57 protein-coding genes and 1 pseudogene (1 of these 58 cut by a window edge) are annotated in these 51,116 nt (G+C 60.0%); 34 read left to right on the top strand and 24 right to left on the bottom strand.

The window, feature by feature from the left end:
• Positions 1-1,100: the 5' portion of a PLP-dependent aminotransferase family protein gene (locus tag ACEWPJ_RS14400; RefSeq protein WP_416513805.1), read on the bottom strand. 349 nt of this gene lie to the left of the window's left edge; the window shows 1,100 of its 1,449 coding nt (coding positions 1-1,100); its start codon is at positions 1,098-1,100; its stop codon lies beyond the left edge, outside the window.
• Positions 1,101-1,285: 185 nt separating this feature from the next.
• Here ACEWPJ_RS14400 and ACEWPJ_RS14405 point away from each other — a divergent pair, with 185 nt between their 5' ends.
• Positions 1,286-1,768 carry a DUF1993 family protein gene (locus ACEWPJ_RS14405; protein WP_416513806.1) on the top strand — a complete coding sequence of 161 codons (483 nt, stop codon included), beginning with the start codon at positions 1,286-1,288 and terminating at the stop codon, positions 1,766-1,768.
• Between the two features lie 208 nt (positions 1,769-1,976).
• On the opposite strand, the gene ACEWPJ_RS14410 is transcribed toward ACEWPJ_RS14405, so the two are convergent.
• Both ACEWPJ_RS14410 and smc read right to left on the bottom strand, forming a co-directional pair.
• Positions 1,977-3,359, bottom strand: a complete 1,383-nt coding sequence (locus tag ACEWPJ_RS14410; protein WP_416513864.1) for an aspartate aminotransferase family protein — start codon at positions 3,357-3,359, stop codon at positions 1,977-1,979.
• Positions 3,360-3,515: 156 nt separating this feature from the next.
• Positions 3,516-6,971: a chromosome segregation protein SMC gene (gene smc / locus ACEWPJ_RS14415; protein ID WP_416513807.1), complete on the bottom strand. Its 3,456-nt coding sequence runs from the start codon at positions 6,969-6,971 to the stop codon at positions 3,516-3,518.
• A 193-nt stretch (positions 6,972-7,164) separates the two neighbouring features.
• Between smc and ACEWPJ_RS14420 the strand changes: the two genes are divergently transcribed.
• Entirely contained in the window at positions 7,165-7,632 is a 468-nt protein-coding gene (locus ACEWPJ_RS14420; RefSeq protein ID WP_416513808.1) for a GNAT family N-acetyltransferase, read from the top strand.
• Here the strand turns inward: ACEWPJ_RS14420 and ACEWPJ_RS14425 are convergent.
• Positions 7,629-7,931 (bottom strand): hypothetical protein, encoded by a 303-nt coding sequence (locus ACEWPJ_RS14425; RefSeq protein WP_416513809.1) that lies wholly within the window; start codon positions 7,929-7,931, stop codon positions 7,629-7,631. The two genes, ACEWPJ_RS14420 and ACEWPJ_RS14425, sit on opposite strands and share 4 nt — an antisense overlap.
• A gap of 134 nt (positions 7,932-8,065) precedes the next feature.
• Between ACEWPJ_RS14425 and ACEWPJ_RS14430 the strand changes: the two genes are divergently transcribed.
• The gene (locus ACEWPJ_RS14430; RefSeq protein ID WP_416513810.1) at positions 8,066-8,419 is read left to right on the top strand and encodes a hypothetical protein; all 354 of its coding nucleotides are present in this window, start codon (positions 8,066-8,068) and stop codon (positions 8,417-8,419) included.
• Here the strand turns inward: ACEWPJ_RS14430 and ACEWPJ_RS14435 are convergent.
• Together ACEWPJ_RS14435 and cbiB are read right to left on the bottom strand one after the other, a co-directional pair.
• Positions 8,416-9,588 (bottom strand): lytic murein transglycosylase, encoded by a 1,173-nt coding sequence (locus ACEWPJ_RS14435; RefSeq protein ID WP_416513811.1) that lies wholly within the window; start codon positions 9,586-9,588, stop codon positions 8,416-8,418. The two genes, ACEWPJ_RS14430 and ACEWPJ_RS14435, sit on opposite strands and share 4 nt — an antisense overlap.
• 60 nt (positions 9,589-9,648) lie before the next feature.
• The gene (gene cbiB, locus ACEWPJ_RS14440) at positions 9,649-10,551 is read right to left on the bottom strand and encodes an adenosylcobinamide-phosphate synthase CbiB (RefSeq protein WP_416513812.1); all 903 of its coding nucleotides are present in this window, start codon (positions 10,549-10,551) and stop codon (positions 9,649-9,651) included.
• 226 nt (positions 10,552-10,777) lie between these two features.
• On the opposite strand from cbiB, the gene ACEWPJ_RS14445 reads away from it, so the two are divergent.
• Complete coding sequence (locus ACEWPJ_RS14445; RefSeq protein ID WP_416513813.1) at positions 10,778-11,140, top strand: response regulator; 363 nt, start codon at positions 10,778-10,780, stop codon at positions 11,138-11,140.
• Between the two features lie 3 nt (positions 11,141-11,143).
• Here ACEWPJ_RS14445 and ACEWPJ_RS14450 read toward each other — a convergent pair whose 3' ends face one another.
• Positions 11,144-12,118 (bottom strand): glutathione S-transferase family protein, encoded by a 975-nt coding sequence (locus tag ACEWPJ_RS14450; protein WP_416513814.1) that lies wholly within the window; start codon positions 12,116-12,118, stop codon positions 11,144-11,146.
• A 210-nt stretch (positions 12,119-12,328) separates the two neighbouring features.
• Between ACEWPJ_RS14450 and ACEWPJ_RS14455 the strand changes: the two genes are divergently transcribed.
• Complete coding sequence (locus ACEWPJ_RS14455) at positions 12,329-12,676, top strand: hypothetical protein (protein WP_416513815.1); 348 nt, start codon at positions 12,329-12,331, stop codon at positions 12,674-12,676.
• Positions 12,677-12,691: 15 nt separating this feature from the next.
• Here ACEWPJ_RS14455 and ACEWPJ_RS14460 read toward each other — a convergent pair whose 3' ends face one another.
• Complete coding sequence (locus ACEWPJ_RS14460; protein ID WP_416513816.1) at positions 12,692-13,864, bottom strand: MalY/PatB family protein; 1,173 nt, start codon at positions 13,862-13,864, stop codon at positions 12,692-12,694.
• A 93-nt stretch (positions 13,865-13,957) separates the two neighbouring features.
• Between ACEWPJ_RS14460 and def (ACEWPJ_RS14465) the strand changes: the two genes are divergently transcribed.
• The 4 genes from def (ACEWPJ_RS14465) to ACEWPJ_RS14480 are packed head-to-tail and all read left to right on the top strand — an operon-like array spanning position 13,958 to position 16,175.
• Positions 13,958-14,479 (top strand): peptide deformylase, encoded by a 522-nt coding sequence (gene def, locus ACEWPJ_RS14465; RefSeq protein WP_416513817.1) that lies wholly within the window; start codon positions 13,958-13,960, stop codon positions 14,477-14,479.
• A gap of 16 nt (positions 14,480-14,495) precedes the next feature.
• Positions 14,496-14,999, top strand: coding sequence for a peptide deformylase (def, locus tag ACEWPJ_RS14470; RefSeq protein WP_416513818.1), 504 nt, complete (start codon positions 14,496-14,498; stop codon positions 14,997-14,999).
• Positions 14,996-15,895 carry a methionyl-tRNA formyltransferase gene (gene fmt, locus ACEWPJ_RS14475; RefSeq protein WP_416513819.1) on the top strand — a complete coding sequence of 300 codons (900 nt, stop codon included), beginning with the start codon at positions 14,996-14,998 and terminating at the stop codon, positions 15,893-15,895. The genes def (ACEWPJ_RS14470) and fmt overlap by 4 nt, the downstream gene beginning before the upstream one ends.
• A gap of 43 nt (positions 15,896-15,938) precedes the next feature.
• Positions 15,939-16,175, top strand: coding sequence for a GlsB/YeaQ/YmgE family stress response membrane protein (locus tag ACEWPJ_RS14480; protein WP_416513820.1), 237 nt, complete (start codon positions 15,939-15,941; stop codon positions 16,173-16,175).
• 8 nt (positions 16,176-16,183) lie between these two features.
• Here the strand turns inward: ACEWPJ_RS14480 and ACEWPJ_RS14485 are convergent, their stop codons facing one another.
• The 5 genes from ACEWPJ_RS14485 to ACEWPJ_RS14505 form a co-directional block, all read right to left on the bottom strand.
• Positions 16,184-16,807: a trimeric intracellular cation channel family protein gene (locus tag ACEWPJ_RS14485; RefSeq protein ID WP_416513821.1), complete on the bottom strand. Its 624-nt coding sequence runs from the start codon at positions 16,805-16,807 to the stop codon at positions 16,184-16,186.
• Positions 16,804-17,277 carry a ribonuclease HI gene (gene rnhA, locus ACEWPJ_RS14490; RefSeq protein ID WP_416513822.1) on the bottom strand — a complete coding sequence of 158 codons (474 nt, stop codon included), beginning with the start codon at positions 17,275-17,277 and terminating at the stop codon, positions 16,804-16,806. The genes ACEWPJ_RS14485 and rnhA overlap by 4 nt, the downstream gene beginning before the upstream one ends.
• Positions 17,270-17,860: a class I SAM-dependent methyltransferase gene (locus ACEWPJ_RS14495; RefSeq protein WP_416513823.1), complete on the bottom strand. Its 591-nt coding sequence runs from the start codon at positions 17,858-17,860 to the stop codon at positions 17,270-17,272. Before ACEWPJ_RS14495 ends, rnhA begins: the two co-directional genes overlap by 8 nt.
• Positions 17,857-18,807, bottom strand: a complete 951-nt coding sequence (gene ispH, locus ACEWPJ_RS14500; protein WP_416513824.1) for a 4-hydroxy-3-methylbut-2-enyl diphosphate reductase — start codon at positions 18,805-18,807, stop codon at positions 17,857-17,859. The genes ACEWPJ_RS14495 and ispH overlap by 4 nt, the downstream gene beginning before the upstream one ends.
• A 99-nt stretch (positions 18,808-18,906) precedes the next feature.
• The gene (locus tag ACEWPJ_RS14505; protein ID WP_416513825.1) at positions 18,907-19,470 is read right to left on the bottom strand and encodes an NYN domain-containing protein; all 564 of its coding nucleotides are present in this window, start codon (positions 19,468-19,470) and stop codon (positions 18,907-18,909) included.
• 127 nt (positions 19,471-19,597) lie between these two features.
• Here ACEWPJ_RS14505 and folK point away from each other — a divergent pair, with 127 nt between their 5' ends.
• The 12 genes and pseudogenes from folK to recO all read left to right on the top strand — a co-directional run bounded on the left by folK (position 19,598) and on the right by recO (position 28,747).
• Positions 19,598-20,161 (top strand): 2-amino-4-hydroxy-6-hydroxymethyldihydropteridine diphosphokinase, encoded by a 564-nt coding sequence (gene folK / locus ACEWPJ_RS14510; protein ID WP_416513826.1) that lies wholly within the window; start codon positions 19,598-19,600, stop codon positions 20,159-20,161.
• A gap of 77 nt (positions 20,162-20,238) precedes the next feature.
• Positions 20,239-20,592, top strand: a complete 354-nt coding sequence (gene rpoZ / locus ACEWPJ_RS14515) for a DNA-directed RNA polymerase subunit omega (RefSeq protein WP_416513827.1) — start codon at positions 20,239-20,241, stop codon at positions 20,590-20,592.
• A 35-nt stretch (positions 20,593-20,627) separates the two neighbouring features.
• Entirely contained in the window at positions 20,628-22,748 is a 2,121-nt protein-coding gene (locus ACEWPJ_RS14520) for a RelA/SpoT family protein (RefSeq protein ID WP_416513828.1), read from the top strand.
• A gap of 69 nt (positions 22,749-22,817) precedes the next feature.
• Positions 22,818-23,435, top strand: coding sequence for a DUF2062 domain-containing protein (locus tag ACEWPJ_RS14525; protein WP_416513829.1), 618 nt, complete (start codon positions 22,818-22,820; stop codon positions 23,433-23,435).
• Positions 23,436-23,471: 36 nt separating this feature from the next.
• Positions 23,472-24,227 (top strand): pyridoxine 5'-phosphate synthase, encoded by a 756-nt coding sequence (locus ACEWPJ_RS14530; protein WP_416513830.1) that lies wholly within the window; start codon positions 23,472-23,474, stop codon positions 24,225-24,227.
• Positions 24,224-24,844: a LysE family translocator gene (locus ACEWPJ_RS14535; RefSeq protein ID WP_416513831.1), complete on the top strand. Its 621-nt coding sequence runs from the start codon at positions 24,224-24,226 to the stop codon at positions 24,842-24,844. The genes ACEWPJ_RS14530 and ACEWPJ_RS14535 overlap by 4 nt, the downstream gene beginning before the upstream one ends.
• On the top strand, positions 24,841-25,242 hold the full coding sequence (acpS, locus tag ACEWPJ_RS14540; RefSeq protein WP_416513832.1) for a holo-ACP synthase: 402 nt from the start codon (positions 24,841-24,843) through the stop codon (positions 25,240-25,242). The genes ACEWPJ_RS14535 and acpS overlap by 4 nt, the downstream gene beginning before the upstream one ends.
• Before the next feature lie 59 nt (positions 25,243-25,301).
• Positions 25,302-26,078, top strand: a complete 777-nt coding sequence (gene lepB, locus ACEWPJ_RS14545; RefSeq protein ID WP_416513833.1) for a signal peptidase I — start codon at positions 25,302-25,304, stop codon at positions 26,076-26,078.
• A pseudogene (gene rnc / locus ACEWPJ_RS14550) lies at positions 26,075-26,762 on the top strand (ribonuclease III); the annotation flags it as partial. The gene lepB and the pseudogene rnc, both read left to right, overlap by 4 nt.
• Complete coding sequence (era, locus tag ACEWPJ_RS14555; RefSeq protein ID WP_416513834.1) at positions 26,758-27,669, top strand: GTPase Era; 912 nt, start codon at positions 26,758-26,760, stop codon at positions 27,667-27,669. The pseudogene rnc and the gene era, both read left to right, overlap by 5 nt.
• Positions 27,666-27,998 (top strand): DUF1491 family protein, encoded by a 333-nt coding sequence (locus ACEWPJ_RS14560; protein ID WP_416513835.1) that lies wholly within the window; start codon positions 27,666-27,668, stop codon positions 27,996-27,998. Before era ends, ACEWPJ_RS14560 begins: the two co-directional genes overlap by 4 nt.
• A 23-nt stretch (positions 27,999-28,021) precedes the next feature.
• The gene (gene recO / locus ACEWPJ_RS14565; protein WP_416513836.1) at positions 28,022-28,747 is read left to right on the top strand and encodes a DNA repair protein RecO; all 726 of its coding nucleotides are present in this window, start codon (positions 28,022-28,024) and stop codon (positions 28,745-28,747) included.
• On the opposite strand, the gene ACEWPJ_RS14570 is transcribed toward recO, so the two are convergent.
• Positions 28,738-29,130: an META domain-containing protein gene (locus ACEWPJ_RS14570; protein ID WP_416513837.1), complete on the bottom strand. Its 393-nt coding sequence runs from the start codon at positions 29,128-29,130 to the stop codon at positions 28,738-28,740. The genes recO and ACEWPJ_RS14570 overlap by 10 nt on opposite strands.
• Before the next feature lie 74 nt (positions 29,131-29,204).
• Positions 29,205-30,896, bottom strand: coding sequence for an acyl-CoA dehydrogenase family protein (locus ACEWPJ_RS14575; protein WP_416513838.1), 1,692 nt, complete (start codon positions 30,894-30,896; stop codon positions 29,205-29,207).
• A 201-nt stretch (positions 30,897-31,097) separates the two neighbouring features.
• On the opposite strand from ACEWPJ_RS14575, the gene ACEWPJ_RS14580 reads away from it, so the two are divergent.
• The gene (locus ACEWPJ_RS14580; RefSeq protein ID WP_416513839.1) at positions 31,098-31,862 is read left to right on the top strand and encodes a sulfite exporter TauE/SafE family protein; all 765 of its coding nucleotides are present in this window, start codon (positions 31,098-31,100) and stop codon (positions 31,860-31,862) included.
• Between the two features lie 53 nt (positions 31,863-31,915).
• Here the strand turns inward: ACEWPJ_RS14580 and ACEWPJ_RS14585 are convergent, their stop codons facing one another.
• Complete coding sequence (locus ACEWPJ_RS14585; RefSeq protein WP_416513865.1) at positions 31,916-33,511, bottom strand: phosphoenolpyruvate carboxykinase; 1,596 nt, start codon at positions 33,509-33,511, stop codon at positions 31,916-31,918.
• Positions 33,512-33,863: 352 nt separating this feature from the next.
• Here ACEWPJ_RS14585 and ACEWPJ_RS14590 point away from each other — a divergent pair, with 352 nt between their 5' ends.
• The 7 genes from ACEWPJ_RS14590 (at position 33,864) to ACEWPJ_RS14620 (ending at position 39,273) form a co-directional block, all read left to right on the top strand.
• The gene (locus ACEWPJ_RS14590; protein ID WP_416513840.1) at positions 33,864-34,565 is read left to right on the top strand and encodes a response regulator transcription factor; all 702 of its coding nucleotides are present in this window, start codon (positions 33,864-33,866) and stop codon (positions 34,563-34,565) included.
• A gap of 104 nt (positions 34,566-34,669) precedes the next feature.
• Complete coding sequence (locus tag ACEWPJ_RS14595) at positions 34,670-36,292, top strand: sensor N-terminal transmembrane domain-containing protein (RefSeq protein WP_416513841.1); 1,623 nt, start codon at positions 34,670-34,672, stop codon at positions 36,290-36,292.
• A gap of 2 nt (positions 36,293-36,294) precedes the next feature.
• On the top strand, positions 36,295-36,771 hold the full coding sequence (locus ACEWPJ_RS14600) for an HPr kinase/phosphorylase (protein WP_416513842.1): 477 nt from the start codon (positions 36,295-36,297) through the stop codon (positions 36,769-36,771).
• Complete coding sequence (rapZ, locus tag ACEWPJ_RS14605) at positions 36,772-37,698, top strand: RNase adapter RapZ (RefSeq protein ID WP_416513843.1); 927 nt, start codon at positions 36,772-36,774, stop codon at positions 37,696-37,698.
• The gene (locus ACEWPJ_RS14610) at positions 37,695-38,087 is read left to right on the top strand and encodes a PTS sugar transporter subunit IIA (RefSeq protein WP_416513844.1); all 393 of its coding nucleotides are present in this window, start codon (positions 37,695-37,697) and stop codon (positions 38,085-38,087) included. Before rapZ ends, ACEWPJ_RS14610 begins: the two co-directional genes overlap by 4 nt.
• A 10-nt stretch (positions 38,088-38,097) precedes the next feature.
• On the top strand, positions 38,098-38,367 hold the full coding sequence (locus ACEWPJ_RS14615) for an HPr family phosphocarrier protein (protein WP_416513845.1): 270 nt from the start codon (positions 38,098-38,100) through the stop codon (positions 38,365-38,367).
• Between the two features lie 36 nt (positions 38,368-38,403).
• Complete coding sequence (locus ACEWPJ_RS14620) at positions 38,404-39,273, top strand: lysophospholipid acyltransferase family protein (RefSeq protein WP_416513846.1); 870 nt, start codon at positions 38,404-38,406, stop codon at positions 39,271-39,273.
• Here ACEWPJ_RS14620 and ACEWPJ_RS14625 read toward each other — a convergent pair.
• Positions 39,270-40,145, bottom strand: a complete 876-nt coding sequence (locus tag ACEWPJ_RS14625) for a 3-hydroxybutyryl-CoA dehydrogenase (RefSeq protein ID WP_416513847.1) — start codon at positions 40,143-40,145, stop codon at positions 39,270-39,272. The genes ACEWPJ_RS14620 and ACEWPJ_RS14625 overlap by 4 nt on opposite strands.
• A 170-nt stretch (positions 40,146-40,315) precedes the next feature.
• Here ACEWPJ_RS14625 and ACEWPJ_RS14630 point away from each other — a divergent pair, with 170 nt between their 5' ends.
• On the top strand, positions 40,316-41,134 hold the full coding sequence (locus ACEWPJ_RS14630; protein ID WP_416513848.1) for a DUF6473 family protein: 819 nt from the start codon (positions 40,316-40,318) through the stop codon (positions 41,132-41,134).
• A 54-nt stretch (positions 41,135-41,188) separates the two neighbouring features.
• Here ACEWPJ_RS14630 and ACEWPJ_RS14635 read toward each other — a convergent pair whose 3' ends face one another.
• On the bottom strand, positions 41,189-42,115 hold the full coding sequence (locus tag ACEWPJ_RS14635; protein ID WP_416513849.1) for an electron transfer flavoprotein subunit alpha/FixB family protein: 927 nt from the start codon (positions 42,113-42,115) through the stop codon (positions 41,189-41,191).
• Positions 42,115-42,873: an electron transfer flavoprotein subunit beta/FixA family protein gene (locus tag ACEWPJ_RS14640; protein ID WP_416513850.1), complete on the bottom strand. Its 759-nt coding sequence runs from the start codon at positions 42,871-42,873 to the stop codon at positions 42,115-42,117. The genes ACEWPJ_RS14635 and ACEWPJ_RS14640 overlap by 1 nt, the downstream gene beginning before the upstream one ends.
• Before the next feature lie 188 nt (positions 42,874-43,061).
• On the opposite strand from ACEWPJ_RS14640, the gene ACEWPJ_RS14645 reads away from it, so the two are divergent.
• Positions 43,062-43,427: a VOC family protein gene (locus ACEWPJ_RS14645; RefSeq protein WP_416513851.1), complete on the top strand. Its 366-nt coding sequence runs from the start codon at positions 43,062-43,064 to the stop codon at positions 43,425-43,427.
• Between the two features lies 1 nt (position 43,428).
• On the opposite strand, the gene ACEWPJ_RS14650 is transcribed toward ACEWPJ_RS14645, so the two are convergent.
• The 4 genes from ACEWPJ_RS14650 to ACEWPJ_RS14665 all read right to left on the bottom strand — a co-directional run bounded on the left by ACEWPJ_RS14650 (position 43,429) and on the right by ACEWPJ_RS14665 (position 45,614).
• On the bottom strand, positions 43,429-44,001 hold the full coding sequence (locus ACEWPJ_RS14650) for a cob(I)yrinic acid a,c-diamide adenosyltransferase (RefSeq protein WP_416513852.1): 573 nt from the start codon (positions 43,999-44,001) through the stop codon (positions 43,429-43,431).
• Between the two features lies 1 nt (position 44,002).
• The gene (locus tag ACEWPJ_RS14655; RefSeq protein WP_416513853.1) at positions 44,003-44,209 is read right to left on the bottom strand and encodes a twin transmembrane helix small protein; all 207 of its coding nucleotides are present in this window, start codon (positions 44,207-44,209) and stop codon (positions 44,003-44,005) included.
• Between the two features lie 83 nt (positions 44,210-44,292).
• Positions 44,293-45,126 (bottom strand): SDR family NAD(P)-dependent oxidoreductase, encoded by an 834-nt coding sequence (locus ACEWPJ_RS14660; RefSeq protein WP_416513854.1) that lies wholly within the window; start codon positions 45,124-45,126, stop codon positions 44,293-44,295.
• A 71-nt stretch (positions 45,127-45,197) separates the two neighbouring features.
• A complete protein-coding gene (locus ACEWPJ_RS14665; RefSeq protein WP_416513855.1) occupies positions 45,198-45,614 on the bottom strand; it encodes an SH3 domain-containing protein in 417 nt (138 codons plus the stop codon).
• Positions 45,615-45,786: 172 nt separating this feature from the next.
• Here ACEWPJ_RS14665 and parC point away from each other — a divergent pair, with 172 nt between their 5' ends.
• Complete coding sequence (gene parC, locus ACEWPJ_RS14670) at positions 45,787-48,036, top strand: DNA topoisomerase IV subunit A (protein ID WP_416513856.1); 2,250 nt, start codon at positions 45,787-45,789, stop codon at positions 48,034-48,036.
• Here parC and ACEWPJ_RS14675 read toward each other — a convergent pair whose 3' ends face one another.
• Complete coding sequence (locus ACEWPJ_RS14675) at positions 48,037-49,404, bottom strand: cytochrome P450 (RefSeq protein WP_416513857.1); 1,368 nt, start codon at positions 49,402-49,404, stop codon at positions 48,037-48,039.
• Positions 49,405-49,504: 100 nt separating this feature from the next.
• On the opposite strand from ACEWPJ_RS14675, the gene ACEWPJ_RS14680 reads away from it, so the two are divergent.
• Together ACEWPJ_RS14680 and tuf are read left to right on the top strand one after the other, a co-directional pair.
• A complete protein-coding gene (locus ACEWPJ_RS14680) occupies positions 49,505-50,119 on the top strand; it encodes a hypothetical protein (RefSeq protein ID WP_416513858.1) in 615 nt (204 codons plus the stop codon).
• 89 nt (positions 50,120-50,208) lie between these two features.
• A partial coding sequence (gene tuf, locus ACEWPJ_RS14685; RefSeq protein ID WP_416513859.1) for an elongation factor Tu occupies positions 50,209-51,116 on the top strand: 908 nt, incomplete at its 3' end.

Below are 51,116 nucleotides of genomic sequence, written 5' to 3' on the forward strand. Positions count from 1 at the left end.
CTCTGGATGTGGCCGGGCAGGTGGCGAAACACCGTCGCGCGAAGCGCGCGGGCCTCTTCAATAAACGGGCGTGAGCCGACAAGGTAGCCAAGCCGCAGACCCGGAAACAGCGATTTTGAGAATGATCCGACATAGATCACGCGCCCATCCTCATCCAGCGACTTCAACGCCGGAGAGGGGGTGGTGAGGAACGACATTTCAAACTCATAATCATCCTCGACGACCAGAAAATCGTCGTCCCGCGCGCGCTTCAGCAAAGCGTGCCGTCGATCAAGCGGCATGGTCGCCGTGGTCGGGCATTGATGGCTTGGCGTCGTGAACAGCACGTCGGTCGACGCGGGCAGCGCGTCGGGCGACAGGCCGTGTTCATCGACGGGGATCGGCAGCAGGTGGCAACGCGTTTGATGCAGGATGTCACGCAGCCCCGGATAACACGGCGTTTCATGCGCGGCGGTGCGACGCTGGGTCAGCAGGATTTGCGCGGCGAGCCACAGGGCGTTTTGCGCGCCCGCCGTGATGAGGATTTCTTCGGGCCGGGCAAGAATTCCGCGCCGGGGCAGGGTGTGGCGGGCGATGAATTCGACCAGCTTCGGATCATCCTGATCGCCGTAATCCGCCGTCAGGCTGGTGAAATCCTTGCGCCCCAATGCCTGCACAGCGCATAGCCGCCAGTTCTGCTGGTCAAACAAATCGGGGTCCGCCTGCCCATAGACGAACGGATATCGGAACGATTGCCAATCGACGTATTTTTCAACCAGCCGCGCCCCGGTATAGCGCCGCCCAATAGCGCGGGGCCAGTCGACCGTATCGCGAGACCGCCCGGCCGGAAAAGACGGCGGCGGCGGCGCGCTGTGCGAAACGAAATACCCCGACCGCCCGGAGGAGGTCAGGTAGTCATCGGCGATCAGCTCGTTATAGGCCAGCGTCACCGTCAGCCGCGACACCCCCAGATGCGCCGCCAGCTTGCGCGACGATGGCATCTTTTCCCCCGGCTGAAACCGTCCGGAGAGGATACCCTCGGCCACCATCTGCTGAATCTGGCTTTGAAGCGTGCCTTCGAAGCGCTTTTCAAGAAAGAAGGTTTCTTCGGAAATGGACATGCGATCTGGTCTTATGTGACGGTGTATCTGGATTTATCAGATAGCGGAAGGTTAGGCCAGATGGGAGTTGGGGAGTGGTCGGTTTGAGTCCATATTGACGAATACTGCGGAGCCTTTTGGCTGTCTAACAGCACTCTTTAGATCGTATGTTCAATAGGACTCTCAATTTGTAAGGGAGAAAGTCCATGACATTGAATGCAGAGACCGCGTTGGTCCGCGCGGTGATCCATTATCTTGGCCAGGCAGAAAAATTGCTGGCGGTATTGGAGGTCGACCCTCAGGCCGAGGCACTTATGGCCATCCAGATCAGCCCCGACAGCTTCGACACGGGATTTCATCTCGCTGTTGCGATCCAATTCGCCGCTCGTGCACTTTGCCTCCCGGTTGGCGCGCCCGTTCCCGAAATCGACGAACCCTGCACCGTTGCCTCTCTGCGTAATCTGCATACAGCAGTTGCAGCGATGGTTAATGAAGTAGGCAAGCCAGATTGGTCATCGCAAGTGCGGCATGTGGCTGGGAAGGCCAATCTTGAGCAGTCTACAGCCGACTACATCGCGCGTTTCGCACTGCCCAACATGCTGTTTCACTTGACGATGGCCTATGCTGGATTGCGGCATAGTGGGATCAAGCTTGGAAAGGCCGACTTCGACGGGTTGCACCAATATTAAATTGATGCTGCTTCGAGTCGGTCCACTATTCGAGTTTCTGCCAGTCTCGAATTGCTGCCAGTCGCACTATATAGAGGTGTTCCCGTCCGTAGGGCAAAGCTGTCAACGATGGCCATGCGGCAAAAACCCGCTTCGCCCCAACTAGCCAACAACCCGACAGAAAAAGGCCGCCGCCCAAATCCGCGACGGCCTTCCTTGTTCGCTGACCTTAGCTTCCGAAAACCCGCCCAAGCGCTCCGTCGATGGCGTTGGTGATCTCGTCGATCTCGCCCGCCGTCACGATCAGCGCGGGGCTGAGGCAGAGGGTGTTGTTGAACCCCGGCAGCGACCGATTGGTCATACCAATGATTACGCCCTGCTCCATACAGTCGGCGACGACGGCTTGGACCTTCTTCTCGTCCATCGGCTCTTTGGTGTCGCGGTCGACGACAAGCTCGGCACCGCAGAACAGACCCTTGCCGCGCACGTCGCCGATGACATCATGCTTGTCCATCAAGGCGCGCAGGTTGTTCATCAAGCGATCGCCCATTGCGTTGGTGTTGTCCAGAAGCCCCTCGTCCTCGATGATCCGCATGTTTTCAAGCGCGGCGGCGGGGCCAGCAGTGCAGCCACCGAAGGTCGACACATCGCGGAAGTAGTTCATGACGTCGCTCGGGTCATCCTTGAACTGGTCAAAGACGGCATCTGTCGTCACCAGACACGCAATCGCCGCATAGCCAGAGGCGACGCCTTTCGCCATCGTCACCATGTCGGGCTGGATGCCGAAGTGCTGGTAGCCGAACCATTTGCCGGTGCGGCCAAGGCCACAGACGACTTCGTCGATATGCAGCAGGATATCGTATTTCTTGCAGATTTCCTGCACACGTTCCCAGTAACCCTCGGGCGGAGTAATGACGCCGCCGCCAGCGGTCACAGGCTCAAGGCACAGGGCACCGACGGTATCTGGGCCTTCGCGCAGGATGACTTCTTCGATCGCGTCAGCCGCGCGTTCGCCATAGTTTTCGACATCCCACTGCTTGCGGTATTCAAGGCAATGCGGAACCTCGACAAAGCCGGGCGTGTAGGGGCCGTATTGCGCGTTGCGTTCCGGCTGACCCCCGGCTGAGAGACAGGAGATCGTCGTGCCGTGGTAGTCGCGTTCGCGGAACAAGATCTTGTGTTTCTTGCCGCCATAACGCTTATGCGCGATCTGGCGAACCATCTTGAAGGCTTTCTCGTTCGCCTCAGAGCCGGAGTTGCAGTAGTAGACCCGGTCAAGCCCCGGCATCTTTTCGGTCAGTTTCTCGGCAAAGCGCGAACCGGGGATCGATCCAGCGGTTTGGGCGAAGTAGTTCATTTTCACAAGTTGGTCGCGCACCGCGTCTGCAATCGTCTCGCGGCCATAGCCGACATTGACGGTCCAGACACCGCCGGAGACCGCGTCGAGGTGTTCTTTGCCGTTCTGATCCCAGACGCGCATGCCCTTACCTTCGACGATGATCTTGGGATCTTTCGTTTCAAACGGCTTGTGCTGAATCAGGTGATGCCAGATGTGGGCCTTATCGCTTTCGACGACATCGCTCAGATCATTGGCGGAATAGCTGGCGTCCATGGTCATCTCCATACTCTTTGCATGTGGGAATCATTGGGTGCGTGCATTCGCACGCCCATCCCAAGAAACCTCGCCCAATATGCGGGATTTAGTTAGGGCCAGAGGAAAATGAATTTAGGGCCAGATTGGGTGGGAGGGGTGCTGTCTGACATCGCCCTAGGCGACCATCTGCTCCGCTTTTTTCAAATCGACGCTGACAAGCTGGCTGACGCCTTGTTCAACCATCGTCACACCGAACAATCGGTCCATCCGCGCCATCGTCACCGCGTGGTGGGTGATGATAAGGAAGCGCGTGTCGGTCCGGCGGCACATTTCATCGAGCAGGTCGCAGAAGCGGGTGACGTTGGCGTCGTCAAGGGGGGCGTCAACCTCATCCAGCACACAGATCGGGGCGGGGTTCGCAAGGAACACGGCAAAGATCAGGGCGAGCGCGGTCAGCGTTTGTTCGCCACCTGATAGCAACGACAGGGTCGACAGTTTCTTGCCCGGCGGTTGGCACATGATTTCAAGGCCGGCCTCCAACGGATCGTCGGATTCCACCAGCACCAGCTTTGCTTCGCCCCCACCGAACAGGTGCGTGAACAGCATGGAGAAGTTTGAATTCACCTGCTCAAACGCGGTCAGCAGTCGTTCGCGCCCCTCGCGGTTGAGGCTGTTGATTCCGGTGCGAAGCGCTTTGATCGCCTCCTCCAGATCGTTCTTTTCCTTGAGCAGCGTGTCGTGTTCTTCGGCAACTTCCTTCGCGTCTTCCTCGGCCCGCAGGTTTACCGCACCAAGCGCGTCGCGCTGGCGTTTCAGGCGGTTGACGTCAGCCTCAATCGCTTCGGATGAGGGCATCTTTTCCGGGTCGGCATCGAGGGAGTCGAGCAGTTGTGCTGGGCTGATATCTTGTTCTTCTGCGATCCGTTCTTCGGCGGCGGCCACGGTTTCGCGCGCGGCGTCGGCCTTTGCGTCAGACCGCGCGCGGGCCTCGCGCGCTTCGGACGCGGCGCGTTCGGCGTCCCGTTCCGTCGCGACCGTGTCCCGCAGGGCGGTTTCCGCTTCGGCCAGCGCATCGGCGGCGGCGCGGCGACGGGTGTCGGCGGTGTCGATTGCGTCGGCGAGGTCTTCGCGTTGCGCGGCGATTTCGGCGGGAACGGCGCTGGCCTGTTCAAGCTCCGCCTCGCTGGTCGTGCGGCGTTCGGCGAGTTCCTGCGACCTCTTTTCGGCGGTTTCCAGACGGTGCCGCCAGCCGCTGATTTCCTTGGTGATTTCCTGCGAGCGGCGGGTCCGGGCCTCTCCCTCGCGCCGCAGTTCATCATGGGCGGATCGTTTCGCCATCATCGTCATACGCGCCGCTTCGACGGTTAGCTTGATGTCTTCGACCTCCCCCCGCGCGGCGTCCAGGTCGCCAAGATCGGCAACGGCGCGTTCGGCCTCTGTCACCGCCTTGCGGGCGGATAGTGCTTCTTCCTCGTGCCGGGCGACGGCGAGGCCGAGGCTTTCGAGCTTGCCTTCGGCGATGCTGCGATCCGCTTCGGCCCGGCTGAGGGCGCGACTGGCTTCGGCGGCTTTGCGGTCCGCGTCGCGGCGGGTTTCGCGGGCTGTCTGGTCTTCGCGGGTCAGGCGGGCGAGGTCTTCGGTCAGCAGGTCATGGGCGCGGGCGGCACCATCGGCGCGGGCGCTGACCTCTTCCAGATCGCGTTTCAACTCAACCAACCGGTTAAGCTGTTGTAGGCGCAGCGCGGCGGCAGAGGGCGCATCCTCGGCGGCGGCGCGGAACCCGTCCCAGCGCCACAGATCGCCCTCGACACTGACAAGCCGCTGGCCCGGCAAAAGATCCGCTTGCAGGCGCGCGCCATCCGCATTGTCCACCAACCCGACCTGCGCCATGCGGCGGGCGAGCACCTCGGGAACGGTCACGTGGCTGGTCAGCGCGGTAACGCCGTCCGGCAGATGTTGCGCCTTGGCGTAGCCGGGCAGCACCGCCCAGCCAGAGGCCGCATCTTTGCCAATTTCCGGCGCGCGTAGATCGTCGGCCAGCGCCGCACCTAGCGCCATTTCGTAGCCAGAGGCGACGCGGACGGAATCAAGCACCTGCCCACCCTCAGCCGTGTCGCGTTCAACCAGCTTGGCGAGCGCCGCAACCTCCGCCCTGAGGGCATTCGCCTCACCCTCACATTCAGACCGTTCGGCGCGGGCCTGCGCTTCTCGGGCTTGGGCGTCGGCACGGGCGTCGTCGGCGGCGACCAGCGCGGCTTCTGCGGCTTCGGATGCTGCGGTTGCGTCGGCTTGTGCCTGTTCAGCGACGACGAAGTCGGTTGCGGATTTCGCCAGCGCCTCTTTCGACGCCGCGACAGCCTCGCGGGCACGTTCGGCTTCCGCCTCGCTCTTGTCGAGGGTCGTCCGGTGATCGTCGAGCAGGCGATGCGCCGACTGGTGGCGGGCGGCGAGCCGCGCCATGTCTTCAGTCATCTGCGACAGGTCGCCTTCGCGGTCTTGCAGGATGCGCGCGGCATCGCGGGCTTCCTCGGCGGCGGCTTCCAGCTTTTCCTCATGGCCTTCACCGGCCTTGGCAAGCTGGTCCTGCTCCCATTCCAGCCGCTCAATCGTCTCACCAGCGTCGCGGTTCAGGCCGTCCTCCCGCTCCATATCATGGGTCAGTTGGGTGATCCGGGCGGTTAGCGTTTCGATGGTCTGAAGCGCGCGGGCTTCCTGATCGGACAGCGTGTCGCGCTGAACCTGCAAGCGTTGCAGGACGGCGGCGGCGATGGCCTCCTCCTCTCGCAGCGGCGGCAGCGCTTCTTCGGCTGTGGCACGGGCCTTGGCGCTTTCGCGGGCGGCGGTTTCGGCCTTGGCGGCGAGGGTTGTGCGGTCTTTCAACTCCTCATCCGCTTTCAGGCGATGTTCGTCAGCTTCCTTCCAACGGCGATAGAGCAGCAGCCCTTCAGCGCGGCGCAGGTCATCGCCGATGGTGCGGTAACGCGCGGCCTGTTTGGCCTGCCGCGCAAGCTGCGCAAGTTGCGCGGCGAGTTGTTCGATCACGTCATCGACGCGGGCGAGGTTGGTTTCCGCGCCGTTCAGCTTCAGCTCCGCCTCATGCCGCCGTTGATAAAGGCCAGAGATTCCGGCGGCCTCTTCCAGAATGCGGCGGCGGGACTTCGGCTTCGCGTTAATCAGCTCGCTGATCTGCCCCTGCCGCACCAGCGCGGGGGAGTGTGAACCGGTCGACGCATCGGCGAACAACATCTGCACGTCGCGGGCGCGGACATCCTTGGTGTTCGCCTTGTAAGCAGACCCGGCATCGCGCGTGATCCGGCGCACGATTTCCAGCGTGTCGAGGTCGTTGAATCCAGCGGGGGCGAGCCGTTCGGAATTGTCGATCTGAATCACGACTTCGGCGAAGTTGCGGGCCGGGCGCGTCGCGGCCCCGGCAAAGATCACGTCTTCCATCCCGCCACCGCGCATTGCGGTCGGGCGGTTTTCGCCCATAACCCAGCGCAACGCTTCCAAGAGGTTCGATTTGCCACAGCCATTCGGGCCGACGACACCGGTCAGCCCGTCTGCGATCACCAGATCGGTGGGGTCTACAAAGCTCTTGAACCCGTTAAGTCTGAGTTTCGAGAAGCGCAATAAACGGACTGCCCGCGAATGATTCCTGTTGGTCTGCAATGTTCTGGCCCCGACGGCGCGGAGTCAACGCAGAACCACAGCATATGTGGCAATCGGCGCAGTTATCCACAAGATATTGGTGGATGTTGCCGCCTTGGCCTTGACGTTTGGGCGGAAACCAACGGAAATGCGGGGGATTTTGACGGAGTTTGCCGTGACAGCCGCAAAGGCCAACATCACCATCGCCCCCGGCGACCCACGCAGCGCTGAGGCTGTCGCGTTGCTGACCGCGAGTCACACACTGATGCGTAGCGCTTGCCCGCCGGAGTCAAACCACTTTCTTTCCATCGATCAACTGACCGCCGCCAACATACGCTTTTACCTCGCCCGCGTGGGAGAGGAGGCGTTTGGTTGTGCAGCGCTTGCGGTGCGTGACGAATACGGTGAGCTAAAGTCGATGTATGTCGCAGAGGCCGCGCGCGGGTTGGGGATTGCGCAAGCGCTGCTTGATCAGATCGAAGCGACCGCGCGGGCCGAGGATTTGTCGCTGTTACGGTTGGAAACCGGCAGCACCTTGCACGCAGCACAGCGGTTTTATGAACGGGCGGGATATACGCGCCGGGGGCCGTTTGGCGATTATTCCGACGACCCGCTAAGTGTATTTATGGAACGTGCGCTTTAGGCGCAGACAAGCCGCGCCTTGATATGCGCCGGATCGCCGGTCACGCTGGCGGGCGGGACCGAACAATCGCTCGCAATCTCCATCGCGCGGATGGCGCGAGGGAAAACGCTGCGCACGGTTGCCGGAAACTCAAAATTGGTTCGCACCGCTTCGGCTCGATTGCCACTGACGAAAACATTGAAGGTGGCCCCATCAACTTCGACCTTCTGGGCGGGGGTTCCGGCCAATCGTGGGCTGGGGCCATTACAGGCCGATAGGGGCAGCAGCAAAAGTCCCAGAATGACGCCAAGCAGTCGCATCCGATTCCTCCTTCGTGACCTTGGACCACTACGCCCCAGCGCGGTTAAGAAATGGTTACGCAGGACGCATCACCCGATTGTGACACGATCCGGCGGCGATCTGTGGCAGATGTGGGGAAGATGAAGGAGCTGCCATGCGTCTGTTGACCCTCGCCCTGATCCTGTCCGCAAGCGCGGCCACAGCCCAGCAAGACTGGCCGACGCGCGACACGGATACGCTGTTCACTCGTGAAGGATTGCGGGACCGATTGGTCGGGCAATCCATCACCTTCTACGACGACGGGGTGTCGCAATTCGCGGAGGACGGGGTCTATGCCTATACCTACGATCAGGGCGGCACAGCGTTTGGTGAATATGTGATCGGAGAGGACAGCACGGTCTGCGTGAACTTCCAGAACGGATTTACCCGCTGCGATCTGTTTGTCGCGGCGGGGGATCAACTGGTCTTGATTACCGAAAAGGGCGACCGCTATCCGGTGCGGCCCTAAAGCCGGTTCAGCAATTCGCGCGTCGGCCATGCGTCGGCAGGCAGGCCAAGGCGGAGCTGTTCGGCCTGCACAGCCTCGCGGGTTTTCGCGCCAAGGATACCGTCGATCCCGCCGACATCATGGCCGAGCGCTTCGAGCTTTGTCTGTAATTGCTCCATCTGGCCTGCCGACAGTCCGGGGTCGGGGTTTCCGGCGTTGTAAACGGGTGCGCCTTCCAGACGGGTTGCGAAATAAGCGGCGGTGGTGACGTAGACGAAGCTTTTGTTCCACTCAAAATACACACGGAAATTCGGGTAGGCGAGGAATGCAGGCCCGTTCCGCCCCATCGGCAGCAGGACCGAGGCACTAAGATCGCCAGCGCCAAGATCGCCGCTGCGGGCAGTCACACCCATATCGGCCCATTGCTGCACTGTCTGTTGGTGGTTGAGGCCGGTCAGCGACCAGTCGAGGCTTTGTGGCACGGTGATTTCCTGCAACCAAGGCTCTCCCGCGCGCCAGCCGAGGCCCTGAAGCATCTTTGCCCCGGACATCAACGCATCGGGCGGAGAGGTCTTCAGGCTGACTTGCCCGTCGCCATCACCGTCGATACCGTTGCGCAAGATGTCTTCGGGCAACATCTGAACCATGCCGATTTCACCTGCCCACGCGCCTTGCGTGCGGGCCGGATCAAAATCGCCGCGTTCAAACAGTTCGAGCGCCGCAAAGACTTGCGGGCGGAACAGATTGGGACGGCGGCAATCATGCGACAGGGTCATCAGCGAATTCAGCGTGTTGAAGTCGCCCTGAACCGCGCCGTAGTCCGTTTCAAGCGCCCAAAACGCGAGCAAGACGCCACGCGACACGCCGTAATCCCGTGCGATCTGGTCAAAGACAGTGTCATACTTGCTGGAATTGCGCTGCCCGTTTTGAATCCGGTTCTGGCTGATGATGCGGCGGGAAAACTCGATAAAGTCTTTCTTGAAGACCCCCTGCGAGCGGTCGGCGCGCAGCGTGCGATCGTCCTGCCGGACATTTGCAAAGAAGCGGTCGACATCGGCTTGGCTGTGGCCGCGGGACAGCGCTTCGGCTTTCATCGCGCTGGTGAAGTCGCTGAATGACCCGCCGCACGGAACAGTCGCCTGGGCAGTGCCCGCGGCAACGCAGAGGACGGAAAGCAGGGCGATACGCATAAGGATACTCCGGCGGTTTCCGGCGCAGACTAGGTGCGGTGTGGGCTTCTGGCAACCACGTCAGATCAGGACCAGCAGGAAGGCGATCAGCAGAAGTACGGTCCATCCGCGCCACAGCATCACGACCGCACGGTCAATATCGGCGGGGCCGGGGGTGCGGTTGCCGTCGCCGTGGACGTAGGGAAACTCCTGCATCTGGCCGTCATAGCTGCGCGGCCCGGACAGAGCGACGTTGAGGATCAGCGCCATCGCCGCCTCTGGCCAACCCGCATTGGGGGAACGGTGCAAGCGCGCGTCGCCCCGGATCAGCGGCAGGTCCGCCCAGCGCCCGGCGGCTGCCAGCAGGATCAGCGCCGAAAGACGGGCGGGCACCCAGTTCAGGATGTCGTCAAGCCGGGCGGCGGCCCAGCCGAACCGGGCATAGCGTGGGGTCATGTGGCCGATCATGCTGTCGGCGGTGTTCACGGCCTTGTAGATCAGCAGCCCCGGCAGGCCGAGGGCAGCAAACCAAAAGACGGGCGCGACGACCCCGTCCGAGAAATTCTCCGCCCCGCTTTCAATGGCGGCGCGGGTCACGGCGGCTTCGTCCATATCCTTCGTGTCACGCCCGACGATCCGGGCAACCGCACGGCGACCATCGCCAAGCGACAGGCGTAGCGCATCAGCTACCGCCGTCACGTGATCGACAAGGCTGCGCTGTGCGAGAAGGATCGCGGCGGCGATGAGTTCCAGTAGCCCACCAAAGGGGAGAATGGTGATAACCCACCCGATGATTGCCGCCGCAGCACAAAGCGCGACGCAGAACAGAACGCCGTTCCGCTTTCGGTCTTCACCTTCGTTAAACCGCTCATCCGCCCAATCAATCGCGCGACCGATCAGAACGGCCGGGTGCGGCACGCGATTCCACAGCCAGCGGGGTTCGCCGGCGACGGCATCCAGAATCATTGCAAGGACGAGTGTCATACCAAGACTCTTAGTTGTTCGGACATGTCAGATGTTCAACCCTCGCGGTTGGATTCGTCTTGTTTTTCAACACATCCCGGCCGTTGCCAAGCGGATTATTGCCGAAAATCGTAGCCTCACGCGGTCGTTAACACTTCTTAGCAAGTCGTTAACCATTTGGTAGGACTTTCGCCGGCTACATGAAAAGACACATGGCGATCATGGATGGATGGCGTCAGGGGGAAACGTGCGGGTACTTATCGTTGAGCCGAGCCCGGAGCTTGGCAAAATCTGGAAAGCGCATCTTGAGCGTGCGGGCTGTGATGTCCTAACCGCCGAGACACAGGCGCACGCGATTACCGTGCTGCAAACCCACGATGTCGCGGTGATTGTCCTAGACCTTGTGCTAGAGGATGGCAGCGCCTTCGCCGTTGCGGATTTCGCCAGCTACCGGCAGCCGGAAGCGCATGTGGTCTTTGTCACCAACACGACTTTCTTTTCGGATGGTTCAATCTTTCAGCATGTGCCCAACGCCCGCGCCTTCGTGCAGCGGGAAACCCCGCCCAACGACCTGACCGAGATGGTGCGCCACTACGGGCGACCGGGCTAGGGGTCAGCCCCGCCCGTGCGGTTCGTTGAAGTCAAGCACGGGGTTGATTGGGATGATCCGGTTCGGGTTTATCGTCTCGTGGCTATAGTGATAGTGGCGGACGATGTGGTCGAAATGCACCGTGTCTGACACGCCGGGCCATTGATAAAGCTCTCGGGTGTAGGCCCAGAGGTTCGGATAGTCGATCAAGCGCTGACGATTGCATTTGAAATGCAGGTGATAGACTGGATCGAAGCGGAACAGGGTGGTCGACAGGCGCCAGTCGGCCTCAGTGATCCGGTCGCCCATCAGGTAGCGGTTTTCGGATAGGTGGGTTTCCAGCCAGTCGAGAGCGTTGAACAGCGTCGCGACGGCGGTGTTGTAGGCATCTTGCGCCGTGGCAAAGCCAGATTTGTAGACACCGTTATTCACGTCGGAATAGACGCGGGCGTTGATCTCCTCAATCCCGTCGCGCAGTTCCTCGGACCAGTAGTCATCGGTGTTGCCGGTGAACCCGTCGAAGGCGGAATTGAGCATGCGGATGATTTCAGAGGACTCGTTTGAAACGATCGTTTCGCGTTCCTTGTCCCACAGGATTGGCACGGTGACGCGGCCCGACACGTCGGGCTTTGCTTTCAGGTATATGTCGCGGGCGAAGGGTAGGTCGTAGAGAGTATCGCCCGTCGCGCCGGGGAAATCCGTTTCAAAGGTCCAACCGTCGGACAGCATGTCGGGGTGAACGACGGACACGGTGATGTGGTCCGTCAAATCCTTCAACGCGCGGAAGATCAGGGTGCGGTGCGCCCATGGGCAGGCGTAGGAAACGTAGAGGTGATAGCGCCCGCTTTCGGCTTTGAAGCCATCCTCACCGGACGGCCCAGCGCTGCCATCCGCCGTGATCCAGTTGCGAAAACCGGCGGTGGAGCGCACGAATTTCCCGCCGGTTGATTTTGTGTCATACCATTCATCATGCCATGTGCCGTCGACCAACTGTCCCAAGCGCAAACTCCTCTATGCCGTTGCCCCAAACCTAGTCCGCGTGCCGTGGTGCGGAAACCCCGGCGAGGGCGCAGCGGCTCTGCGCTTATGCACATATCGACTTCGGCGAGTTTGCGCGGATACGGCTTGGAAACACAGTAGTCACAAAAGGTTACCTTGCTTTTCGCTTCGAATCGGGCAGACTCTTAGGTCGGGAAGGGATGTGGTGCCATGACAACGTTCTTGTCAAAAGAAGTGCAGGAGGGGCTGGATATGGCCCGGAAGCGCGCTTTGAAAAAGAAAAGCCGTCTGCGGGTTCACGTGGATGATGAGGTTTTCCCCGTGCTCGAATTTTGGGAAACCGGCTTTGCGCTGGATGCGGAGAATGCGCCGCATTTGCGGGGGCTCGTCGACCTTTACGACGGAAGCCGACATTTATATCAATGCCTTATCGTCGCTTCCGAACAGCAGGACGACCAAATGGTTTACGATTTCAAACGCAACACCGCAGCGGTCGATCATGCGCCGCTGGATTTCGTGCGGGACGAAAACGCGCCGATTGCGTTGCTGGGCAACTGACGGTCTAAGCCGGATTTATTGAAGGTCCGCGAAAGCGTTTTGCAGCCGCTCAACGGCTTCTTTGACCTGTGCGCGGGACATTCCGATGTTGAATCGCAGGAAGGTTTCGCCGCCAAGACCGAAGGTTGAACCGTAATTTACGGCGATCCGGGCGTCTTTGTTAACCCGGCGTTTGTATTCTTCGGTCGGCATTCCAGTGCCCGCAAAATCGACCCATGACAGGTAGGTCGCCTGCATCTCCATCGACGACAGGCCGGGGATTTTGGCGATGCCTTCGTCAAACACCTGCCGATTGCCATCGAGGTAGGCGACCAACGCATCGACCCATTCGGCCCCTTCCGGCGTGTAGGCGGCAGTGGTCATTGCGACGCCGAAATTGTTGGGTGACACTCCGATCCCGGCCATCATTCCTGCGAAGGTTTTGCGCAAAACGTCGTCTTGGATGATGACATTTCCGGTATGGGTTCCGGCGGTGTTGAAGGTTTTTGACGGTGCGGTGAACATCACCAGCCGGTCGATAATATCGGGCGCGGCGACGGGAATCGGAATATGGGTCGCGCCGGGATAGACGATGTCGTGGTGGATCTCGTCAGAGAACAGCAGCAGATCGTGCCGCTTGCAGAAATCCGCGACGGCGCGAAGCTCTTCCTCGCTCCAGACCCGACCACCTGGGTTGTGGGGGGAGCATAGGATCACCACCTTCTCGCCGCCCGTCATCTGCGCATCGTAGGCGTCGAAATCCATTTTGTAGCGTCCGTCCGTCAGGATCAGTGGGCATTCGACAACGCGGCGCCCGGCCGCTTCAATCACCCGCGCGAAGGCGTGGTAAACAGGGGTGAACAGCACGATGCCATCGCCCGGTTGCGTGAACGCCTGAAGCCCCAGCCCGATGCCGTTGACGATGCCGTGTGTGGTAAGGATCGCTGCGGTATCAATATCCCAGCCGTGGCGGTTTTTCATCCACCACTGGATCGCGTTGTTGTAGGGCCGATAGTCACCGATGTAGCCGTAAACGCCGTGATCCAGCATGTCGCGCACCGCGCGCTGGATGAAATCACCGGAACGGAAATCCATATCCGCCACCCACATTGCCAGACCATCCTCGGGGGAAACGCCGTAGGCTTTTTCCATCGCGTCCCATTTGCTGGACAGATGGCCGCGGCGGTCGATGATCTCGTCAAACTGCATGGTAGGCTCCTCGTGACTGCGCGAAACCTACCTGCTCTGCCGATGGGCGCAAGGGGCGTTGCGCAAGCGCGGCGCTTCGCCTAAATGATCGCCATGAGCAAGAAAGAGATCCTGATCCACCCGGACCCGCGCCTGAAGAAAGTCGCCGCACCCATTGATGGTGTGACTGACGATCTGCGCGCTCTTGCAAATGATATGCTTGAAACAATGTATGACGCGCCGGGCATCGGCCTTGCCGCACCGCAGGTTGGTGTGTCGCAGCGCCTGATCGTGCTCGACTGCGTGAAAGACCCCGAGGCTGAGCCGCAGCCGACCGTCATGTTCAACCCCGAAGTCATCTGGGAAAGCGACGAAAAGAACGTCTACGAAGAAGGCTGCCTGTCGATCCCCGAACAGTTTGCAGAGATTGAGCGCCCGGCAGAAGTCGCGGTGCGCTGGATCGACATCGACGGGGACAAGCAGGAGGCCGAGTTCGACGCGCTGTGGGCGACCTGCGTGCAGCATGAAATCGACCATTTGAACGGGGTGTTGTTCATCGACTATCTGAAACCGCTGAAGCGGCAGATGATTACCCGGAAGATGCAGAAGCTAAAACGCGAACGGGCGCGGATGTGATTGTGAAGGGCGTCAGATGACCGTGCGCCCCTGCCTACCGTGGCCCGACAAACGCTTGCGCACTGCCGCCGCGCCGGTTGACGCGATCACCGACGACATTCGCGCGATCTGGGACGATATGGTCGACACGATGGAAGCGATGCCCGGCCTTGGCCTTGCCGCGCCGCAGATCGGGGTGATGCAGCGTCTCGCGGTTGTCGACTGTTCGCAGGAACGGGGGCAGGTCGTTCGTATGGCGAACCCTGAACTTTTGCACGCCTCTGCCAAGCTTCGCGAACATGAGGAGGCGAGTCCGAACCTTCCCGGTGTTTCTGCCAAGATCGAACGCCCCCGCGCCGTGACCCTTCGGTTTCTGAACGCCGATGGAGAGGTTGAGGAACGGGATTTCGTCGGCGTCTGGGCAACATCGGCGCAACATCAGCTCGACCACCTTGAGGGGCGGATGTATTTTGACCGGCTGGGTAAGGTGAAGCGTCAGATGCTGCTGAAGAAAGCCGAAAAACTAAGGAGGCGACCATGAGGGTAGTCTTCATGGGAACGCCCGACTTCTCGGTTTCGGCTCTGGATGCGTTGGTTGAGGCGGGGCATCAGGTCGTCTGCGCCTATTCGCAGCCGCCCCGTCCAGCGGGCCGCGGCAAGAAGGATCGACCAAGCCCCGTTCAGGCACGGGCGGAGGCGTTGGGCATTCTGGTTCGACATCCGACCAGCCTGAAAACCGCAGACGCGCAGGCGGAGTTCGCGGCGCTTGGCGCGGATATTGCGGTGGTCGTCGCCTATGGCCTGATCCTACCACAAGCGATCCTTGATGCGCCAAAGCGGGGGTGCCTCAACATCCACGCGTCGCTGCTGCCGCGCTGGCGCGGGGCCGCGCCGATTCATCGCGCCATCATGGCCGGGGATGCAGAAACCGGCGTGTGCATCATGCAGATGGACGCGGGGCTGGATACCGGCGATGTCCTATTGCGGCGGTCTGTTCCAATCGGGGCGGAGGAAACCACGGGCGACCTGCACGACCGTCTTTCCGCGCTGGGGGCCGAAGCGATTGTCGATACGCTGGCCACGATTGACGATTTGACGCCAAAGCCGCAGCCGGATGATGGCGTGACCTACGCCAGCAAGATCGACAAGGCCGAAGCGCGGATCGACTGGTCGGTCCCGGCAGCAGAGGTTGACCGGAAAATCCGCGGTATGTCGCCATTCCCCGGCGCGTGGTGCGAAGTTGACGGCGAGCGGATCAAACTGCTGCGCAGCCGCGTGGTCGATCAAAGCGGCAAACCCGGACAGGTCTTGCGCGGTTTCACTGTCGCTTGCGGGTCCGGCGCGGTCGAAATCACCGCCGCACAACGCCCCGGAAAGCGCGTGATGGATGCCGAAGAATTCCTGCGTGGCCTGTCACTACCGGACCACCTGACGTAGCGGCCAGCTTTCCATTTGCCCAATCCCCCGCCATAATTGGCGCATGGGACTTATTGGATTGATTATTATCGGCGCGGCGGCGGGGTTCATCGCGACGCGCCTGATGGGTATGAATGCGGATGTCATCACAACGATCGCGATTGGCATATTCGGCGCATTGATTGGCGGGTTGCTGATCCGCGTTGTATTGACGGTCGGAGGATGGCTTGGCGGATTTGTCGGCGCGGTTCTGGGCGCGATGGTGCTGATCTGGCTTTACCGGAAATACTTCGTTCGATAGTGGCCAGATCACTGGCGGGGTGGGCGGCCTTTGTAGACGGGCAAGCTCCACCCGAAAATCATGCTTCCGGCGCGTAAGGTGAAGGTCACGGCGACGCAGGCGATCAGAATGTGCCACAGCGACCCTGACCATTTGCTGGCCAGAAACGCGGCGACCGCCCCGGCGAAAGCGGCCGATACGTAAAGTTCACCCTGTTTCAGCACCAGCGGCACTTCGTTGCAGACAACGTCACGCAGCAGGCCACCCATGCAGCCGGTCACGACACCCATCAGCACCGTGATGATCGGACCCTGGCCGGTTTCGATGGCGGCAACGACACCAGCAGCGACGGCGATTGGCAGGGCAACAGCGTCAAGCCAGTGCAGCATCCGCAGCCGATATTCGACCAAATGCGCCGTGAAGAACACCAGAACCGCCGCAGCCGACGCTAGGATGACATAGCCCGGCGCGTCGATCCAGAAGACCGGGTTGCGGTCAAGCAGGACATCCCGCGTCGTGCCGCCGCCAACCGCCGTCAGACAAGCGACGAAAGCAAAGCCGACAAGATCGAGCTGCGCCCGGCTTGCCGCCAAAGCGCCGGACAGCGCAAAGACGAACACCGACGCATAATCGAGTGTGCTGAGCGCTATCATGTCTCTTTCTTCGCGGGCTTTGGTTTGAACGGTGCCATGCCTTCGCGGGCAAGTTCATCAGCGCGTTCGTTTTCTGGGTGTCCGGCGTGGCCCTTCACCCATTCCCACGTCACGTGATGGCGGGCCTGCGCCTCGTCCAGCCGCTGCCAAAGCTCGGCGTTCTTGACGGGTTTCTTGTTCGACGTTTTCCAGCCATTGCGCTTCCAGCCGTGAATCCAGCCGGTGACGCCGTTCTTCACATACTGGCTGTCGGTGACGATGGTGATCGTCGACGGCTTATCCAGCGTTTCAAGCGCGTGGATCGCGGCGAGTAGTTCCATCCGGTTGTTGGTTGTCTCGGCCTCTCCGCCATTCAGGGTGCGTTCCTTGACGACATGGTCGCCATCCTTTGCCTGAAGCAACGTGCCCCACCCGCCGGGGCCCGGATTGCCGGAGCACGCCCCGTCCGTATACGCGAATAGATCAGCCATGAGCGGTGATGGTTATCCAGTCCGATGTTGTGCCGTCAAGCCCGACGCCGCCCCCAAGGCGATGATCTGCAACGGTGAAACCGGCGGCGGTCAGCAGGCCGAACAACTCGGGTTGTGTGTAGTATGTGTAGAATCGGCCCAAGGCATCGCGGGCTTCGCCAGTGCCAAGCTTCATACCCAGGCTAAGGGTGCCGCCGGGTTTCAACGCGGTCTTGAGCGCGCTGAGGTAGCGGGGCATGTCAGCTCTCGGCGCGTGAAGCAAACTAAAGCTGGCCCAGATGCCGTCATAGGTATCGACCGCTTCGATGTCGTCAAACGTCGCCTGCCGCGCCGGGACGTTCAGCACATCGCGGGCATGTTTAACCATTTCGGCAGAGGCATCGATGGCATCGACACTCATTCCCCGCGCTTGTATCGCTGCCGCAGCGTGGCCCGGTCCGCACCCAAGGTCAAGCACATGCGCCGTTGCCGGAAGGCTGTCGATAAATCGCGCAAGGTGCCCGCCAGCGGCGTCATCTTCGGTCATTTTGGTGTAGTCGTCGATTTTGGCGTCATAAACCGCGAGCGTTTTTGGATCGCTCATGCGGGTTCCCTCAGCGCGCGGGGGACTTTGAATTCGACGTTTTCCTGGGCGGTTTCCACCATTTCAACCTTCACATCATAGCGGTCGCGGAAGGCGGCGATGACCTCATCTATCAGAACCTCGGGGGCGGATGCCCCGGCGGTCAGCCCAACGCTTTTGATGCCGTCAAGCGCGCGCCAGTCAATGTCATGTGCCCGCTGCACGAGTTGGGAATAAGGGCAGCCAGCGGCTGCACCCACCTCGACCAACCGTTGCGAATTAGAGGAGTTGGGCGCGCCGATCACCAGCAGCGCGTCGCAGTCCGGCGCCATCTGTTTGACCGCGTGTTGACGGTTGGTCGTGGCGTAGCAGATGTCTTCCTTATGCGGCCCGATGATGGACGGAAACCGGGCCTTCAGCGCGGCGACAATACCGGCGGTATCGTCAATCGAAAGGGTGGTCTGCGTGATATAGGCAAGCCGTTCTGGATCGCGGACATCAAGCGTCGCGACATCCTCGGCGGTTTCGACCAGCAGCACCTCGCCATCCGGCAACTGACCCATTGTGCCGACGGTTTCCGGGTGCCCCTCATGCCCGATCATCACCATTTGAAGGCCGTTCTGGGAATGACGCTCAGCCTCTATGTGCACTTTGCTGACAAGGGGGCAGGTCGCGTCGACGTAGATCATATCGCGCTTGGCGGCGGCGGCGGGCACGGCCTTGGGCACGCCATGGGCGGAAAAGATCACAGGGCGGTCGTCGGGACAGTCGGCCAGGCGTTCGACAAACACCGCACCCTTGTCCCGCAGTCCATCGACCACAAATTTGTTGTGCACGATTTCGTGGCGCACATAGACCGGCGGCCCCCATTTTTCGAGAGCCATCTCAACGATCTTGATCGCACGCACGACGCCCGCGCAAAATCCGCGCGGCGCGGCAAGGTAGAGGGTGAGTTCGGGTTTGGTCATGGGCGTCCTGTCCGTCTGTATCACAGAGGTAGGGCGAACCGTGACAGAGGTCCACCCCGCGCCGGTCAAAAAGCCCGCGCGGTGGGTGCTGTCACGGGATCAATCGTCGCTGTTTGACTCGTCCGGGCGCGGTTCACGCGGCGGGCGGCCGATCACGTCTTTCAGTTCATCAAGTTCGATGAAGTTATCGGCTTGGCGACGCAGTTCGTCGGAAATCATCGGTGGCTGCGAGCGAATGGTCGAAACAACCGAAACGCGAACGCCTTTGCGTTGCAGCGAATCGACCAGTGGCCGGAAATCCCCGTCGCCGGAGAACAGCACGATATGGTCGACATAGGGCGCAAGCTCCATCGCGTCGACGCAAAGCTCAATATCCATGTTGCCTTTGACCTTCCGGCGGCCAGCGGCGTCGGTGTATTCTTTCGCCGGTTTCGTCACCATCGAGAAGCCGTTGTAATGCAGCCAATCTACCAGAGGGCGAATGGGGGAATAGTCGTCATTTTCCAGCAATGCGGTATAGTAAAAGGCCCGCAGCATCTTGCCGCGACGCATAAATTCCTGCCGGAGAAGCTTATAATCAATGTCAAAACCAAGCGCTTTTGCTGCCGCATAAAGATTCGAGCCATCGATGAACAGCGCAAGCCGTTCGTCACGGTAGAACATCAGTTTCCCTTTCAGGTGTCGCGTTTCGTCGAGTGAGTGGTGTGGTTGATAAACTTGAAATCTTCAGGACTCAGAATAGAACTAGAATGCCACAGATCAAACACAACCGTCGAGCGTTCATAATCCTGTGACACATGCATTGATAGCATTGGGCGCGAATTACGCAGCGGAATATTGCCAACTTTTATCGCGCATCAAGGCTGCAGTGACGCAGATTGAATGTGAGGATGTGACTGTCTTGGCAACCAGCAGATTCTATTTTACCCCTTGTTTTCCTACCGGTTCGGGGCCGGACTATGTGAACGCTGCCGTGTTCGTGTCAACATGTCTATCGGGACAGGGGCTCCTACGTCACCTTCATGGGATCGAGGCCGCATTTGGGCGCGAAAGAAAGGCCCGTTGGGGTGCGCGAACGCTTGATCTGGACCTGCTCAGCCATGGCGAATCAGTGCTGCCAGATCGCGAGACTTACGATCGCTGGCGAAATTTGCCGTTTGAACAGCAACGCGAGCTTGCCCCGGAAGAGCTGATATTGCCCCATCCACGGCTGCATGAACGGGCCTTTGTGCTTATCCCATTGGCCGACATCGCGCCGGACTGGATGCATCCGGTTTTGGGGCACACTGTCACGCAAATGCTGGATGCTCTGCCGGAGTCTGAAAAGAAAGCCGTTCGGCCCGCCGAAACCTAGGAAAACGGGGTTGTCAATAGTCCATGATCCGCATAAACAAGCGGTTTCTGACTCGCCGACATGGAATTGGAGCGTAAATGGCCCGCGTAACGGTTGAAGACTGCGTAGACAAAGTACCGAACCGGTTCGAACTGGTGATGCTCGCCGCGCATCGCGCCCGCGAAATCTCAGCAGGATCGCCCGTGACCGTGGACCGCGACAACGACAAGAACCCTGTCGTGAGCCTGCGTGAAATCGCGGACGAGACGCAGGCGGCGGATGATCTGCGCGAGCGGATGATCGAAAGCAACCAGACCCAGATTGAGGTTGATGAACCTGAAGAGGACGCCATGGCGCTTCTGATGGGGGCCGAGGCCGACAAGCCGGCGGATGACGATATGTCCGAGGAACGTCTGCTGCGGCAATTGATGGAAGCGCAGGGGCAGCAGTAAGGGCAGCCCTTTCTACGCGACAAGGTGCGGACCGGATGATCAAAGTCGACGACCTGATCCAACTGGTCCGTAACTACAACCCCAAGACCAACCAACAACTGATCCGCGATGCCTACGATTACGGCAAAGCGATGCACGAAGGCCAGTTGCGCCATTCGGGTGAGCCGTATTTCAGCCACCCGATTGCGGTTGCCGCGATCCTGGCCGAACAGAAGCTCGACGATGCAACCATCGTCACCGCGCTGCTGCACGACACCATCGAAGATACCCGATCAACCTACACCGAAGTCGCGGAGCAGTTTGGCCGCGAGATCGCTGAGCTTGTCGATGGCGTCACCAAGCTGACCAACCTTCAGCTTTCGTCGTCGGAAACCAAACAGGCCGAAAACTTCCGCAAGCTGTTCATGGCAATGTCAAAGGACATGCGCGTGATCCTCGTGAAGCTGGCCGACCGTTTGCACAATATGCGCACGATCAAATCGATGCGCGTGGACAAGCAGGCGCAAAAGGCGCGCGAAACGATGGATATTTACGCGCCGCTTGCCGGGCGCATGGGTATGCAGTGGATGCGGGAAGAGTTGGAAGACCTCGCGTTCCTCGTGCTGAACCCCGAAGGGCGCACGTCGATCATGCGCCGCTTTATCACGTTGCAGAAAGAAAGCGGCGACGTGATCCATAAGATCACCAACGACATTCGCTTCGAGCTCGGCAAACAGGATATCGAGGCCGAAGTTTTTGGCCGCGCGAAGAAACCGTATTCGATCTGGCGCAAGATGGAAGAGAAAGGACAGGGGTTTTCCCGGCTTTCCGACATCTACGGCTTTCGCGTCATTACGGGAAGCGAGGTCGACTGCTACCGCGTTCTGGGCGCCATTCATCAACGCTGGCGGGCGGTGCCGGGGCGGTTCAAGGATTACATCAGCCAGCCGAAATCAAACGGATACCGATCAATCCACACGACCGTTTCGGGCCGTGACGGCAAGCGGGTCGAGGTGCAGATCAGAACCGTTCAGATGCACGAGGTCGCGGAAACCGGCGTTGCCGCGCATTGGTCCTATCGCGACGGTGTACAGGTGGAAAACCCATTTGCGGTCGATCCGGCAAAGTGGATTTCCGGCCTGACCGAACGGTTCGAGGCGGCCGAGGACCATGGCGAATTCCTTGAGCATGTGAAGCTTGAGATGTATTCGGACCAAGTGTTCTGCTTCACCCCCAAGGGGGATGTGGTGAAGCTGCCCCGCGGAGCGACACCGCTCGATTTCGCCTATGCGATTCACACGCGGATCGGTGATAGCTGTGTCGGGGCGAAGGTCGACGGCATCCGTGTGCCGCTTTGGACCCGCGTGAAGAACGGACAATCGGTTGAGATTATCACCGCCGAAGGCCAACGCCCGCAGGCGACGTGGCTGGACATCGTGGCGACTGGCAAGGCGAAGGCCGCTGTTCGGCGGTCCCTGCGTGAAGAGGATCGCGACCGGTTCGTCAGGCTGGGTCGCGAACTGTCGCGGGTGGCGTTTGAACATATTGGCCGCAAGGCAACTGACAAGGCGCTGACGACGGCGGCGCGGCAACTTGGCCTTGCGGATGCCGAGGAACTGCTGGCCCGCATGGGTAGCGCCGAGATCACGGCGCGCGACGTGCTTGAAACGCTCTACCCCGAACTCGCCACGATTGAGGGGGAGGAGATCGACCAAAGCCGCGCGGTCGTCGGCTTGTCGGGCGATCAGACCTTCCGCCGTGCGCCCTGTTGCCAGCCGGTTCCGGGCGAACGTATCGTCGGGATCACCTATCGCGGGCAGGGCGTTGTCGTCCACGCGATCGACTGCCCGGTGCTGTCGGATCTTGAGGATCAGTCTGACCGTTGGGTCGATCTGCACTGGCATTCCGGGCGCCATCCGGCGGTGCATACGGTGACGACAGATATCACGATCCGCAACGACGCGGGCGTGCTTGGGCGCATTTGCACATTGATTGGAGAGCAGAAGGCCAATATCTCTGATCTGCATTTCGCAGAACGTAAACCTGACTTTTACAGACTTTTGATTGACGTAGACTTGAGAGACGCTGAACACCTGCATACCGTTATGAATGCCTTGGAGGCCGAAAGTGACGTCGCCTCGCTGGAGCGTGTCCGCGACGTGGATCGGAAGCCCTGAACAGCCAAGGCAGCATAGGACAGCCGATTGGTATTTAAACGACGCGACAGACGGCCGATCTGGAAGATCGTGGCTGACTTCATCTACCCGAAGGGCGGATGGACGCGGGCGTATTACTATGTGCAACACAGGCTGCATCGGCTACCGGACCCACCGCACCGGATTGCGCGCGGGATATTCGCGGGGGTATTCACCAGCTTTACCCCGCTGTTTGGCCTGCATTTCCTGATCGCTGCGATAATGGCCAAGCTGATGCGTGGCAACATCATCGCAGCGCTTCTGGCGACATTCTTCGGGAATCCGCTGACATTCCCCGTGATCGGTACGGTCAGCCTGAACCTTGGCCAATGGATGCTGGGCACGACCTACGATCACTCCGAAAACGCGACGCTGCTGACGAAATTCGCGGCGGCAAGTCGGGAATTCAAAGACAACTTCTTTGCGCTGTTCAACGAAGAAGACGCGAACTGGTCTCACGTTGCGGAGTTCTATTCAGAGGTTTTCCTGCCTTATCTGGTCGGGGGTATCGTGCCCGGCATCGCCTCTGCAATGGTGTGCTATTACATGTCGGTCCCGTTCATTTCCTTCTACCAAAAACGCCGCGCCGCGCGCCGGATCAAGCGGCTGGAGGAGTTGCGCCGGAAAAAGGCGGCGAAGAAGGCTGACGAACGCGGCGAACGGCGCTAAGTATTGCTGGAACGCTGAATTTTCAGGAGCTATCCGATGACGTCCTCTGCTGTTGGTCCGCTTAGACTGGGTGTGAATATCGACCACGTCGCGACCGTGCGCAATGCGCGGGGCGGTGACTATCCTGACCCCCTGCGTGCCGCTCGTATTGCAGAGGAGGCGGGTGCCGATGGCATCACCGCCCATCTGCGCGAAGATCGCCGCCACATCTCGGACGCGGATATCGACGGACTGATGGATGTGCTATCGGTGCCGCTGAACTTTGAAATGGCCGCGACCGATGAAATGCAGGCGATTGCCCTGCGGCACAAGCCGCACGCGGTCTGCATCGTCCCCGAAAAACGCGAAGAGCGGACGACCGAAGGCGGGCTTGAGGTGGCGCGCGAGGAAAACAAGCTTGCCCATTTCATCGCGCCGCTGCGCGACGCGGGGTGCCGCGTGTCAATTTTTATCGCCGCGGAGCCGGCGCAGATCGAAGCCGCGCATCGCATCGGGGCCGAGGTCATTGAACTCCACACCGGTGCCTATTGCGACGCCCACGCCGAAGGGCGGTTCGACGAACGCGACGAAGAACTTGGCCGCTTGCGGGATATGTCGGCCTTCGCGCATTCGCTGGGGCTGGAGGTGCACGCGGGGCACGGGCTGACCTATGATACGGTGAAGCCCGTGGCCGCCTTCCCCGAGGTGATGGAGCTGAACATCGGTCACTTCCTGATCGGAGAAGCAGTCTTTCGCGGCCTTACCCCCGCGATTGCCGAAATGCGGCGCCTGATGGACGAGGCCCGCGCGTGAACGGCTATGAAATACTGCTGATCCTGATCGGCTGGGCCATTGCGGGCGGCAGCCCCGGCCCCGCAACGCTCGCCATTTCTGGCACATCGATGAGCGCGGGGCGCGGCGCGGGGCTGATGATCGCGGCGGGGATCGTATTCGGCTCCGCCTCTTGGGGCATCGCGGCCGGTATGGGGATGAGCGCGATCATGCTCGCCAATGCCTGGGTGTTTGAGGTTATTCGATATATCGGCGCGGCGTATCTTCTGTATCTCGCGATCAAGTCGCTGATGAAGGCCGCGCGCCCGGCGACGATGATGCCCGTCGTGCCGATCCAAGCCTCTCGCACCCTGTTCGCAAAGGGCGCGTTGCTGCACATCACGAACCCCAAGGCGATCCTGTCGTGGGGGGCGATTTACGCCATTGCGCTGCCTGCGAATGCTGCGACTGTTCAGGTCTGGCAACTGTTCGGCATGTTGATCTGCGTGTCGATGACGGTGTTCTTCGGCTACGCCTTCCTGTTCTCATCCCCCCGTGTCGCGCGGGCCTACGCCAATATGCGGCGGTGGTTTGAACTGACCTTCGCGATCCTGTTCGGCGCGGCGAGCGTCAAGATTTTGACGGCGCGTATCGAATGATCCTCGGCATCGGGACGGATCTTGCGAATATCGACCGGATTCAAGGCACGCTTGATCGGTTCGGGGATCGGTTTCGCAACCGTGTGTTCACAGAGGTTGAGCAGCGCAAGGCCGAACGCCGCGCCGATACCGCTGGCACCTACGCCAAGCGTTGGGCCGCGAAAGAGGCGTGTTCAAAAGCGCTTGGCACCGGATTGCGGATGGGTATCGCGTGGAAAGACATGGCCGTGTCAAACCTGCGCACCGGCCAGCCTGTGATGCACGTCACCGGATGGGCGGCGGAACGATTGGTCGAGATGACGCCAGACGGGCACGAGGCGATCATTCATGTCACGCTGACCGACGATCACCCTTGGGCGCAGGCTTTTGTGGTGATCGAAGCCCGCCCCTCAGCTTGACTCCATCCCCCCCGCACATCATGTAGCGCGCAATGAGAACTCGAAAGGCAGAAAACCGCATGAGCGATGAGGCAAAAAAAGGCGACGGCATCGTCGAGACGATCAAGACGGTGTTTTGGGCGCTGGTCATCGCCGGGATCTTTCGCACGATCTTTTTTCAGCCGTTCTGGATCCCTTCGGGGTCGATGAAAGACACGCTGCTGATCGGGGATTTCCTGTTCGTGAACAAGATGGCCTACGGCTACTCCCAGTATTCTTGCCCGTTCTCAATCTGCCCTATTGAGGGCCGCATCATGGGTAGTGAACCTGAGCGCGGCGATGTCGTCGTGTTCCGCCACCCTGTGAACGGTCAGGACTATATCAAGCGTCTGATCGGGTTGCCCGGTGACCGTGTGCAGATCAAGGACGGCGTCGTTTTCCTGAACGGAGAGCGCGTCCCGCAGGAGCCGAACGGAACCTTCGTCGAGACCCACGAACGTCAAGGGCCGGAGGGCGGATTTCCGATCTGTCAGAATCGCCAAGGCGATAAATGCGCCAAGGAGCGTTTGACGGAAACCCTGCCGAACGGCGTGCAGCATTCGATCCTGAATGTCGGGAATGGCCCGGCTGACAACACATCTGTGTTCACGGTGCCTGAGGGGCAGTATTTCTTTATGGGCGACAACCGCGACAATTCCGTCGACAGCCGCGTTTCCCCGACGCGGGGCGGTGTTGGCCTCGTGCCCTACGACCATCTGATCGGGCGTGCGGATCGGGTCATGTTCTCTTCCGCCGGGCGCAGCCTGTTCTATTTCTGGACGTGGCGCAGCGACAGGTATTTCAAGGCGATCGAGTGAAGCTTTCCGCCGAACTGAAGGCCTTTCAGGGCCGGATCGGGCATGAGTTTTCCCGCCCGGAGCTATTGGTGCGCGCATTGACCCATTCGTCGATGTCTTCCCCGACGCGCGACGACAATCAGCGGCTGGAATTCCTCGGGGATCGCGTGCTGGGCCTCGTCATGGCAGAGTCGCTGTTGTCCGCCGACCGCGCCGCAACCGAGGGGCAGCTTGCCCCCCGCTTCAACGCGCTGGTGCGGAAAGAGGCGTGCGCCGACGTTGCCCGACAGGTCGACCTTGGCGAAGTCCTGAAGCTCGGCCGATCAGAGATGATGTCAGGCGGACGACGCAAGCAGGCGCTTCTTGGGGATGCGATGGAGGCGGTGATTGCTGCCGTCTATCTCGATGCCGGGTTTGAGGCCGCGCGCGATCTGATACAACGCTTGTGGGGCGACCGCGTGGTCGATGTGAAAGCCGACGCGCGCGACGCGAAAACCGCCCTTCAGGAATGGGCGCAGGCGCGTGGCCAGCAGCCTCCGGTCTATACCGAAGCGGGCCGCGCTGGCCCCGATCACGCGCCGCAATTCACCATCGAAGTGCGCCTGACCGACGGCGGCAACGAAACCGCAACCGCCGGATCTAAACGGCAGGCAGAGCAGATGGCCGCAAAGGCGCTGTTGGCGCGATTGGAAGGCAAGACATGACGGATACACGCGCGGGCTTTGTCGCCCTGATCGGAGAGCCGAACGCAGGCAAATCCACCCTGCTGAACCGCATGGTCGGTGCGAAGGTGTCGATTGTGACGCATAAGGTTCAAACGACCCGCGCCCGCATTCGTGGCGTCGCGATGGAAGGCCAATCGCAGATCGTTTTCGTCGACACACCCGGCCTTTTTCGCCCACGCCGCAGGCTCGACCGCGCAATGGTCGCCGCCGCCTGGGGCGGGGCCGCCGACGCCGATGTGGTCGTTCTGCTGGTTGAGGCGCATCGGGGCATCACCGAAGGCGTCGAAAACATCCTCGCCGCCCTTCGGGAACGGGCCGACGGGCAGACCGTCGCGCTCGCCATCAACAAGATCGACCGTGTGAAGTCCGAAGCGTTGCTCTCGCTCACCAAAGACTTGAACGACTCCTTCCCGTTTGCCGAGACATTTATGATCTCAGCCGAGAAAGGCCACGGCGTTGCCGACCTACGCACATGGCTGGCGGATCGTTTGCCCGAGGGGCCGTGGCTGTACCCCGAGGATCAGATCGCTGACCTGCCGATGCGAATGATCGCTGCCGAAATCACGCGCGAAAAGCTGACGCTGCGGCTGCATCAGGAGCTTCCCTATCAGTTGACCGTAGAGACCGAGAATTGGGAGGACCGCAAAGACGGCTCCGCCAAGATCGATCAGTTGATCTACGTGGTTCGGGATGGGCACAAGGGCATCGTTCTTGGCAACAAGGGCGAAACGATCAAAGCCGTCGGCAAAGCCGCGCGTGAGGAGTTGGAAGAGTTCCTGGGCCGCAAGGTGCATCTGTTTCTTCAGGTCAAGGTCCGCGCCAACTGGCTGGAAGAGGCGGAACGCTACTCCGAAATGGGGCTAGAGTTCAAAGACGGCAACACATGACACGCCTCACGGCGGAGTTCTGGGTCGCGGCCTATTTGCGTCGGTTGACGCTTCACAACATACCCGCGTTTGTGACGGCCAAAGGCGACCTGACGGCGGGCGCGATCCTTGTGAAACTCAATACACTCGATGGCGCTGCGAAGGCATTTCAGCGATCCTTCGACCTGATGACCGGCGACCGCGCTTGGGTCGTTCTGGCCGAGGGGCCAGAGGGCGACGTCGATCAGGCGGTGAATAAGCAGCGCAGCTTTGACCCCGACATCTGGGTGATCGAAGTCGAAGACCGTGCCGGGCGGCATCTGTTGGAAGAAGACGGCCTTGCAGGGTAGGGCGAAACCCGTAGGATCAGCGCATGGAGTGGCGTGATCAAGGGGTTGTTCTGGCGGTCCGTCGCCACGGAGAAACCTCTGCAATCCTCGAAGTATTCACCGAAAATCACGGGCGGCACGCCGGTGTCGTGCGGGGTGGAACATCCCGCAAAATCGCGCCGGTTTTGCAGCCCGGCAATCAGGTTGACGTGACTTGGCGCGCGCGGCTCGAAGATCACCTTGGCAGTTTCGCGGTCGAACCGATCCGCAGCCGCGCGGCGGGTGTAATGGACGACCGGCTGGCGCTTGCCGGTCTGAACGCCATCAGCGCCCTGCTAAGTTTCGCCCTGCCAGAGCGGGAAGCGCACCCACAAATCTACGTGCGATCCGTTACCCTGTTCGACCTTCTCGGCGCGACCGACGCGTGGCCGCTCGCCTATCTGCGCTGGGAACTCGCGCTACTTGAAGAGGTGGGCTTTGGCCTCGACCTTACCCGCTGTGCGGTGACGGGCAGCCGCGATGACCTTGCCTATGTCTCCCCCCGAACGGGCCGGGCCGTCAGCAAGCAGGGCGCTGGCGAATGGTCTGACAAGCTGCTGCCGCTTCCGATGTGCCTGCTCGGACAGGGGCCGGTCAGCGATGCGGAAATTCTCGATGGTCTCGTCACGACCGGGCACTTCCTGAAGACCCAGCTTGCCCCTGCGCTTGGAAACATTCCGCTGCCTGCCGCGCGGCAGCGTTTGATCGACCGGCTTTCGCGTCAGGGCTGACGGCGAAACACCATCTCTCCACCGGCTTCATTTGACAGGATCAAGGTGCCGCCCGCGACCTCCGCAAGGGTCATCTGGCCGAGCGCATTAAGAAACGCGATTTCCTCGGACATCGCCGAACACGCCCGCTTGGTCGCGCCGATGCGTTCGATTGATATCCACGGATAGGGCGCGGTCTGCTCTCCAAAATAGCGGTTGCAGGGCGCTTCCCCGGCGATCTTGCCCTCTTCTGGAAACGCGAGCGTTGCCCGTTCGGAAAACGTGGTCCCGTTGAGCTCGGCCAAGACCCAAACGGCCTCAGGGTCGGCGTAGCCGGAAATTGTCTCATCCCCATAGCAGGCGGCAAGAAACGCGAAAGGAACGGAGAGCATTAAACGTCTCATCCCGCTCCCTTAGCACGATGTTTCATCTTGCTTCAAATACTCCCGCCGGAGGCATAAAAGTTATTGCGCCGCGCCTAATCCAGCAATCGCCGTGCGATGACTTGTGCCTGAATTTCTGCCGCGCCCTCAAAAATGTTGAGGATACGGGCATCGCACAAAACCCGGCTTATCTGGTATTCAAGCGCAAACCCGTTGCCGCCGTGGATTTGCAACGCGTTGTCGGCGCTCGCCCACGCAACGCGCGCACCAAGCAGTTTGGCCATCCCCGCCTCAAGATCGCACCGCTTGTCGTGATCCTTTTGCCAGGCCGAATGGTAGGTCAACTGTCGCGCGACCATGATCTCCACCGCCATCATGGCGAGCTTTCCGGCCACCCGAGGGAAGTTGATCAGCGATTTACCGAACTGCTTGCGGTCAATGGCGTATTGCATCCCAAGCTCAAGCGCGTTCTGCGCGACGCCGATGGCCCGTGCCGCCGTCTGAATTCGCGCGGATTCAAAGGTCTGCATCAACTGTTTGAAACCTTGCCCCTCGACCCCACCCAGCAGGTTGTCGGCCTTCACCTTGAAGCCATCAAAGCCAAGTTCGTATTCCTTCATGCCGCGATAGCCGAGCACTTCGATCTCGCCACCGCTCATCCCCTTGGTGGGGAACGGGTCGTCATCGGTGCCTGGCGTCTTCTCGGCCAAGAACATCGACAGGCCGCGATAATCGGTCGTGTCTGGGTCCGTCCGGGCCAGCAAGGTCATGACATGGGTGCGGGCGGCGTGGGTGATCCACGTCTTGTTGCCGGTGACGGTGTAGTCATCCCCATCCTTCACCGCGCGCGTGCGCAAGCTGCCGAGGTCCGAACCCGTATTCGGCTCCGTAAATACCGCCGTCGGTAGAATTTCCGCGCTGGCGATTTTGGGTAGCCATTGCACCTTCTGCTCCTCCGTGCCGCCGCACAGGATAAGCTCCGCCGCGATTTCCGACCGAGTGCCGAGCGATCCGACACCGATATAGCCGCGTGACAACTCCTCCGACACGACAACCATTGACGCCTTGGACAGCCCGAAACCGCCGTGATCCTCGGGGATCGTAAGGCCAAAGACGCCCATCTCGGCCAGTTCTTCGATGATCTCCATCGGGATGAGTTCGTCGTTCAGGTGCCAGTCATGGGCATTCGGCACGACGCGATCATCGGCAAAGCGGCGGAACTGCGCGCGGATCATCTCCAGCTCTTCATCAAGGCCGGAAGCGCCGAAGGTGGCGTGGCCGTGATTGTCCTGCATAAGCGCCGCCAGCCGCATCCGGGCCGCGTTGCTGTTCCCGGATTGGCTTAGCGTCATGATTTCAGGCGTCATCAGCAGGCGCTGATCGTCTTGCGATAGGCCGATATCCTGAAGGCGGGCAATCTCTCCCTGGCTCATCGGGATGCCGCCGTAGATTTGCCAAAGGTATTCACCGAACGCGATTTGGTGGATCAACTGCTCCATCTCGCCAAAGCGGTCGTCGGTTTCCAGCCGTTCCGCCCAATGCTGCATCTGCGTAAGCGATTCTACATATGTGGCGAGCCATGAAAGTGCATGTGCAGCATGTTGGTTCTGCTCCAGCAATGCGCCAGAGATCCGATCCCCATCCGTCACCAGTGCGCGGAGCGAAGATTTCGCCTTTTCGAGCAAATTTATCAGCGGTTCAACGGTCGCGCCGGTCAGCACCAGAAGATCGGGAAGTATCGGATTCTGTGTCATTGCTATACCTGCGTCTTGTCCGTCGTGGGGCATGAACTCACCTTTGAATTTCGTCTTGTCGTGGATAATGACTTTGCAGATGCAGCGCAACTTAAATACGCAGGAGTGCATTTTTTTGTATTTTAATAACAAAGTTTCGATTGACCTATTGGGCAAAGCTTCGATTTTCCGCCGTGATGGCTTGTCAATCCGCGCGGCGCGGCGCAGAGGAAGAACATACAGGAAAGGAAGCCTATGGAACTGATCGGAAACCTCGGCGCGGGCGGCGTTCTGCTGATGTTTCTGATCGGGTTGTTTGCCGGGTTGGTCAAAGGCGCCGTCGGCTTTGCGATGCCAACCATCCTGATTTCGGGCCTTAGCTCTTTCCTACCTGTCGATATCGCGCTGGGCGTTCTTATACTGCCGACCCTCGCGACCAACATGGCGCAGGCGTTGCGGCAGGGGTTGGACGCCGCTTGGGACACCATCCGGCGGTTCAGGCTGTTTCTGATCGTCGGGTTTGTCTGCCTCGTGACCAGCGCACAGCTTGTTCCGGTTCTGGCACCGCGTACGCTCTTCCTCGCGATTGGTATTCCGGTGACGATATTCGCGGTAGTGCAGCTTTTCCGTTGGCGGCCACAAATACGGCCCGAAATGCGCCGCCGGGCAGAGGTTGCGATGGCCGCCATCGCGGGCAGTATTGGCGGCGTGTCGGGCGTTTGGGGGCCGCCGACCGTGCTGTATCTGACCGCGATTGACGCGCCGAAGCGTGACAGCGTCCGGGCGCAGGGGGTAATTTACGGCCTGGGCGCACTGGCGCTGATGTCGGCACATTTGATGACGGGTGTCGTGTCGAGCGCAACCCTGCCCGTGTCTTCCTTGATGTTGATACCAGCCGGGATCGGCATGTGGTTCGGATTTCAGGTGCAGGATCGGTTGGATCAGGAACGGTTCCGGAAGCTCACGTTGTTCGTCCTGATGATCGCAGGGCTGAACCTGATCCGACGCGGCTTGGTCTGAAACGAAAACGGCCGCCCGAGGGCGACCGTCTGGGGTGTGATCTTACGCGCCGGTCAACCGATGGCGACGGCCTTCACATCGTCGTCGATATAGGCTTCGTATTGCGAGAAGTTGCTGGCGAACATATCCACCAGTTTCTTTGCCTGCCGATCATAAGCTTCGGGGTTGTCCCAAGTGCGGCGCGGTTCAAGCAGGATGTCGGGCACGCCGGGCACCGAAACCGGAACGTCGAAGCCGAAATTCGCATCCTTGCGGAAATCCGCATCGGCCAGTGTGCCGTCGAGCGCGGCGGTCAGCAGCGCACGGGTCGCTTTGATCGGCATCCGGCTGCCCGTGCCGTATGCGCCGCCAGTCCAGCCGGTGTTGACCAACCAGCAGGTCGCGCCGTGCTTCGCGATCTTTTCGCGCAACAGGTTGCCGTAAGCCTCAGGTCGGCGGGGCATGAAGGGCGCGCCGAAGCAAGTTGAGAACGTCGGTTCAGGCTCCGTCACGCCGCGTTCGGTGCCTGCGACTTTTGACGTGAAGCCGGACAGGAAGTGATACATCGCCTGCGCCGGGGTCAGCCGCGCGATGGGCGGCAGCACGCCAAACGCGTCGCAGGTCAGCATGATGATGTTTTTCGGATGACCACCCAGCGAGGTGCTTGACGCGTTCGAGATGTAATGCAGCGGGTAGGCGCAGCGCATGTTCGCGGTCAGGCTGTCATCCGCGAAGTCGAGTTCCTTGGTCTCCGGGTCGAACACCATGTTCTCGATCACGGTTCCGAACTTGGTCGTGGTCGCGAAAATCTCTGGCTCCGCCTCTTCCGACAGGTTGATCGTTTTGGCGTAGCAGCCACCTTCGAAGTTGAAAGTGCCGCGATCAGACCAGCCGTGTTCGTCGTCGCCGATCAGAACACGCTCAGGATCAGCGGACAGCGTTGTTTTACCGGTTCCGCTAAGGCCAAAGAAGATCGCCGTATCGACCGGATTGCCCGGCGCGTGGTTGGCTGAGCAGTGCATCGGCATGATGCCCTTGGCTGGCAGCATGTAGTTCAAAAGGGTAAAGACCGATTTCTTATTCTCACCCGCGTATTCCGTGCCGCCGATCAGGATCAGCTTCTTGTCGAAGTTCAGCGCGACGACGGTTTCGGATCGGCAGCCATGTTTTTTTGGGTCGGCTTTGAAGCTGGGGCAGTTGATGACGGTGAATTCGGGCACGAATTCATCAAGTTCATCCCGGTCGGGGCGCCGCAGCAAATGGCGAATGAAAAGACCGTGCCACGCAAGCTCTGTGACCATGCGCACGTCAAGGCGATGCGCGGAATCGGCACCGCCGAACAGATCCTGCACGAAATAATCGCGCCCCTTCATATGGGCGAGGATGTCAGCGTGAAGCTTGTCGAACGCAGCAGGCTCCATCGGCGCGTTGTTTTCCCACCAGATGGAGTCTTCGACGCTATCGGTGCGGACGACGAATTTATCGTTGGGTGAACGGCCAGTATGCTTGCCGGTCGAGACGAGGAACGCCCCGCCTTGGCCAAGCGTGCCTTCGCTGCGCGTCAGCGCCGCTTCGATCAGCGCCGGTTCCATGAGGTTGTAGTAGACGTTTCCAAGACCTGTGATGCCTTGATCATCCAGTCGGTGTGCGGGGTTTACCCGTCCGGTCATCTGCAATGCTCCCGTCGCCGCATATCTGTCGGCGTGTCTTAGGGGTTCAATCCCGGCGCCGATATTCGCGTCGCGCCGATCAGACCGGGGCTGGCCTGACAGCTTCGTCATAACATGCGGTTTCTTTGGATGAACAGGACGCTTTCGCACAGTTAGCGCAACCAGATCGAGGTTAGCGCAACCATTGAGCGAAAGAAGTGAGACATATTAGCAATTGCTTGCCGTTTTTTGACCAGAAAAGGCGGTATGAGAGACGGTGATTCGCACTTAATAGTTGATTCGCCGGGTTGGAAACCGGAGAATATGACGAAAAAACAGGCAGAAAAGAACAATAATTATAAGGAACCCACCCATGTCGAGAATCGCACTGGTGGATGACGACAGGAATATTCTGACGTCCGTCTCAATTACCCTCGAAGCAGAAGGCTTCGACGTTGAAACCTACAATGACGGGCAATCCGCGTTGGATGCCTTCAACAAGCGTATGCCGGACATGGCCGTTCTGGACATCAAGATGCCGCGGATGGACGGCATGGACCTGCTCCAGCGGTTGCGTCAGAAAACGTCGATGCCCGTGATCTTCCTCACCTCCAAAGACGATGAGATTGATGAAGTTCTGGGCCTTCGCATGGGCGCGGATGACTACGTCAAAAAACCGTTCTCTCAGCGTCTTTTGGTAGAGCGGATTCGCGCGCTTTTGCGTCGGCAGGAAGCGATTGAAAATGACGAGGTCGCGACCGAAGAGGACCAGAAGGTTATCGTTCGGGGTGAACTGTCGATGGACCCGCTGCGCCATTCGGTGATGTGGAAGGGCATGGATGTGTCGCTGACCGTGACGGAATTCCTGCTGTTGCAGGCGCTGGCGCAACGGCCCGGTTTCGTGAAAAGCCGCGATCAGTTGATGGACGTCGCCTATGACGATCAGGTCTATGTCGACGACCGCACAATCGACAGCCACATCAAGCGTCTGCGGAAGAAGATGCGGAACACTGATCCTGAGTTTTCTGCGATTGAGACGCTCTACGGCATCGGATACAGATACAACGAAGAGTGACGCTGACCCTGGGGAAGAAATTGCGCAGCCCAAAGCGACCAAATCAAACTGATGTTGTTCTGGGCGAAGACTGGGTTGGAGCAGACAGTGACGTTGACACCGAAATGCGCTCGCGGCGTGAGCGGCGCGGGTATGTGTCGCTCAACCGATCGCCGCTGGCACGGAAAATCATCACCTTCAACCTGATGGCGCTGATCTTTCTGGTTGCGGGTGTTCTGTTCCTTAATCCATTTCGCGACAGCCTCGTCTTCCAGCGCGAAGCCGGCCTTGTGGCCGAGGCGGAGCTGATTGCCGATGTTTTTGAAGCGCAGCTGCCAGAGCGAGGAGAGATCAACCTTGCCGCGCAGATTGGCGTGAACCCGGCTGAAACCCTTGCAGGGCTTGATCTTCCGGTTGGGATGGAGGTGTTCGTTTTCGACACGTCCGAACGGCTGGTGGCAACCACCGTGGGTCAACCGAGGGAGCCTGCGGCGGCCCTTGAAGGGATACAAAAGAACGAACGCAGCACGCTTATCACCGACTTTCTGAACAAGATCTGGGAAGGCATATCAGGGCTGCTTTCACCAGAGGCGGAGAACGGCGAGGAAAGCGATTTTGAAGCGCGGGCACGGGCGCTGATTACGGACGCCGCAAGCGAAGGTGCGCAAAGCAATACCGGGCGGACTGAGGATGGTGGAACAAGCTTCTCCGTCGCCACCCCGATTGAACGTGGCGACACGGTTGTTGGCGTTCTGGCGATCACCAGCGCCGCGGGCGAGATCGATCAACTTGTCCGGCAAGAGCGGGAACAGGTGCTTCAGATGTTCGTCATCGCGATTTTGGTGTCGATCGGGCTGAGCCTTGTTCTGGCCTCGACGATTGCGAACCCGCTTTCCGACCTTGCTGCGGCGGCCGAACTAGGCCGCGACAAAGACGCCCGAAAGATGAGCCCGAGCCGCATTCGCATTCCCGACCTGACGGCCCGACCGGATGAAATCGGGCGTCTGTCCGGCGCGCTTCGGGGTATGGTCGCAGCGCTTTATGATCGCATCGACGCCAACGAACAATTCGCCGCCGACGTCGCGCATGAAATCAAGAACCCGCTGGCAAGTCTGCGCTCCGCCGTTGGCACCCTGCGAGTCGCGCGCAAAGCGGAACAGCGTGACAAGCTGCTTGATGTGATTGATCACGACGTGCGCCGCCTGGACCGTCTGGTCAGCGATATTTCCAATGCCTCCCGCCTTGATAGTGAGTTGGTGAAAGAGGACGAGGAATCGTTCAACCTTCTCAAGATGCTCAGCAACCTGACCGCCTATCTTGGCGAAGAGGCCGGGCGCCGTGGGGTCGTCTTCATTTCTGACCTGCCGTCAGAGCCGATTGTGATTCAGGGGCTGGAGCCGCGCTTGGCGCAGGTGTTCGTCAACCTCATTACCAACGCGATTTCTTTCTGCGAAGATGGCGACGCGATCCGGGTCTGGGCGCGCCGTCGGGACAATCGCGTTCTGGTTGTGGTTGAGGATACCGGCCCCGGTATTCCCGATCAGGCGCTACACAAGATATTCAACCGTTTCTATTCCGAACGGCCCGAGGGACAGTTCGGCAATAACTCTGGTCTCGGCCTGGCGATTTCCAAACAGATTATCGAAGCGCATGGCGGCGTGATCTGGGCCGAGAATATTCGCCCGACAGATGCCGACATCACCTCTGAACCGCTCGGCGCACGGTTTGTCGTCGGCCTTCCGATTTAGCGATGTCGTCCGCGACCCCTGACCGGATTTTCGGCCCGGTGTCGGTGGATGGGGCCGCCCCATCGACCGCGATGCTACACGGAACAACGGTGGCGCTTGGCACTACGGCCGCTTTGATCGTGGGTGAATCCGGGACCGGCAAGTCCTCCCTCGCCTTGCAACTGCTCGCCTTCGGTGCGGCGCTTGTGTCCGACGATCAAACAGTCGTCACACGGCGCGACGATACGTTGTGCGCGTCCGCCCCGCCCGCCATCGCCGGAAGGATTGAGGCACGGGGCATCGGATTGCTTGCCGCTGAACCCGTCAGCGGCGTTCCAATCCGTCTGGTGATCGGTATGGATACTGTCGAAAAGGACCGCTTGCCGCCGCTATATCACTGTCGCATCCTCGGCGTTCGGCTTCCGCTGGTGCACCGCGTTGATGCGACGCATTTTCCGGCGGCAATCCTGCAATACCTGCGCGGTGGACGGAGTGCATGAATGAGCGATAGCCCGACACTTCCGGCATCTGTCGAAGGGCAGCGACTGGTCCTTGTCACTGGCCCATCCGGGGCGGGGCGATCGACGGCCATCAACGCGCTGGAAGACATCGGGTATGAGGCGATTGATAACCTGCCGATCACGCTTCTGCCGCGTTTGCTGGACGGGCCGCCGATAGATCACCCGATGGCGCTGGGCGTCGACGTGCGCAACCGCGATTTCAGCACGACCGCGCTGATCGACACGATTGATAATCTCGGCGACCGGCACGGCATCATGGCAGAGGTCTTTTTCCTCGACTGTAGCGAGGAGGTGTTGATCCGGCGCTATTCGGAGACCCGGCGCCGCCATCCGCTATCGCCTGCCGAAAGCCCGATGGTTGGCATCCGCCGGGAAATCGACCTGCTCGTCCCGATCCGCGCCCGTGCCGATATTCTCGTCGATACGTCCGACCTCACTCCGCATGAATTGCGGGCCGAGGTTGAATCGCTTTTCGCACCGGAAAGCGGGCAACGGCTCGCCATTTCGGTCCATTCCTTTTCCTACAAGCGCGGCGTTCCGCGCGGTGTTGATATGATTTTTGACTGCCGGTTTTTGCGGAACCCATATTGGGAACCAAAGCTGCGAAATCGCAACGGTCAGGATAATGACGTAAGGGAATACGTCGCAAGCGACCCGCGCTTCGTTCCATTCTTTGACAAAGTTGAAGAATTGGCGCTAATGCTGCTGCCAGCCTATATAGAGGAAGGTAAGGCGCATCTGTCGATTGGCTTTGGGTGTACGGGGGGGCAGCACCGGTCAGTCAGCGTGGCAGAACGTCTTGCAGAGGCTCTGGCAAAGTCTGGGTGGCAGGTGTCGATCCGGCATCGGGAATTGGAACGCCGGGCGCAGGTCGCGCCCGAGGGGAAACGGGGTAACGAAGCGTGATCGGTATAGTGATCGTCGCGCATGGTGGTTTGGCAAGAGAGTATCTGGCCGCTGTCGAACACGTAGTCGGCAAACAACCCGGTATACGCGCAATAGCAATAGAATATGACCACGACCGCACCGCGAAAGAGCGGGAGATTTGCACGGCAGCGGATGCGGTTGACGAAGGCGACGGCGTCGTCGTCGTGACGGATATGTTTGGCGGCTCCCCCTCCAACCTGTCGATGCGGGCCTGTGCGCCGGATGATCGCAAGGTGCTTTACGGTGCCAACCTTCCGATGCTGGTGAAGCTTGCAAAAAGTCGCCGGAAGCCGATCGGCCTTGCAATCGAGGCTGCGCTGGCCGCAGGTCGCCGGTATATCGATAGCTGCGACGGGTCTTTTGGGTGAGGGTGCGGCGATGACCAGCAAGACGCTTTCGATCGTCAACGAAAAGGGGCTGCACGCCCGTGCCTCGGCCAAGATGGTGGAAGTCGTGGAAGCCCATGACGCCAGCGCCGAGGTGTCGCGCGACGGGCTGACAGCCGCCGGAGATTCCATCATGGGGCTTTTGATGTTGGCAGCGTCGAAGGGAACCTCTATTGAGGTGGAAACCAGCGGTCCCGACGCTGAAAAGCTTGCCGATGCCCTTGAGACACTGGTTGCCGAGCGCTTCGGCGAAGACTTTTAGCGGCGCGGTGGGCGCCCAACTCAGGCCGGAATATCTGTGGTAGATAGCATTCAGGAAACGGACACCTTGCAGGGTCGCGAAGTGCAGCCCTATGACGGTCGCCGTCTGTCCTATGCCAACACGTTTACGAACCCTTGGAAGGCGACGGCAATCCGCATTGTCGAATGGCTGACCGGGAAGGCGTTACTGCTTTACAAAATTCGCAAGTTTGAACGCAGCGGCGTGCCGTTCGGGCAGGCGTTCTTTACCAAGGGTCTGCAAGCGATGGGGATCGATCTGACGACCCCGAAAGAGCAGTTGAAGAACATCCCGAAAGACGGCCCGCTGGTTGTGGTTGCCAACCATCCGCACGGCCTGGTCGATGGGCTTGTGCTGGCGGAACTGATCGGGGCGGTGCGAACGGATTACAAGATCCTCACCCGCTCGCTTCTGACAGGCGTTGCGGAGATTGAGGATTTCATGCTGCCGGTCGCCTTTCCGCATGAAGAAGACTCCGTGCGCAAGAACCTTGAGATGCGGAAAATCGCGATGACCCATCTGAAGGCGGGCGGCGTGATTATCCTGTTCCCAGCGGGGCAAGTTGCGGCGTCAGAAACCTATTTCGGCCCGGCGATTGAATCCGACTGGAACCCGTTTACCGCCAAGATGATCCAGCGATCCGGCGCGACGGTTCTGCCGATTTATTTCCCCGGTCAGAATTCCCGCCTCTATCAGATCGCGAACAAGGTATCCGCCACCCTTCGCCAAGGGTTGCTGCTGCACGAGATCAAGTTCGCCCTGAACAAGCCGCAGGGGCCGGTCATCGGTCAGCCGATCTCGTATGACGACTGCGAAAAATGGGCCGACAACCCGCGCGGCTTTATGGAGTGGTTGCGGGATAAGACGCTCGCGCTGCGAAACTCCTAGCGCGTCGGCGTCGGCGTTTCGCCTGAATAATCGTAAAATCCGCGTTGCGTTTTCCGGCCAAGCCAGCCCGCTTCGACGTATTTCGTAAGCAACGGGCAGGGGCGGTATTTGGTATCCGCCAGCCCCTCGTGAAGCACGTTCATAATCGCAAGGCAGGTGTCGAGGCCGATAAAATCCGCAAGCTCCAGCGGCCCCATCGGATGGTTCGCGCCAAGCTTCATGGATTCATCAATCGACTTCACCGATCCAACGCCTTCGTAAAGCGTATAAACCGCTTCGTTGATCATCGGCATCAGGATGCGGTTGACGATGAAGGCCGGAAAATCCTCCGCACTCGCGGCGGTCTTGCCAAGTTTTTCGACGACCGCCAGCAGGGCTTTATAGGTCGGTTCATCCGTTGCGATGCCACGGATCAGTTCGACCAATTGCATGATCGGAACGGGGTTCATGAAGTGGAACCCCATGAATTTTTCCGGCCGATCGGTGCGCGACGCCAGCCGCGTGATCGAGATTGATGACGTGTTCGATGTCAGGATCGTGTTTGGCTTCAGGTGCGGCAGCAGGTCTTCGAAAATCGCCTGCTTAACGGATTCACGTTCCGTCGCGGCTTCTATCACCAGATCGGTGCCCGCAACATCCTTCAGGTCCAGCGTCGTTTTGATCCGGGCAAGGGTGGCCGCCTTGTCGTCTTCCGTGATTGCACCTCGACCAATTTGCCGGTCTAGGTTGTTGCCAATCAGCTCCATCGCCGCATCAAGACTGTCCTGCGAGATGTCGTTTAACACGACATCAAAATCGGCGAGCGCAAAGACATGGGCGATGCCGTTGCCCATCTGACCAGCGCCAACAATCCCGACCGTCTTGATTTCCATCTCTGCCTCTCCCGTTCGTCTTGTCTACACCCTGTTCTATGCGCCGCGTGTGGGTCAACTGCAAGGGGCGGGATCACCGAAAGGTTTACTCAAATACCGCATTTAGCAAATCCGAAACCACTGAATGTGAGGTTTGCAGCGGGTGAGTCGAAGGTGAGTGAGGTGGAGATATGGTGTATGAGAATCTGGGTGGCAGTCTGCTGGACTACGCCCCGTGCCGTTATGGCAAATCCAAGCTGTTGTTTCGGGGGCCGCGCAGACGGTTATCGGGCGATTATGTCGCGTTCCTTGGCGGGACGGAGACTTATGGAAAATTCATAGAACAGCCTTTTCCGGTCTTGGTGGAACAGATGACCGGCACGAAGTCGATCAACTTCGGCTGTGTGAATGCGGGGGCTGAGGTTTATTGCAATGACCAATCGGTTCTGGACGCCTGCGCCGATGCGCGCGCGACCGTGGTTCAGGTGACAGGCGCGCAGAATATCTCTAACCGGTTCTATTCGGTGCATCCGCGCAGAAACGACCGGTTCGTCCGGGCAACCACGGTGCTGCATACGCTTTACCCCGAGGTGGATTTTACCGAGTTCAACTTTACCCGCCACCTGCTGACCAGCCTGCATGATCTGTCGCCTGAGCGGTTCGAACTGGTCCGGCGTGAATTGCGGCGGGTATGGACCAAACGGATGGAGCAATTGCTTAGCCGCGTGGGGGAGCCTGTGATCCTGCTGTGGCTCGCCGATCATCGACCGGATGAAGGTGCTGCGGTCGGTCTGGGCCATGACCCGCTATTTGTCGATGCGCCGATGCTGCGAAGGCTCGACAGCCTTGTGGCCAAGCAGATTGAAATCGTCCCACCGCCCAAGAAAAAGGCGACCGACGGCATGGTGTTTTCCCCGATGGAGGCGCCGGCCGCGGCTGCGTCGCTAGGTGTTCCGGCACATAAGGATGCCGCGGATGCGCTGGCGGCGGAGCTTCGGCGGTTGCTGTGAACAAAAAACCCGCCGATTTCCCGGCGGGTTTTGTGTGGTTAACGGTGCGTAAGATCAGAGCTTTTCGATCAGCTCCGGCACGGCGGTAAACAGATCCGCGACAAGGCCGTAATCCGCAACTTGGAAGATTGGGGCCTCTTCGTCCTTGTTGATCGCGACGATGATCTTGGAGTCTTTCATCCCCGCAAGGTGCTGGATCGCGCCAGAGATGCCGACCGCGACGTAAAGCTCCGGTGCGACGACTTTGCCGGTCTGACCAACCTGCCAGTCGTTCGGGGCATAGCCGGAATCGACCGCCGCACGCGATGCGCCCACGGCGGCACCCAGTTTGTCGGCCAGCTTTTCGATCAGGGCGAAGTCTTCTTCGGACCCGACACCGCGGCCGCCGGATACAACGACGCCAGCCGACGTAAGTTCGGGACGATCGCTTTCAGCGACCTTGTCTTCGACCCATTCGGACAGGTTCGGATCATCCGCAGCGCCGATGTTTTCGACACTGGCGGAACCACCTTCGCCCGCTGCGTCAAACGCGGTCGTGCGGATCGACAGCACTTTCTTCGCGTCGCGCGATTTCACCGTCTGGATCGCGTTGCCTGCATAGATCGGGCGTTCAAACGTGTCGGCATCCTTGATGCCGGAAACGTCGGTGATCACCATCGCATCAAGCAGGGCTGCAACGCGCGGAAGGATGTTTTTCGCATCCGTCGTTGCCGGGGCGACGATGTGGTCATAGTCGCCAGCCAGCGACACGACCAGCGCTGCAACAGGTTCCGCAAGGCGATGACCGTAAAGGTCATGCTCAGCACAGAGCACGTTCTTCACGCCGTCGATCTTGGCAGCGGCCTCAGCGGCAGAGCTGCATGTCGCGCCGGAGCAGAGAACGGTCACGTCGCCCAACGCCTGCGCGGCGGCGACGGTTTTTGCGGTTGCATCGACGGACAGTTCGCCGTCGGTGACTTCTGCAAGGAGAAGAACAGCCATTACACAGCCCCCGCTTCTTTGAGTTTCTCAACCAGTTCATCGACAGAGCCGACGATCTCACCCGCTTTGCGGGCCTCGGGTTCTGTCGTCGAAACGATTTCAAGCCGCGGTGTCACGTCAACGCCGTAGTCCGCCGGGGTCTTTTCATCCAGCGGCTTTTTCTTCGCCTTCATGATGTTCGGCAGGCTTGCATAGCGCGGTTCGTTCAGGCGCAGGTCGGTCGACACGATGGTCGGCATCTTGACCTTGATGGTTTGCAGGCCGCCATCGACTTCGCGGGTGACAACGGCATTGTCGCCATCGATGTCGATATTGTTGGCATACATCGCCTGGCTCCACCCCAGAAGGGCAGACAGCATTTGACCGGTCGCGTTCATGTCATTGTCGATCGCCTGCTTGCCGCAGAGGACGAGGCCCGGCTGTTCTTCGTCAACGATCCCTTTCAGGATCTGCGCGACGGCCAGCGGTTCGATGTCCTGATGCACGTCGTCAGCGGCAACCACCAGAATGGCGCGGTCCGCGCCCATCGCAAGCGCCGTGCGCAGCGTTTCCTGGGCCTGCTTGACACCGATAGAAACGGCGATGACCTCTTCAGCCTTGCCAGCTTCTTTCAGGCGGATCGCCTCTTCCACGGCAATCTCATCAAACGGGTTCATGGACATTTTGACATTGGCGAGATCGACACCGCTGCCGTCCGCCTTGACGCGGACCTTCACGTTGTAATCGATCACGCGTTTGACAGGTACAAGCACCTTCATCTGCGTACGTCTCCTTCAGTGTCCCGAAATCGGGGCGTTCAGCTCTCGAAAGTGTGTTAGCTGAGGCAGAGCAGGGAAAACAGCCTAAAATCGACGAAATTGCTGTCGCCCGCGTCTGTCGGCGGAAATTTGGGGCGCGACGTTGCGTCGCTGGCTGCTAAGATGGTGCCAGAAAACGGAGGTGAAACATGGAGCGTGTAACCGGATTTGGTGGCTTTTTCTTCCGCGCGGATGACCCGAAGGCACTGGCGGACTGGTATCATAAGCATCTGGGTGTCGATCCCGTGCCAAGCGACTACGACACATCCTGTTGGGCGCAAGACGCTGGGCCGACGGTCTTTGCGCCGTTTGATAAGGTGACGGAATATTTCGGGAATAAGGAAAAGCAGTTCATGCTGAATTTCCGGGTGCGCGACCTTGATGCGATGGTGGCGCAACTGGAAGGGGCGGGGATCGAGGTGCGTCGCGACCCGGACTCCCCCTATCCCAACGGCAGTTTTGCGTGGCTGAATGACCCCGAGGGAAACCCGATTGAGTTGTGGCAGCCCGCGTAACCTAGCGGTTCGCGCCGGGCACCCACAGCACATCGTCAGCGCCGCCGCCATTGGCAACGCGAGAGGCGACGAAGAACCAATCTGACAGCCGATTCAGGTATTTAACCGCGGCGGGGTTCACCGATTCCTGTGTTGCGAGTTCCACGGCCAGCCGTTCGGCCCGCCGCGATACTGTGCGGCACAGATGAAGGTGCGCCGACAGCGCCGAGCCACCCGGCAGCACAAAGCTGCGCAGCGGTTGAAGGTCGGCGTTCATCGCGTCGATTTCGGATTCAAGGCGGCTGACTTGGGTGTCCGACATCCGTAGGGGCGGATATTCCGCATCCGCGTCTTTTTCCATGCCCGGGCGGCAGAAGTCAGCCCCAAGGTCGAACAGATCGTTCTGAATCGCGGCAAGCTGCGCGTTCATCTCACCCTCTGCGTGCAGGCGGGCAAGGCCGACGGTCGCGTTCGTTTCATCGACGGTGCCGTAGGCCATGACGCGGGCCGAATGTTTCGCAACGCGGCTGCCATCGCCCAGTGCGGTTTCACCAGCATCGCCGGTCCGGGTGTAAATCTTGTTCAGAACGACCATGCTAGTTTCCTCCGCCACGGAACAGGATGAATAGTAGGATAAGAACCACGGCCAGCGCCTGCGCCATGATCCGATAGCGCATGATGCGATTGGCGTGCTTGCGGTTGAAATCGCCGCCTTTGGCAAAGGCACCGATGCCGATCATCAGGATCACGACGACGGCCAAGACCGCGATGGCGACGATAATGAAAAGAGGGTCTTGGAACATGATCGGTCCTTTCGCTGCCTCGCACTACCGCCAAATCCGGTGGAATGCGACCCCAAATTCGGTGGCTGCGACCGTTCGTCAGCCTAGCCTTTTCGCAGGATCCGATCGAGCGCGCGGGTGCTCAGCATACGACGAAGCAGACCCAGCGCATAGGTCGGCGTTGTCACGTAATAGCGAGGTTTCGGACGGGGTGCTTCCAGCGCGCGGATCAGCTTTGCCGTGACGGCACTTGCCGGAAGCTCGAACGGCGCGGGTTCGCCACTTTCGTCGTTCAGCCGGGGTATTGCGGCGGTTTCATACAAATAGCGCTGGGCGGAACTCTCCCAATCGATCCAGGTCTCGAATTCCCGCCGCGCGTTCTTGCGGAAATCCGTCGTGATCGGGCCGGGTTCGATCAGTGTGACGTGAATTCCGGTTCCCTTCATCTCAAGCCGCAATGTGTCGGTGAGCCCCTCTAGCGCGAATTTTGTTGCGTTGTATGACCCGCGAAAGCGCATCGCGACAAACCCGAGGACGGATGAGCAATTGATGATCCGCCCATGCCCCTGCGCCCGCATCACCGGGATCAGGCGGCGGGTCAGGTCGTGATAGCCAAACAGGTTGGTTTCAAAAATCGCGCGCAGTGCGTCACGGGGAACATCCTCAACCGCGCCGGGGATCGCGTAGGCTCCGTTGTTGAACAGCGCATCAAGCGTGCCACTCGTCCGGCTGAGCGTTTCGGCAACGGCGGATTCAACCGACGCCTCGTCCGCATAGTCGAGGACGAAGCTCTCCAATCCCTCGGCCTTTAGCCGGGCGCAATCGATCTGCTGCCGACAGGTCGCGAAAACCCGCCAGCCACGCTTGGCCAGCGCGTGTGCCGCATCATACCCGATACCTGATGAGCATCCGGTGATCAGAATGGTTTTCTCTGCCATATGTCCCGCCGCGCTGTTTGGCTTTGACGAATAGGCCAAACTGCTTAGGCGGGCAACGCAAACGTCAGAGGCTACCGGGCAGGCGCCAGAAAACGCCGCGACATATAGCCTTCGTCGCCGGTTTCATTGACACTCAGCCGCGCCCAGTTGCCTTCGAACGCGATCACCTGCGCCTCGGTGCCTTGGTTAAGCGTCGCAACAACCGCCGTGCGCGACGACGGCCCGGACCGCAGGTTGACGCGGCTGCCGGACACAACCCAGTTCGTCACGCGACTTAGGATGACACCTTCAGGCGCATCGGTCGCGCCGACTTGGATAAGGTTCACTGGCCTAGGTCGCGTCGCTGCCCGATGCACCGGCTGCGAAACCACAGCGCTCGCGAGGATCGGCGCCGGGTCTTCGACGACGGCGGGCGTGGGTTCTTCAACCGCAAGGTTGGCTTCTGTCGTTGGCGTCTGTTCGGCGGGATCTTCGCCGTAAATTTTCAAAACAAGAACGAAAGCAAATGTAAAAAGAATCGTTAACCGTATCATTACAAATTTCCCCTAACGCCTCAGTATAGCATAAAAGCAGGGGCTTTTCGGCGCGCGGGGAAAGAATAGACTTCGTGCCCCCTATTGCCAGTTTACCAAGGCCGCAGGCGGCGCTATCACCGTCTGCATGAACGATTTGACTGACGATCCCGATATCGGCGCCACGCCCAATCCGAACGAAACGTCCGAGCCGCTGCGCCGCGCGATTGGTGAGCGTTATCTGACCTACGCACTGTCCACGATCATGCACCGGGCGTTGCCGGATGCGCGGGATGGACTGAAGCCCGTGCATCGGCGGATACTCTACGCGATGCGGGAACTGAAGCTGGCGTCAAACGGCGGTTTCCGAAAGTCGGCGAAGATTTCCGGCGACGTGATGGGCAACTATCACCCGCACGGGGATGCCGCGATCTATGACGCGATGGCGCGGCTCGCGCAGGATTTCGCGGTGCGTTATCCGCTGGTCGACGGGCAGGGGAATTTCGGCAATATCGACGGCGATAACCCCGCCGCCAGCCGCTATACTGAAGCCCGCATGACCGCCGCCGCCGAGGCGCTGCTTGAGGGGTTGAGCGAGAACGCAGTCGATTTCCGCGAAAACTACGACGGCACGCTGACAGAGCCTGAGGTGCTGCCGGCGTCGTTCCCGAACCTTCTGGCGAACGGATCAAGCGGGATCGCAGTTGGCATGGCAACGAACATACCGCCGCATAATATCACGGAGCTGTGTGACGCCTGCCTGCATATGATCAAGGTTCCCGATGTGCGGGACGACACGCTGGTCAATTACGTGCCGGGGCCGGACTTTCCGACCGGTGGTGTGATCGTTGAACCGCGCGACAGCATCCTTGAAACCTACCGCACCGGGCGCGGTGCCTTCCGTCTGCGCTGCCGGTGGGAGGTTGAGGATCTGGGCCGGGGACAGTGGCAGATCGTCGTAACCGAAATCCCGTATCAGGTTCAGAAATCAAAGCTGATCGAAAAGGTCGCGGAGCTGATCCAAACCAAGAAAATCCCGATTCTGGCAGACGTGCGCGACGAAAGCGCCGACGACGTGCGGATCGTGCTTGAGCCGAAATCGAAGAATGTCGATGCGGAGGTGTTGATGAACACAATGTTCCGCAATTCGGATTTCGAGGTGCGCTTCAGCCTCAACATGAATGTGTTGATCGACGGGCGCACCCCGAAAGTGTGCAGCCTGAAAGAAGTGCTTCGCGCATTCCTCGATCATCGGCGCGAGGTTTTGATCCGGCGCAGCCAGCACAGGCTCGATAAGATCGACCATCGGCTTGAGGTCTTGGAAGGCTATATCGTTGCGTTCCTGAACCTTGATCGTGTGATCGAAATCATCCGTTACGAGGATGAGCCGAAGGCCGTCATGATGGCCGAGTTTGAGTTGACCGACATTCAGGCCGAAGCGATCCTCAACATGCGGCTGCGCAGCTTGCGCAAGCTTGAGGAAATGGAGCTGAAGCGCGAACACGAAGCGCTGCTGCTTGAGCGGGAAGAGTTGACCGAATTGCTTGCTGATGAGGGGCTTCAATGGGACCGGATCAGCGACCAGTTGAAGGAAACCAAAAAGAAGTTCGGCAAAGACTACGAAGGCGGCGTGCGCCGCACCGATTTCGCCGAAGCGGGTGAGGTTGAGGACGTTCCGATCGAAGCGATGATCGAACGCGAACCGATCACCGTCGTCTGTTCGCAGATGGGGTGGGTTCGGGCGCTGTCGGGGCATATCGCGCTCGACAAGGAACTGAAATTCAAGGACGGGGATGGCCCCCGATTTGTGTTCCATGCCGAAACGACCGACCGCTTGCTGGTGTTCGGCACCAACGGGCGGTTCTATACGCTGAGCGCATCGAATCTGCCCGGCGGTCGCGGAATGGGCGAACCCCTGCGCCTGATGGTCGATCTGCCAAACGAATCCGAAATCGTCGGGTTGTTCATCCACCAGCCGGACCGAAAGCTGCTGGTCGCGTCCTCCGCCGGTGACGGTTTCCTCGTGGCCGAGGCTGAGGTTGTCGCACAAACCCGGACCGGCAAGCAGGTCTTGAATGTGCGCGGCGACAACCGTGCGCAGGTGTGCACCCCGGCATCGGGCGACCATATCGCCTGTGTTGGCGAAAATCGGAAAGTTCTCATTTTTCCGGTCGATGAGCTGCCGGAAATGGGGCGCGGCAAGGGCGTCAGGTTGCAAAAGTATAAGGATGGCGGTCTGTCCGACGCGACCACATTCAATCTGGAAGAGGGGTTGTCATGGCTCGACCCCGCCGGACGGACGCGAACCGAAACGGAGCTTGCCGAATGGATAGGTAAGCGGGCGAGCGCGGGTCGCATGGCCCCGCGCGGCTTCCCACGGGATAACAAGTTTACCTGATCAGGTTTCCTCAACCTTCAACCAAACCCCACCCTCAGGGCGCAGCGTCAGGATCATTACAGGCTTTGGTGCGCGCCCCTGAATGGGCGTAAACTGAAAACGCGCAAGCAGTGATGACAGGATAATCACCGCTTCCTGTAATGCGAATGTCGCGCCGATACAGATGCGCGGCCCGGCCCCGAACGGAAGGTAGGCGTATCGGTCAATCGCCTTGAGGTCCGCAAACCGATCCGGGTCAAAGCTGTCGGGATTGTCCCAAAGCAGATGGTTCCGGTGCAGCGCATAGATCGGCAGCATCACGGTATCGCCGCGCCGGACCTCTCGGCCACAAAGCGTGTCGTTGGCCTGCGCAGTGCGCGACAGGAAGGCTGCTGGGGGGTAAAGGCGCAGGGCTTCGTCAACGATCTGCCGGATATAGGGCAGTTCCGCGACGTCGTCGGCGGTTGCGTTGCGATCCCCGAGGACGGATCGTGCCTCATGACGGGCGCGGGTCTGGACGTCTTGGTCAAACGCGCAGAGGTATAGCGCCCAGGACAGGGTCAGCGCCGTTGTTTCGTGACCCGCAACGATGAAGGTCAGCAGATTGTCCCGAAGCTCTGACGTGGTCATGCGCCGTTTGGTTTCGGGGTCTTCGCCGTCCAGCAGCAGGTCGAGAAGGTCGGGAACGCCTGACCTTTCGCGATTGCGGCGCTCGTCGATCACCGTGTCAGCGGCCCGCTTCATCTGCTTCAACGACCCTGAGGACAGCACCCGCGACGGGCGTGGCACCCAAGTCGGCACCCCGATCACGTCGAGCAGGGAGACTTTCGCAGTCTGATCGATATAGGCATCAATCGCCTTGTGCATCGCGGTGCGATCAAAGCCCTCATCGCCCGAAAAGGTGACGTCAGAGATCACCTCGAACGTCGCTGTCACCATTTCCTGATAAAGATCCGCCCCCCGACCGGCCTGCGCGCCAACCCGCGCGACAGAGCGTTCAGCCGCCGCCGTCATCATCGGCGCGAGGTTCTGGATGTTGCGGAATGAAAACACAGGCGCGGCCGTGCGGCGTTGCCAATGCCAGTGGGCGCCTTCGGCGACAAACAGGCTTTCCCCGATGGCCGGGCGCAGGATGTTCTTGGTCACGTCGGATTTCGGATAATCCTCCAACCGGTCCTTCAGGATATGCCGGTTGGCTTCCGGGTCCATCACCATATGCCACCGCTTCCCGGTCTTGCCGGACACGATCGGCTGGCGTGTCGCGATTTCCGGCACGATTTCAAGCACGTTGCGCCGCGCGGCTTTCAATGACCGCAAGATACCCCACGGTTCTGACACCAGCGGGACACGAACCGGAACGTCTGTAAGCTTGGGATCGTGACCGTCCATCCTTCAAATATATGCCGAACGCCGCGCCTTGCAATCGCTGGTGATTGCGTGTCGGTAACCCATGGGTTATCCCGATAGGATATCAGTTACGGAGAACTCCATGTCCCTGTCCTCAACGTCGCGCCTGATCGTCGCGTTTGTCGCCGCTGCCGTCTTGTCTGCTTGTAGCAGCGCATCATCGCTCGACAGTCCGCTTGAGAACCTTGGCAATTTCAAACTGGGGCATAACATCGTCATCGCCGACAACGCGCAGATCGGCCCGCTTTCCCGCGCGGCTGAACCCGACGATTGGGAAGCAGCGATGACCACCGCGATTGAGGATCGGCTGGGCCGTTATCAGGGTGAGGGGCTGTTCCACCTCGGCGTAACGGTCGAAGGCTATAACCTTGCCGTGCCGGGCGTGCCGCTTGTCGTGTCGCCGAAATCCGTGCTGATCATCAGCGTGAATATCTGGGACAACAGCACGCGCGAAAAGCTGACAGAAGAGCCAAAGCAGTTCACCGTATTCGAAGCACTTTCCGGCGAAACCATCGTTGGGTCTGGCCTGACACAGAACAAGGCGCAGCAGATGGAGAACCTCAGCATCAATGCGGCGGCGGCGATCGAAAGGTGGCTGGTTCAGAACCCGCAATGGTTCGGAGTGACGGCGGATGCAACGGAACAGGCTGTTCCCGCTTCGGAAAATACGGCCGCAACCGCCGAAACTGCCAACTGACGCTTGATTTTTCCCGCCAGGTTTCGTAACGAGCGCGCGATGTTAATTCGGGTCGGCTGAGACCCCAAAGCACGAGGCGCCTGAGGATCATGGCAAAGGAAAAGTTTGAGCGCAGCAAGCCGCATTGCAACATCGGCACGATTGGTCACGTTGACCACGGCAAGACGACGTTGACGGCGGCGATCACGAAGCAATACGGTGATTTCAAGGCGTATGACGAGATTGACGGCGCGCCGGAGGAAAAGGCACGCGGGATCACGATCTCGACGGCGCATGTCGAATACGAGACCGACAACCGTCACTACGCCCATGTCGACTGCCCCGGCCACGCCGACTATGTGAAGAACATGATCACCGGTGCGGCGCAGATGGACGGCGCGATCCTGGTGGTGAACGCCGCTGACGGCCCGATGCCACAAACGCGTGAGCACATTCTGCTGGGCCGCCAGGTTGGTATCCCGTCGATGGTCGTGTTCCTCAACAAAGTCGACCAGGTCGACGATGAGGAACTGCTTGAGCTGGTCGAAATGGAAGTCCGCGAACTGCTGACCGAATACGACTACCCGGGCGACGACATTCCGATCATCGCAGGCTCGGCCCTGGCCGCTCTGGAAGGCCGTGACGACAATATCGGGTCTGAAAAGATCGCCGAGCTGATGAAGGCCGTGGACGAATACATCCCGCAGCCTGAGCGTGCTGTTGATCAGCCGTTCCTGATGCCGATCGAGGACGTGTTCTCGATCTCCGGCCGCGGCACGGTTGTGACCGGTCGTGTTGAGCGTGGCGTGATCAATGTTGGCGACGAGATCGAAATCGTCGGCATCAAGGACACCACCAAGACGACCTGTACCGGTGTTGAAATGTTCCGCAAGCTGCTGGATCGCGGTGAAGCCGGCGACAACATCGGCGCGCTTCTGCGTGGTGTGGATCGTGAAGGCGTTGAGCGTGGCCAGGTTCTGTGTAAGCCGGGTTCTGTGAAGCCGCACACGAAGTTCGA

Origin of the sequence: Aliiroseovarius sp. YM-037, from assembly GCF_048060095.1 — a bacterium.
In the GTDB taxonomy this organism is placed as follows: Bacteria; Pseudomonadota; Alphaproteobacteria; order Rhodobacterales; family Rhodobacteraceae; genus JBLUOA01.

Coding starts and splice junctions, on each gene's coding strand:
- ACEWPJ_RS14645 (WP_416513851.1), top strand. CDS start 43,062: ATGGAGCGTGTAACCGGATTTGGTGGCTTTTTCTTCCGCGCGGATGAC.
- rnhA (WP_416513822.1), bottom strand. CDS start 17,277: ATGGCTGATCTATTCGCGTATACGGACGGGGCGTGCTCCGGCAATCCG.
- ACEWPJ_RS14625 (WP_416513847.1), bottom strand. CDS start 40,145: ATGGAAATCAAGACGGTCGGGATTGTTGGCGCTGGTCAGATGGGCAAC.
- ACEWPJ_RS14675 (WP_416513857.1), bottom strand. CDS start 49,404: ATGGACGGTCACGATCCCAAGCTTACAGACGTTCCGGTTCGTGTCCCG.
- ACEWPJ_RS14505 (WP_416513825.1), bottom strand. CDS start 19,470: ATGTTCTACCGTGACGAACGGCTTGCGCTGTTCATCGATGGCTCGAAT.
- rpoZ (WP_416513827.1), top strand. CDS start 20,239: ATGGCCCGCGTAACGGTTGAAGACTGCGTAGACAAAGTACCGAACCGG.
- ACEWPJ_RS14435 (WP_416513811.1), bottom strand. CDS start 9,588: ATGCGTATCGCCCTGCTTTCCGTCCTCTGCGTTGCCGCGGGCACTGCC.
- ACEWPJ_RS14520 (WP_416513828.1), top strand. CDS start 20,628: ATGATCAAAGTCGACGACCTGATCCAACTGGTCCGTAACTACAACCCC.
- def (WP_416513817.1), top strand. CDS start 13,958: ATGAGCAAGAAAGAGATCCTGATCCACCCGGACCCGCGCCTGAAGAAA.
- ACEWPJ_RS14455 (WP_416513815.1), top strand. CDS start 12,329: ATGACAACGTTCTTGTCAAAAGAAGTGCAGGAGGGGCTGGATATGGCC.
- ACEWPJ_RS14650 (WP_416513852.1), bottom strand. CDS start 44,001: ATGGTCGTTCTGAACAAGATTTACACCCGGACCGGCGATGCTGGTGAA.
- ACEWPJ_RS14635 (WP_416513849.1), bottom strand. CDS start 42,115: ATGGCTGTTCTTCTCCTTGCAGAAGTCACCGACGGCGAACTGTCCGTC.
- ACEWPJ_RS14660 (WP_416513854.1), bottom strand. CDS start 45,126: ATGGCAGAGAAAACCATTCTGATCACCGGATGCTCATCAGGTATCGGG.
- ACEWPJ_RS14410 (WP_416513864.1), bottom strand. CDS start 3,359: ATGGACGCCAGCTATTCCGCCAATGATCTGAGCGATGTCGTCGAAAGC.
- rapZ (WP_416513843.1), top strand. CDS start 36,772: ATGAGCGATAGCCCGACACTTCCGGCATCTGTCGAAGGGCAGCGACTG.
- ACEWPJ_RS14615 (WP_416513845.1), top strand. CDS start 38,098: ATGACCAGCAAGACGCTTTCGATCGTCAACGAAAAGGGGCTGCACGCC.
- recO (WP_416513836.1), top strand. CDS start 28,022: ATGGAGTGGCGTGATCAAGGGGTTGTTCTGGCGGTCCGTCGCCACGGA.
- ACEWPJ_RS14425 (WP_416513809.1), bottom strand. CDS start 7,931: ATGCGACTGCTTGGCGTCATTCTGGGACTTTTGCTGCTGCCCCTATCG.
- era (WP_416513834.1), top strand. CDS start 26,758: ATGACGGATACACGCGCGGGCTTTGTCGCCCTGATCGGAGAGCCGAAC.
- lepB (WP_416513833.1), top strand. CDS start 25,302: ATGAGCGATGAGGCAAAAAAAGGCGACGGCATCGTCGAGACGATCAAG.
- ACEWPJ_RS14575 (WP_416513838.1), bottom strand. CDS start 30,896: ATGCCCCACGACGGACAAGACGCAGGTATAGCAATGACACAGAATCCG.
- ACEWPJ_RS14405 (WP_416513806.1), top strand. CDS start 1,286: ATGACATTGAATGCAGAGACCGCGTTGGTCCGCGCGGTGATCCATTAT.
- ACEWPJ_RS14680 (WP_416513858.1), top strand. CDS start 49,505: ATGTCCCTGTCCTCAACGTCGCGCCTGATCGTCGCGTTTGTCGCCGCT.
- ACEWPJ_RS14640 (WP_416513850.1), bottom strand. CDS start 42,873: ATGAAGGTGCTTGTACCTGTCAAACGCGTGATCGATTACAACGTGAAG.
- ACEWPJ_RS14585 (WP_416513865.1), bottom strand. CDS start 33,511: ATGACCGGACGGGTAAACCCCGCACACCGACTGGATGATCAAGGCATC.
- parC (WP_416513856.1), top strand. CDS start 45,787: ATGAACGATTTGACTGACGATCCCGATATCGGCGCCACGCCCAATCCG.
- cbiB (WP_416513812.1), bottom strand. CDS start 10,551: ATGACACTCGTCCTTGCAATGATTCTGGATGCCGTCGCCGGCGAACCC.
- ACEWPJ_RS14570 (WP_416513837.1), bottom strand. CDS start 29,130: ATGAGACGTTTAATGCTCTCCGTTCCTTTCGCGTTTCTTGCCGCCTGC.
- ACEWPJ_RS14580 (WP_416513839.1), top strand. CDS start 31,098: ATGGAACTGATCGGAAACCTCGGCGCGGGCGGCGTTCTGCTGATGTTT.
- ACEWPJ_RS14530 (WP_416513830.1), top strand. CDS start 23,472: ATGACGTCCTCTGCTGTTGGTCCGCTTAGACTGGGTGTGAATATCGAC.
- ACEWPJ_RS14495 (WP_416513823.1), bottom strand. CDS start 17,860: ATGAGCGATCCAAAAACGCTCGCGGTTTATGACGCCAAAATCGACGAC.
- ACEWPJ_RS14600 (WP_416513842.1), top strand. CDS start 36,295: ATGTCGTCCGCGACCCCTGACCGGATTTTCGGCCCGGTGTCGGTGGAT.
- ACEWPJ_RS14485 (WP_416513821.1), bottom strand. CDS start 16,807: ATGATAGCGCTCAGCACACTCGATTATGCGTCGGTGTTCGTCTTTGCG.
- ACEWPJ_RS14480 (WP_416513820.1), top strand. CDS start 15,939: ATGGGACTTATTGGATTGATTATTATCGGCGCGGCGGCGGGGTTCATC.
- fmt (WP_416513819.1), top strand. CDS start 14,996: ATGAGGGTAGTCTTCATGGGAACGCCCGACTTCTCGGTTTCGGCTCTG.
- ACEWPJ_RS14560 (WP_416513835.1), top strand. CDS start 27,666: ATGACACGCCTCACGGCGGAGTTCTGGGTCGCGGCCTATTTGCGTCGG.
- ACEWPJ_RS14655 (WP_416513853.1), bottom strand. CDS start 44,209: ATGTTCCAAGACCCTCTTTTCATTATCGTCGCCATCGCGGTCTTGGCC.
- ACEWPJ_RS14630 (WP_416513848.1), top strand. CDS start 40,316: ATGGTGTATGAGAATCTGGGTGGCAGTCTGCTGGACTACGCCCCGTGC.
- ACEWPJ_RS14595 (WP_416513841.1), top strand. CDS start 34,670: ATGCGCTCGCGGCGTGAGCGGCGCGGGTATGTGTCGCTCAACCGATCG.
- ACEWPJ_RS14460 (WP_416513816.1), bottom strand. CDS start 13,864: ATGCAGTTTGACGAGATCATCGACCGCCGCGGCCATCTGTCCAGCAAA.
- ACEWPJ_RS14590 (WP_416513840.1), top strand. CDS start 33,864: ATGTCGAGAATCGCACTGGTGGATGACGACAGGAATATTCTGACGTCC.
- acpS (WP_416513832.1), top strand. CDS start 24,841: ATGATCCTCGGCATCGGGACGGATCTTGCGAATATCGACCGGATTCAA.
- def (WP_416513818.1), top strand. CDS start 14,496: ATGACCGTGCGCCCCTGCCTACCGTGGCCCGACAAACGCTTGCGCACT.
- ispH (WP_416513824.1), bottom strand. CDS start 18,807: ATGACCAAACCCGAACTCACCCTCTACCTTGCCGCGCCGCGCGGATTT.
- ACEWPJ_RS14430 (WP_416513810.1), top strand. CDS start 8,066: ATGCGTCTGTTGACCCTCGCCCTGATCCTGTCCGCAAGCGCGGCCACA.